Annotated in this window: 51 protein-coding genes and 1 pseudogene (2 of these 52 running past the window's edge); 22 read left to right on the forward strand and 30 right to left on the reverse strand. The window is 58.2% G+C overall.

What is annotated here, in order from left to right; all coding sequences use genetic code 11:
- The 5 genes from AC13E3_RS07575 to AC13E3_RS07595 form a co-directional block, all read left to right on the forward strand.
- Positions 1-198, forward strand: partial view of an OprO/OprP family phosphate-selective porin gene (locus AC13E3_RS07575; RefSeq protein WP_482901876.1) — the final stretch only. 885 nt of this gene lie to the left of the window's left edge; 198 of the gene's 1,083 nt are visible here — the last part of the coding sequence; its start codon lies beyond the left edge, outside the window; its stop codon occupies positions 196-198.
- 182 nt (positions 199-380) lie between these two features.
- Complete coding sequence (locus AC13E3_RS07580; RefSeq protein WP_008175313.1) at positions 381-545, forward strand: hypothetical protein; 165 nt, start codon at positions 381-383, stop codon at positions 543-545.
- A gap of 117 nt (positions 546-662) precedes the next feature.
- Positions 663-1,391: a TorF family putative porin gene (locus tag AC13E3_RS07585; RefSeq protein WP_008175315.1), complete on the forward strand. Its 729-nt coding sequence runs from the start codon at positions 663-665 to the stop codon at positions 1,389-1,391.
- 253 nt (positions 1,392-1,644) lie between these two features.
- Complete coding sequence (locus tag AC13E3_RS07590; RefSeq protein ID WP_482901877.1) at positions 1,645-2,997, forward strand: adenosylmethionine--8-amino-7-oxononanoate transaminase; 1,353 nt, start codon at positions 1,645-1,647, stop codon at positions 2,995-2,997.
- 29 nt (positions 2,998-3,026) lie between these two features.
- Positions 3,027-3,761, forward strand: a complete 735-nt coding sequence (locus AC13E3_RS07595) for a 16S rRNA (uracil(1498)-N(3))-methyltransferase (RefSeq protein ID WP_482901878.1) — start codon at positions 3,027-3,029, stop codon at positions 3,759-3,761.
- A 148-nt stretch (positions 3,762-3,909) separates the two neighbouring features.
- On the opposite strand, the gene AC13E3_RS07600 is transcribed toward AC13E3_RS07595, so the two are convergent.
- The 4 genes and pseudogenes from AC13E3_RS07600 to AC13E3_RS07615 form a co-directional block, all read right to left on the reverse strand.
- On the reverse strand, positions 3,910-4,110 hold the full coding sequence (locus AC13E3_RS07600) for a YHS domain-containing protein (protein ID WP_008175323.1): 201 nt from the start codon (positions 4,108-4,110) through the stop codon (positions 3,910-3,912).
- Positions 4,111-4,223: 113 nt separating this feature from the next.
- Positions 4,224-5,411, reverse strand: coding sequence for a thiolase family protein (locus AC13E3_RS07605; RefSeq protein WP_288366557.1), 1,188 nt, complete (start codon positions 5,409-5,411; stop codon positions 4,224-4,226).
- Positions 5,408-7,168 (reverse strand): DUF3141 domain-containing protein, encoded by a 1,761-nt coding sequence (locus tag AC13E3_RS07610; protein WP_482901879.1) that lies wholly within the window; start codon positions 7,166-7,168, stop codon positions 5,408-5,410. Before AC13E3_RS07610 ends, AC13E3_RS07605 begins: the two co-directional genes overlap by 4 nt.
- 36 nt (positions 7,169-7,204) lie before the next feature.
- A pseudogene (locus AC13E3_RS07615) lies at positions 7,205-7,300 on the reverse strand (hypothetical protein); the annotation flags it as partial.
- Positions 7,301-7,698: 398 nt separating this feature from the next.
- On the opposite strand from AC13E3_RS07615, the gene AC13E3_RS07620 reads away from it, so the two are divergent.
- Complete coding sequence (locus tag AC13E3_RS07620) at positions 7,699-8,928, forward strand: DUF445 domain-containing protein (protein WP_273156945.1); 1,230 nt, start codon at positions 7,699-7,701, stop codon at positions 8,926-8,928.
- A 110-nt stretch (positions 8,929-9,038) separates the two neighbouring features.
- Complete coding sequence (locus AC13E3_RS07625; protein ID WP_273156947.1) at positions 9,039-10,088, forward strand: HDOD domain-containing protein; 1,050 nt, start codon at positions 9,039-9,041, stop codon at positions 10,086-10,088.
- Here AC13E3_RS07625 and AC13E3_RS07630 read toward each other — a convergent pair.
- On the reverse strand, positions 10,071-11,432 hold the full coding sequence (locus AC13E3_RS07630) for a YihY/virulence factor BrkB family protein (protein ID WP_008175341.1): 1,362 nt from the start codon (positions 11,430-11,432) through the stop codon (positions 10,071-10,073). The genes AC13E3_RS07625 and AC13E3_RS07630 overlap by 18 nt on opposite strands.
- A gap of 200 nt (positions 11,433-11,632) precedes the next feature.
- Between AC13E3_RS07630 and AC13E3_RS07635 the strand changes: the two genes are divergently transcribed.
- A complete protein-coding gene (locus AC13E3_RS07635) occupies positions 11,633-12,886 on the forward strand; it encodes an OmpP1/FadL family transporter (protein WP_482901880.1) in 1,254 nt (417 codons plus the stop codon).
- Positions 12,887-12,934: 48 nt separating this feature from the next.
- Here AC13E3_RS07635 and AC13E3_RS07640 read toward each other — a convergent pair whose 3' ends face one another.
- Positions 12,935-13,870 carry a D-2-hydroxyacid dehydrogenase gene (locus AC13E3_RS07640; protein ID WP_008175345.1) on the reverse strand — a complete coding sequence of 312 codons (936 nt, stop codon included), beginning with the start codon at positions 13,868-13,870 and terminating at the stop codon, positions 12,935-12,937.
- 93 nt (positions 13,871-13,963) lie between these two features.
- Here AC13E3_RS07640 and tmpT point away from each other — a divergent pair, with 93 nt between their 5' ends.
- The 5 genes from tmpT (at position 13,964) to AC13E3_RS07665 (ending at position 21,738) form a co-directional block, all read left to right on the forward strand.
- A complete protein-coding gene (gene tmpT, locus AC13E3_RS07645) occupies positions 13,964-14,617 on the forward strand; it encodes a thiopurine S-methyltransferase (protein WP_008175346.1) in 654 nt (217 codons plus the stop codon).
- Between the two features lie 385 nt (positions 14,618-15,002).
- On the forward strand, positions 15,003-16,925 hold the full coding sequence (locus AC13E3_RS07650) for a PrkA family serine protein kinase (RefSeq protein ID WP_008175348.1): 1,923 nt from the start codon (positions 15,003-15,005) through the stop codon (positions 16,923-16,925).
- A gap of 39 nt (positions 16,926-16,964) precedes the next feature.
- Positions 16,965-18,254, forward strand: coding sequence for a YeaH/YhbH family protein (locus AC13E3_RS07655; protein ID WP_206748289.1), 1,290 nt, complete (start codon positions 16,965-16,967; stop codon positions 18,252-18,254).
- Positions 18,251-19,810 (forward strand): SpoVR family protein, encoded by a 1,560-nt coding sequence (locus AC13E3_RS07660; RefSeq protein WP_338354517.1) that lies wholly within the window; start codon positions 18,251-18,253, stop codon positions 19,808-19,810. The genes AC13E3_RS07655 and AC13E3_RS07660 overlap by 4 nt, the downstream gene beginning before the upstream one ends.
- A gap of 440 nt (positions 19,811-20,250) precedes the next feature.
- Complete coding sequence (locus AC13E3_RS07665; protein WP_338354518.1) at positions 20,251-21,738, forward strand: alkaline phosphatase D family protein; 1,488 nt, start codon at positions 20,251-20,253, stop codon at positions 21,736-21,738.
- On the opposite strand, the gene AC13E3_RS07670 is transcribed toward AC13E3_RS07665, so the two are convergent.
- From AC13E3_RS07670 to AC13E3_RS07690, 5 genes are all read right to left on the reverse strand, one after another.
- Positions 21,739-23,097: a TrpB-like pyridoxal phosphate-dependent enzyme gene (locus tag AC13E3_RS07670; RefSeq protein ID WP_008175355.1), complete on the reverse strand. Its 1,359-nt coding sequence runs from the start codon at positions 23,095-23,097 to the stop codon at positions 21,739-21,741.
- Positions 23,098-23,135: 38 nt separating this feature from the next.
- Complete coding sequence (locus tag AC13E3_RS07675; RefSeq protein ID WP_008175356.1) at positions 23,136-25,211, reverse strand: TonB-dependent receptor family protein; 2,076 nt, start codon at positions 25,209-25,211, stop codon at positions 23,136-23,138.
- Between the two features lie 101 nt (positions 25,212-25,312).
- Positions 25,313-26,050 carry an LrgB family protein gene (locus AC13E3_RS07680; RefSeq protein ID WP_053112946.1) on the reverse strand — a complete coding sequence of 246 codons (738 nt, stop codon included), beginning with the start codon at positions 26,048-26,050 and terminating at the stop codon, positions 25,313-25,315.
- Positions 26,043-26,423 carry a CidA/LrgA family protein gene (locus AC13E3_RS07685; RefSeq protein ID WP_008175358.1) on the reverse strand — a complete coding sequence of 127 codons (381 nt, stop codon included), beginning with the start codon at positions 26,421-26,423 and terminating at the stop codon, positions 26,043-26,045. The genes AC13E3_RS07680 and AC13E3_RS07685 overlap by 8 nt, the downstream gene beginning before the upstream one ends.
- Before the next feature lie 15 nt (positions 26,424-26,438).
- Positions 26,439-27,323, reverse strand: coding sequence for a bile acid:sodium symporter family protein (locus tag AC13E3_RS07690; protein WP_008175359.1), 885 nt, complete (start codon positions 27,321-27,323; stop codon positions 26,439-26,441).
- Between the two features lie 216 nt (positions 27,324-27,539).
- On the opposite strand from AC13E3_RS07690, the gene AC13E3_RS07695 reads away from it, so the two are divergent.
- On the forward strand, positions 27,540-29,009 hold the full coding sequence (locus AC13E3_RS07695) for a WS/DGAT/MGAT family O-acyltransferase (protein WP_008175360.1): 1,470 nt from the start codon (positions 27,540-27,542) through the stop codon (positions 29,007-29,009).
- 12 nt (positions 29,010-29,021) lie between these two features.
- Here the strand turns inward: AC13E3_RS07695 and AC13E3_RS07700 are convergent, their stop codons facing one another.
- A complete protein-coding gene (locus AC13E3_RS07700; protein ID WP_008175361.1) occupies positions 29,022-29,648 on the reverse strand; it encodes a TetR family transcriptional regulator in 627 nt (208 codons plus the stop codon).
- A gap of 196 nt (positions 29,649-29,844) precedes the next feature.
- Between AC13E3_RS07700 and AC13E3_RS07705 the strand changes: the two genes are divergently transcribed.
- Both AC13E3_RS07705 and AC13E3_RS07710 read left to right on the forward strand, forming a co-directional pair.
- Entirely contained in the window at positions 29,845-30,948 is a 1,104-nt protein-coding gene (locus AC13E3_RS07705; protein WP_104270710.1) for a ferredoxin reductase, read from the forward strand.
- Between the two features lie 54 nt (positions 30,949-31,002).
- Complete coding sequence (locus AC13E3_RS07710; RefSeq protein ID WP_008175363.1) at positions 31,003-32,076, forward strand: fatty acid desaturase family protein; 1,074 nt, start codon at positions 31,003-31,005, stop codon at positions 32,074-32,076.
- A 42-nt stretch (positions 32,077-32,118) separates the two neighbouring features.
- On the opposite strand, the gene AC13E3_RS07715 is transcribed toward AC13E3_RS07710, so the two are convergent.
- From AC13E3_RS07715 to AC13E3_RS07725, 3 genes are read right to left on the reverse strand one after another with little or no spacing between them, the layout of a single operon-like run.
- Positions 32,119-32,556 (reverse strand): RrF2 family transcriptional regulator, encoded by a 438-nt coding sequence (locus AC13E3_RS07715; protein WP_008175365.1) that lies wholly within the window; start codon positions 32,554-32,556, stop codon positions 32,119-32,121.
- A gap of 28 nt (positions 32,557-32,584) precedes the next feature.
- Positions 32,585-32,977, reverse strand: coding sequence for a YbaN family protein (locus AC13E3_RS07720; RefSeq protein WP_008175367.1), 393 nt, complete (start codon positions 32,975-32,977; stop codon positions 32,585-32,587).
- Positions 32,978-33,000: 23 nt separating this feature from the next.
- Complete coding sequence (locus tag AC13E3_RS07725) at positions 33,001-33,225, reverse strand: hypothetical protein (RefSeq protein ID WP_008175371.1); 225 nt, start codon at positions 33,223-33,225, stop codon at positions 33,001-33,003.
- A 262-nt stretch (positions 33,226-33,487) separates the two neighbouring features.
- On the opposite strand from AC13E3_RS07725, the gene AC13E3_RS07730 reads away from it, so the two are divergent.
- The 3 genes from AC13E3_RS07730 to moaA all read left to right on the forward strand — a co-directional run bounded on the left by AC13E3_RS07730 (position 33,488) and on the right by moaA (position 35,721).
- Positions 33,488-34,162: a hypothetical protein gene (locus AC13E3_RS07730; protein WP_039882090.1), complete on the forward strand. Its 675-nt coding sequence runs from the start codon at positions 33,488-33,490 to the stop codon at positions 34,160-34,162.
- 32 nt (positions 34,163-34,194) lie between these two features.
- A complete protein-coding gene (locus AC13E3_RS07735) occupies positions 34,195-34,584 on the forward strand; it encodes a hypothetical protein (protein ID WP_474545822.1) in 390 nt (129 codons plus the stop codon).
- A 144-nt stretch (positions 34,585-34,728) separates the two neighbouring features.
- Entirely contained in the window at positions 34,729-35,721 is a 993-nt protein-coding gene (gene moaA / locus AC13E3_RS07740) for a GTP 3',8-cyclase MoaA (RefSeq protein ID WP_092032036.1), read from the forward strand.
- Between the two features lie 68 nt (positions 35,722-35,789).
- On the opposite strand, the gene AC13E3_RS07745 is transcribed toward moaA, so the two are convergent.
- The 15 genes from AC13E3_RS07745 to AC13E3_RS07815 form a co-directional block, all read right to left on the reverse strand.
- On the reverse strand, positions 35,790-36,344 hold the full coding sequence (locus AC13E3_RS07745) for a nitrous oxide reductase accessory protein NosL (RefSeq protein WP_273069409.1): 555 nt from the start codon (positions 36,342-36,344) through the stop codon (positions 35,790-35,792).
- A gap of 14 nt (positions 36,345-36,358) precedes the next feature.
- Positions 36,359-37,189, reverse strand: coding sequence for an ABC transporter permease (locus AC13E3_RS07750; protein WP_008175377.1), 831 nt, complete (start codon positions 37,187-37,189; stop codon positions 36,359-36,361).
- Positions 37,186-38,118 (reverse strand): ABC transporter ATP-binding protein, encoded by a 933-nt coding sequence (locus tag AC13E3_RS07755; RefSeq protein WP_008175379.1) that lies wholly within the window; start codon positions 38,116-38,118, stop codon positions 37,186-37,188. Before AC13E3_RS07755 ends, AC13E3_RS07750 begins: the two co-directional genes overlap by 4 nt.
- A complete protein-coding gene (locus AC13E3_RS07760) occupies positions 38,115-39,383 on the reverse strand; it encodes a nitrous oxide reductase family maturation protein NosD (protein WP_482901881.1) in 1,269 nt (422 codons plus the stop codon). The genes AC13E3_RS07755 and AC13E3_RS07760 overlap by 4 nt, the downstream gene beginning before the upstream one ends.
- A 225-nt stretch (positions 39,384-39,608) precedes the next feature.
- Positions 39,609-41,504, reverse strand: coding sequence for a TAT-dependent nitrous-oxide reductase (gene nosZ, locus AC13E3_RS07765; RefSeq protein ID WP_008175382.1), 1,896 nt, complete (start codon positions 41,502-41,504; stop codon positions 39,609-39,611).
- 64 nt (positions 41,505-41,568) lie between these two features.
- Positions 41,569-43,668 (reverse strand): transcriptional regulator NosR, encoded by a 2,100-nt coding sequence (gene nosR, locus AC13E3_RS07770; RefSeq protein ID WP_482901902.1) that lies wholly within the window; start codon positions 43,666-43,668, stop codon positions 41,569-41,571.
- 157 nt (positions 43,669-43,825) lie between these two features.
- Positions 43,826-44,227 carry a hypothetical protein gene (locus AC13E3_RS07775; RefSeq protein WP_008175391.1) on the reverse strand — a complete coding sequence of 134 codons (402 nt, stop codon included), beginning with the start codon at positions 44,225-44,227 and terminating at the stop codon, positions 43,826-43,828.
- Positions 44,228-44,263: 36 nt separating this feature from the next.
- Positions 44,264-44,650, reverse strand: a complete 387-nt coding sequence (locus AC13E3_RS07780; protein WP_482901882.1) for a putative zinc-binding protein — start codon at positions 44,648-44,650, stop codon at positions 44,264-44,266.
- A gap of 43 nt (positions 44,651-44,693) precedes the next feature.
- Positions 44,694-45,443 carry a Crp/Fnr family transcriptional regulator gene (locus AC13E3_RS07785; protein ID WP_288366604.1) on the reverse strand — a complete coding sequence of 250 codons (750 nt, stop codon included), beginning with the start codon at positions 45,441-45,443 and terminating at the stop codon, positions 44,694-44,696.
- 341 nt (positions 45,444-45,784) lie between these two features.
- The gene (locus AC13E3_RS07790) at positions 45,785-46,591 is read right to left on the reverse strand and encodes a peptidylprolyl isomerase (protein ID WP_482901883.1); all 807 of its coding nucleotides are present in this window, start codon (positions 46,589-46,591) and stop codon (positions 45,785-45,787) included.
- Between the two features lie 64 nt (positions 46,592-46,655).
- Complete coding sequence (gene narI / locus AC13E3_RS07795) at positions 46,656-47,333, reverse strand: respiratory nitrate reductase subunit gamma (protein ID WP_482901903.1); 678 nt, start codon at positions 47,331-47,333, stop codon at positions 46,656-46,658.
- Between the two features lie 23 nt (positions 47,334-47,356).
- Positions 47,357-48,097 (reverse strand): nitrate reductase molybdenum cofactor assembly chaperone, encoded by a 741-nt coding sequence (gene narJ / locus AC13E3_RS07800; RefSeq protein WP_482901884.1) that lies wholly within the window; start codon positions 48,095-48,097, stop codon positions 47,357-47,359.
- 10 nt (positions 48,098-48,107) lie between these two features.
- Complete coding sequence (narH, locus tag AC13E3_RS07805) at positions 48,108-49,682, reverse strand: nitrate reductase subunit beta (RefSeq protein WP_064227622.1); 1,575 nt, start codon at positions 49,680-49,682, stop codon at positions 48,108-48,110.
- Positions 49,679-53,422 (reverse strand): nitrate reductase subunit alpha, encoded by a 3,744-nt coding sequence (locus AC13E3_RS07810; protein ID WP_008175404.1) that lies wholly within the window; start codon positions 53,420-53,422, stop codon positions 49,679-49,681. Before AC13E3_RS07810 ends, narH begins: the two co-directional genes overlap by 4 nt.
- A 120-nt stretch (positions 53,423-53,542) precedes the next feature.
- Complete coding sequence (locus AC13E3_RS07815; protein WP_008175406.1) at positions 53,543-54,811, reverse strand: MFS transporter; 1,269 nt, start codon at positions 54,809-54,811, stop codon at positions 53,543-53,545.
- 181 nt (positions 54,812-54,992) lie between these two features.
- Here AC13E3_RS07815 and AC13E3_RS07820 point away from each other — a divergent pair, with 181 nt between their 5' ends.
- From AC13E3_RS07820 to ubiT, 3 genes are all read left to right on the forward strand, one after another.
- Positions 54,993-56,852, forward strand: a complete 1,860-nt coding sequence (locus tag AC13E3_RS07820) for a histidine kinase (RefSeq protein WP_288366610.1) — start codon at positions 54,993-54,995, stop codon at positions 56,850-56,852.
- A gap of 17 nt (positions 56,853-56,869) precedes the next feature.
- Positions 56,870-57,529: a two-component system response regulator NarL gene (gene narL, locus AC13E3_RS07825; RefSeq protein ID WP_273083364.1), complete on the forward strand. Its 660-nt coding sequence runs from the start codon at positions 56,870-56,872 to the stop codon at positions 57,527-57,529.
- 68 nt (positions 57,530-57,597) lie between these two features.
- Positions 57,598-57,671, forward strand: partial view of a ubiquinone anaerobic biosynthesis accessory factor UbiT gene (gene ubiT, locus AC13E3_RS07830; RefSeq protein ID WP_288366612.1) — the start only. 418 nt of this gene lie beyond the right edge of the window; 74 of the gene's 492 nt are visible here — the first part of the coding sequence; the start codon lies at positions 57,598-57,600; the stop codon falls past the right edge of the window.

Here is a 57,671-nt window from a genome sequence, read left to right on the forward strand (position 1 = left end):
GTAATCGCCCGTTTTGAAGAGGGTGATGGAAAATACAGTGATGTGGGGCTGGCCACAACCGACGGCGAGCAAACGACGCTGGGTGTCAACTACTACGCCAATAAGAATGTCCGACTCGGCATGAGCTACATGGATGGCGAGCAAGCCAGCGGCGAAAGCGGAGATGAGGTCCGTGCGCGGTTCCAGTATGCGTTTTGATCATGCATGATCCCCGGTTCCGCTTATGTAAGGCTCAAGCCAAATGGTAAAATTGCTGTATAAACAGCAAGATGGTTATTGGGTTTGGGTTCTGTCCGCGTTGGCGCTGATACTGGCGAGATAAAGAGTTAATCAGGTTTCAGGGGCAGATTTTTCTGCCCCTTTTTTATGGTGCGCCCGACATGGCGCGCAGCGCGTTGACCGGCGTTGTTCCGGCACAGCGCCGGGGCTGGCCGGATGACTTTGGGCGCAAAAAGGTCAAGGGCGACCAGGCTGGCACTAAAATCGAGCGCCACCCTGATCGAACGATGGATATCGCTCCATTTTGGGGCGCCGCGGATTTATGAATCGGACTTCGCCACTGCTTTTTAGATTTAAAGTTATAATAAACAATAAGTTATAATGATTGGCACCTTGTTTGCTCTTGAGGAATGCGAAAAGCGCAACTTAAAAAGGTGTACATAATGGATAAGCAAGTTCTCAGAAAATCCGGATTGCTCGGTGTTGGTCTGTTTGCAGTTCTTCAGGCAACTCCTTCAATGGTCAGCGCTGACGTAAGCGCCAATGTAGGCGTCTCCAGCAATTACCTCTTCCGTGGCGTGACACAAACAGACAATTCAGCTGCTGTCCAGGGTGGGCTCGACTACGAGCATGCGTCCGGCTTGTATGCCGGTGTATGGGGTTCCAATGTGGATTTTGGCGACGGGACCAGTTATGAGTTTGACCTCTATGCGGGTTACTCGGGCGCTATCAACGATATCGGATATGACGTCGGGTATATATATTATGCTTACCCGGACGCTCCCGCCTCTATTGATTTCGGGGAGATATACGGGGAGCTGAGTTACGGGTATTTATCCGCGGGGCTAGCCTATACAGTAAACAGTGACAACAGCACACCAGGGCTGTTCGTGGAAGGTGATGTCTTCTATTACCTGAGCGCCCACATGCCATTGGAAAATGATTTCAGTGCAGGTGTTACATTAGGCTACTACGACTTTACCGACGACAAAAAACCGTCCGTGGGCGAGGCGAGCTATGGACACGCCGCCGTCAACGTGACCAAGGATGCGGGAACGCTCGGCTCCGTCAGTATCAATCTGGAATATTCGGATATCGACCCGGACAGCGCCCTTGGCTCCGTCAACTCGGATGATCCGAAATTCTGGCTTGGCTGGAGTAAAAGCTTCTGATTACGGACGCTTTTCCAGTGATTTTGGTCAAGTGAAAGCAGGCCCGGTCAATGGGCCTGCGTCCTGAAATCCTGCTACAGTAAATTATTGGGATTTTTTAATCCCCGTCCCATCAGCGTCCCCTTAGTCTTTCTTAAGGAATTCCGAGGCTCTGGAAGTTTGTCGGCATTGGCCAGTCGCCGCTGTTAACGGTAATATCCGCACAGGTTAACCGCCGACAATCCAGAACACGACCGTCTGATGGAGAATTCTCATGCGCAATGCTGACCTCGTCGCCCGTGGCCTCAAATCCGTGTGGCATCCCTGCACCCAGATGAAAGACCATGAAGGAACCCTGCCACTGGTCCCGATCAAGCGGGGCGAAGGTGTCTGGCTGGAAGACTTTGAGGGCAACCGGTTCATCGACGCCGTGAGCTCCTGGTGGGTCAACCTGTTCGGCCATGCCAATCCGAGAATCAACGCCGCGATCCAGGAACAAATTGGCCAGCTTGAGCATGTCATCCTGGCCGGCTTTACCCATGAGCCCGTGGTCAACCTGTCCGAGCGCCTGATTGAGGCAACTCCGGAAGGACTCAACAAATGCTTTTACGCCGACAACGGCTCGTCCGCGATCGAAGCCGCCCTCAAGATGAGCTTCCACTACTGGAAAAACCACGGTAAACCGGGCAAGAAAAACTTCGTGAACCTGAGCAACAGCTACCATGGGGAAACTCTGGGCGCACTGGCCCTCGGCGATGTATCTCTGTACAAGGACACCTACCAGCCTTTGTTGATGGAAGTCCTGACGGCGCCCTCCCCAGATGCGTTTAACAAAGAACCGGGTGAGACCGATGAGGATTACGCACTGCGCCAGTTTGAGGCCATGGAAACACTGCTGGCCGAGAAGCACGACGAAATCTGCGCCGTGGTGGTGGAGCCGCTGATCCAGTGCGCCGGCGGCATGCGCATGCACCATCCCATCTACCACACCAAACTGCGGGAAGCCTGCGACCGCTATGGCGTGCACCTGATTGCCGATGAGATTGCCGTTGGTTTTGGCCGCACCGGCACCCTGTTTGCCTGTGAGCAGTCGGGCATCACTCCGGATTTCATGTGCCTGTCCAAGGGGCTCACCGCCGGCTACCTGCCTCTGTCGGTGGTACTGACCACCGATGATGTCTACAACGCCTTCTACGACGACTATGAGACCCTCAAGGCGTTTCTGCACAGCCACAGCTACACGGGCAACCCCATTGGCTGCGCCGTGGCGTTGGCGACCCTGGACATCTTCCGGGATGACAATGTGATTGAGAGCAACCGCGCGCTCTCCACGTGCATGGCCAAATCCGTCGCCCATCTTGCGGAGCACCCCAATGTCGGCGACATTCGCCAGCATGGCATGACCATGGCGGTGGAAATGGTGAAAGATAAAGCGTCGAAAACGCCCTTCCCCTGGCAGGAGCGCCGTGGCATTCGTGTTTACCAGCATGCATTAACCCGCCAGGCCTTGCTTCGCCCCCTGGGTAATGTGGTTTACTTCATGCCGCCTTACGTGATCACCGAAGAACAGATCCGCCATCTGGGCCAGGTTGCGACGGAAGGCATTGAGATCGCAGTTCGCGACTGACAGCCGCCCGGAATCTGAGAGACCAGCTCATGCGCATACCCCGCATCTACACCGATTCCGCCCTCACCGAGGGCGGCACCGCAGCACTTGATGACAACGCCGCACAACATGTGGGCCGGGTATTGCGCATGCAGCCGGGACAGGAGCTGCTGCTTTTCAACGGTGATGGCAACGACTACCCCGCCACCATTTCCAGTGCCAGCAAGAAGAACGTGGAAGTCCAGGTTGGTACTCCGCAGGCCAACGCTACCGAATCCCCCCTGGAAATCGTTCTCGGCCAGACTCTCTCCAAGGGTGACCGCATGGACTACGCAGTGCAGAAAGCGGTGGAAATGGGCGTTACCCGCATCGTGCCGCTGAGCACAGAACGGTGCGACGTAAAACTCAAGGGCGACCGGGAAGACAAGCGCCTGCGCCACTGGCAATCCGTCGCCATCAGCGCCGCCGAGCAATGCGGTCGCGCCCGGGTGCCCGAGATCCTGCCGGTGATGACCGTTTCCCAGTGGCTGGAACACAGCCGGGACTGCGAAGTGCGTCTTGTCCTTCACCACCGTACCGAGCATGCACTCAAATCCATTATCCCCCCCGAACGCGTCGCCCTGATGATCGGCCCCGAGGGCGGCCTTTCCCCCGAGGAAATCGCCCAGGCGGAAAAAGAAGGTTTCCTGCCGGTGGCCCTGGGCCCTCGGGTACTGAGAACCGAAACCGCACCGGTTGCAGCCATGGCGCTTTGTCAATGGCTATGGGGCGATATCGGCAGCTGACCAACCCCGACCGTGCCGCCGTCTCGATCTGGCGCCCACGTCATCGACATAGAGGGGTCGGCGACATAATCCCTGTCAGCCTGCAGCAAAGCCGGGCATCACTCAACAGCCAGGGCGGCGCCGATCACGATCACGAATGCTGCCAGGTTCACCCACGCCTTGACCCATGCTGCCGGTGCGCCCGAACATACCGTTCGGGGTCCGCGTCGAACTGTTCGCGGCAAGCCGTCGCACAGAAGTAATAGTGTTTACCCTGGTATTCGGACTCCGCAGGGGCTGTCTTGTAGCTGACCTGCATGCCACAGACCGGATCCTCGAAAGATTTTTGCTCTTCTCGTCCGCGTTTCATTGTTGCCCTCTCTCTTTTACAGTTCACAATAATGCAGATTTTGCTGCGCCTTTCCACTAACAGACCACCGCATCGGTGAGCTTATCGAGCTGCGCGTGCGGGTTGATTCGTGATTACGCCAGGCGTTCCAACGCCAGCGCTACCCCCTGGCCGCCACCGATGCACAGGGTAACCACGCCACGGCGCACGCCATCCCGGGCCATGGCGTGTAACAGCCGGGTGGTCAGCACTGCGCCGGTGGCTCCGATTGGATGGCCGTGCGCAATCGCGCCGCCTTCCACGTTAACGATATCCTCGGCCAGACCGAGCTCCCGGGTCAGGGCAAGGACGATGGCGGCAAAGGCTTCGTTGATCTCGATGCGCTCGATATCACCCATGCTCCAGCCGGCACGTGCCAGTGCCTGTTGCACCGCCGGTACCGGGCCCAGGCCGAAATAGCCGGGCTCCACCGCGCCGATGCCGTAACTCACCAGCCGCGCCATGGGCTCAAGGCCACGGCGTTCCGCCCAGGCGCGATCAGCGACGATCATTGCTGCCGCACCCGTGTTCAGCCCAGGGGCGTTACCGGCGGTAATGGTGCCGTCCTTGCGGAAGGCCGGCCTGAGTTTGCCGAGGCCCTCGGCGGTGGCGTCGGGGCGATTGTGCTCATCGCGCCCGAAGGCCGCCGTGCCCTTGTGGGATGTGACTTCGACCGGCACGATCTCGGCGTCGAAGCGTCCTGCCGCCTGAGCCTCGCTGAAGCGTTGCTGGCTGCGCGCCGCCCAACGGTCCTGGTCCTCGCGGCTGATGTCAAAGCGGCTGACCAGGTCTTCGGTGTGCCACCCGGAGTGCTGATCAGAGAAGGCATCATTGAGCCCGTCGCGCAGCATGCTGTCGTAAATCTCGCCATTGCCCATGCGGTGGCCCCAGCGCCCGTGCAGATCCAGATAGGGCGCAAGATCCATGTTCTCCATTCCGCCGGCGATAGCACAGTCACGATGCCCGAGCATCACCTCCTGCGCGGCGTTAATCACCGCCTGGGCGCCGGAGCCGCAGACCCGGTTGACCGTCATGGCCGGCACCGACACCGGCAATCCGGCGTGGATCGCAGCCTGGCGCGCCGGATTCATCCTGGCGCCGGCCTGAACCACCTGACCCAGCACCACACTCTGCACATCGTCGGGGGTCAGGCCCGAGCGGCGCAGGCTCTCGGCGATGGCAGTAGCACCGAGGTCGGGTGCCGGTATGGCCTTGAGTGTGCCACCGTAGGTACCGATGGCTGTGCGTACCGGGGCGCAGAGAACGACGTTGGATTCTTTCATGATTGATCACCTCGCGTATCTGTTTTGTCCTTGCCGGGCCATAACCCGCCATAGAGCCTTTTAAACGCCATCTCGAAGACACTGTCGCGGGCCGTGCCCGCAAGCGTCAGTGCCGAGGCGATGGAGTCGCTCATTGACGTCTCCCATTGCCGATAGGGGTTACTGCTATTGACCGGCGTTGGCCTGGTCTCCATCCTCTCGGCCAGCCACTTGACCCCGCCCATCCAGGGCGCGAAGCGCTCCGAGAACATCAGGCGGCTGGTTCTTGCCGGATGCAGTTGGCGCAGCATCTCGGCCGACCAGGGGGTGGTGACCCGCCGTACCCAGGGCCCGGCAAAGGTCTCGTAGAGGGCCACATTGCGCCTGGAGAGGGCTTTTACGCGCTCGAACTCCGGTGCCTGGTCCGGGTACTCCAGATCTTCCACCTGACGTTCCTCGAAACGCACCTGGAACTGGGGCTTGTGACAGTCCGGGTCGCCGGTGGGGTTGTCTATCTTCATCTCGTAGAGCCCGGGGGCAAGGTCATTGAGATCGCCGACGCTCTCGAGGATCGCCCGGTGCTCCAGCCGTGCGACCTTGGCGGAAACGAAGATTCCCAGATGGCCAACGTGTGGGTTGATCAGGTAGACGATGCGCTGGCCAGCGGCCTTGAGTGCCTTGGTGTCCGGGTACACCGCGGGGATCCAGTTGAGCGCCTGGTGCGGTGGGGTGATGTTGTCTCCACTGGAGGCGAAGATCACCAGCGGGTTGCGGATGCGCTTGAGGTCAACGGTGCAACCGGGATGGACTTCAAACTCGCCACGCTCCAGCTTGTTACCGATGAAGAGATTCTCGACGATAGCAACAATCTCTTCCTTGCTCAGGCTATAGAAGCCGGTCCACCAACGCTCGAAGTCCAGAAATCGCTCGCGCTGACCGTCGATGTCGGCAAACAACTGGTAGTCCTTCTGCCACAAGGTATTTGCCGGCTTGAGGGATTCGAAGTTGGCCGCCAGATGGGCGCCATCAAAGCGCCCGCCCCCCAGGTCCGCCAGCAGGTGCGTCACCCAGGCGCCGCCCAGCAGCCCGCCGGCGAGGCGCATGGGATTAACGCCGGATTCGCCGGACCAGTAGGACAGCGGTGAGCCGTTAAGCACCGCCGGCCCGACCAGGCCCTCACAATCAGCCGAGAGCAGTGCGATGGCCCATCCCGCCTGGCAGTTGCCGTAGAGCACCGGCGGCATGCCGGGATGGCGCTCGGCCAGCGTCTCGACGAAGCGCCGCAGTACGTTTAACACGTCCTCCAGCGTCTGCCCGGGCATGGGCTCGGGGAAGAAGATCGCGAAATAGACCGGGTGCCCCTCGTGGAGTGCCATGCCCACTTCGGAATCTTGCTTGAAACCGCCGATACCGGGGCCATGACCGGCGCGCGGATCGACGATCATCACCGGCGGTTTGGTCTCGTCAAGGCAGTCTTCCAGACAGTCCTCGCCGACCCGGGTGATACGTAGCAGGGCATAGTTGGCGGGGTGCTCCAGCCGGCGGCCGTCCAGGATCATTTCATAGTCGAAGTCGAGTAGCGGTGGCTTGCCGGCCTGCTCATGCTCGAGCATGTTATTGGCTCGCTCGCGCAGGGTGTCCAGGTAGCGCACCCAGCGCCGCCACAGGTCGGTCTGGTAGGCGAACAGTTCCGCCGCCGGGTTGCTCTGGATGGTGGCCTGTTTGTCGGGCCTGACCGACGGATCGGGCTCCTTGTCTCTCGTTAGCTTGGTATTCATAGTCGTTCTAGCTCTCAGTGTCAGGATATGGTTTGGTTAAACTGGTTCTGCGAGGCGCAGCCGGATTGCCAGCCAAACGAAGATGAACACCCCAACTGTTTTGCTCAGTATGAAACCGAGGGCCACCCCGAGGAAGACATTGCCAAAATCCGCACTTCAATCTCTCACCGCGATACGGGAATCTGCTCGACCCATGGACCAGAACAGGACGAGGTGAGAGCATGTAGCTTTCGGCTCTTGCTAACCGTTAGTGTCCAGTCTATGTGATCAAGCTGAATCCAGACTGAACACATACTTCCTGCCCGGAAATGGTTATGAGGCAATATCAGCGGTTGATCAACTCCCGACCGTGCCGCCGTCGCAAGCTGGCTCCCAGGTCATTGACAGCGCGTGGGCACTTCTGAAACCGTGCGGAGCCATGGATGGCGGAGCCGAGCATACAGGGACGTATTCACAGCGTGTTTCAGAAGCGCCTGCCCGCGCCCGCTCAGAGTCAGAGCAAAAATACTAAAGAGACTGCGAGTACCAGGATGACAAGCCTGCTAAACACCCAAGAATTCTGGCAATACCTCAGTATCCCGGTCATTGCCGCCCTGATTGGCTGGACCACCAACTGGCTTGCCATCAAGATGACCTTCTACCCCCTGGAATTCATCGGCAAACCACCGCTGCTTGGCTGGCAAGGCATTATTCCCTCCAAGGCGCGAAAAATGGCGGCCATCAGTGTCGATGCCACCATTTCAAAGATCGGCACCGTTCGGGAGATCTTCCAGCAGATCGATCCGAAAGTCCTCGCCACCCATATCGTTCACTCCGTCGAACCCCGCATCGAAGAATATGTGGACGAGATGATGCTGAAGGAATACCCCACCTTCTGGGAAAACCTGCCGGCCTCGGCCCGGAAGATGGTCTACGATCGCGTCCGCAAATCCACGCCTCAGCTGGTGGACAATCTGGTGGAAGACGTGTCCGACAACATCGAGGACCTGCTGGATATCAAGGGCATGGTCATCGAGCGCCTGGCCGCCGACAAGGAGCTGCTGAACCGGATCTTTATTGAATGCGGCGAGGTGGAATTCCGGTTCATCATCAACTCGGGGCTCTACTTCGGCTTCCTGTTCGGCCTGATCCAGATGGCGGTCTGGTATGTCTACCCGAGCTGGTGGGTGCTTCCCTTCTTCGGCCTTCTGGTGGGCTGGGCCACCAACTGGATTGCCCTGAACGTGATTTTCCGGCCGCTGCACGCGAAAAAAGTCGGCCCCTTCCGGATTCAGGGCCTGTTCCTGAAACGCCAGCCGGCCGTGGCGGAGTCCTTCTGCCACATTGTTACCCACGAGATTCTCACCGTTGGCAACATTATCAACGCCATTCTCGACGGCCCCAAAGGCGACCGCGCCCGCAACATGGTCAAGAAGCACATCAAACCGCTGGTGGATGAAACCGCTGGCATGGGCAAGGCGCTGACCCAGATGGCCTTTGGACCCACCGGCTTTGCCACCCTCAAGAACAAGGTTGGCGAAAAAGCCATCGAGATATCGCAGACATCATTCAACAACCCGGTGTTCGAGAAAGATCGGGCCCGGGCCGTGGAATCCATCATGGTCGAGCGGATGATTGCCCTGTCTTCCGAAGAGTTTCAGGACTTGCTCCGGCCCTGTTTCCAGGAGGATGAAATCAAACTGATCCTGGTGGGCGCATTCCTCGGCTTTGGCGCCGGTGTCTGCCAACTGGTGTTCGTGTTCGGGGAGTCATTCCTGTAAATTCCTGCAATAATTCACGGGCTTAAAACCTGTGCAAGGATGCGTCGTACATCTATACTCTCGGAAACGGAGGTTCATTACTTCGAACAGGTTCGACCCGGAGGCAACGGATGCCAGGTTTTCTCTCCTGGATTTCAGGATTATTCGCAACAAAGCAGCCTGCACCGCCGGCTCCGGAAGCGCGGCTGTTCAATCCGGCTCCGGAGAACCCGGCCAACGACACTCCGGACACAGGCCCGGAACTCGCCCAGCATCTGGAAGACCACTTGTTCTCCTGGCTGCTGGACGCAGAACCCGCAACGTTGCGGGCCGATCTTTCAGTATGGGATGAGGTGCTGGAAGAGCTACACAAGCGCCTTACCAACAACCGGATGGAAGAGCTTCCCCGCCAACCCATGAGCCTGCCGATGCTCATGCGGGCCCTGTCCGATGAATCAACCGACCGCCATCGGCTCACAGAAATCATTCTTGGTGATCCGTCGCTGACCGATCAGCTACTCCAGATTGCCAACAGCCCCTACTTCCGAACCAGTGACCATGCCATTGAATCGGTAGACCAGGCGGTGTTTGTGCTGGGGGTGGATGGCATCCGGAACGTCATTTCCGCAGCCGTCATGCGCCCCATGATGGCGGCAAGGAACAGCCGTGAAGCATTATTTGGCCAGCGCGCCTGGCGCTGGGGTCTGACCTGTGCCCGGGCAGCAGAACTGATTGCCAGAACACAGGGCGAAGACACCAGTGCGCACTTCATGGTGGGTTTGCTGCCCTCATTGGCTTACATCACTATCCGTCGGGAATTGCAGCGCATCTGCCGGTCACGCACAGCAACTGGTGAACCGGAGCCAGCGCTTATTCGCCATGCCCTGGCGAGGTACCAGTGGGCCACCTGCCAGCTACTTGCGAATGAATGGAACCTTCCTCCCAAGTACCACGCCTATCTCCTGGCGGCAGAACGACCAGCCCCCAGGCAGAAGCATACGCCTCTGACCGATGGCATGGTCATTGGTACCCGGGAAGTACTCAGGCACGCCCACCAGCGGAATCTTGCGGAAGAGGATCTGCCCAAAGTGGTGCGCCTGACCCCGGAGCAAATCAGCAGCGTGCGACAGGCGCTGCAGAAGATGCTCCGGGAGGGCGGCCGCTCAACTGTCAGAAGCTGACACAGGTTCCGCCTGAGCGCGACGCCTGGGCTTCTCCAGGTCATCACCGGCCCGCAACAACTCAGCGAAGGTTCGCGTTTCCTCCACCTTGCGCGGGCCTATCAATTCGGCAGGGATGACCTTTGGTAACCGGTCAACGATCCGGTCCTCATCGTTGCGCACCACTTTCAAAACCTCGCCCACGGTGATCAGATCCAGCGCACGCCCCGGCACAAGTCGATCGCCCTGGCTGCCGGCCAGGCTAAGCAGCCCCGCCCGGATCAACTTGTCACTGAGCGCGCGGGTTACTTCGCCTGGCACCCTCAACTGGTGTTCCAACACCTCCTGCTGAGGTGCCGGCTTACCCTCGCTGAAGGGTTTGGCCACCAGCCACATGGTCGCTAACGCTACATTCTCCTGCAGTTCCGGCGCCAATTGCACTTGCCGGCGCTTGGCCACTGATCCCGGATTCTGCAGATAGAACGCCAGGCTGGCACCCAGAAGCAGGATCATCCAGTTCAGATAGATCCAGATCAGCAGGATGATGCCGATGGCGAAACTGGAATAGATTGCTGCGTACTTGGCAGAGCCCGCCACAAAGGAGGCAAACAGCATTCCGCCTGCCTGCCAGGAAACACCAGCCACCAGACCGCCGATGGCCGCATAACGCAACTTGACCCGGGTATTGGGCATGAACACGTAAACGAACGTGAATGCGCCAACCACCAGGAAAAATGGGGTGAAACGGCTGGCAACAAGAATTACCGAACCAAACGGCTCAATTTCTATGAGCTTCTGGACAATGGTTGAGGAAAAAATGGTGGCGCTGACGCCAATGGCCGAAACCATCAGCAGTGGTCCCACCATGATCACGCTCAGGTAGTTACTGAAGCGCTGCGCCATGGAGCGCATATCCGGGACGCGCCAGATCATGTTGAAGGAGCGTTCTATTTTCTGCAGCAGGGAAACCACCGTGTAGACCAACAACGCCAGCCCCACAGAACCGAGCACTCCGACTTTCATGTTATCGACGAATCCGAGAATCTGCTCGGCGAGCTCTATCCCCTGGGGTCCCAGCGGTTCAAAGAACTGGAACAGGAACGGCTCCATTCGCTGATGCACTCCCAGCGCCTTCAACACCGAGAAGCTAAGGGCAAGCAGAGGCACGATACTCAGCAGGGTTGTGTACACAAGACTCATGGCATGGAGAGTCAATTGTCCACTGAGAACATCCCGGGCCATCGCATAGGCAGTGCGGCCGACCTTGTACAACCAGGTCCAGGGCCAACTCTGGGGCGGATTGGGATTCGCCAGAATCCAGCGCTCAGCTGCCTGAAGCCGGTCTTTTAATTGGAATGAAGCCACTTTAGGTCCTGTCGTTCCATGTTTTGTTCAGATTATCAGTCAGATATCCGGTGTAACCAGAGTATGGCCGATTAACGGCAGTTTGCGAGGGACACACATCCAATATAACCATATCATCATTTATTACCTCCTCTTATAACAGATCTTCTGTAAAAAGGCCGCTATTCAAGAAATGGTATTTTCTGACCAGGTATTTTCTTATGCGAATCAAACTTGCTCTGGGCGTTGCTGCACTTACCGCCTTCTCACCGATGACTGCCCTGGCCACCAACGGCTATTTCAGTCACGGCTACGGCACCATCAGCAAAGGCATGGCCGGCGCAGGCACTGCGCTGTCCCAGGACAGCATTGCAGCGCCAACCAACCCGGCCGGTATGGCTTTTGTCGGGAACCGGATTGACGGTGGGTTCGAAGTTTTTTCGCCCCGGCGGGAATACACCGTAGAGGGTCCAGTCTCTCCTCCCCCTGCGTTCTCATTGCAGCCGGGCACATACAAAAGCAGCCGCAACGGTTTCGTTATCCCCCACCTGGGCTTTAATCGGGAACTTTCCGACACCACACGTTTCGGGGTTTCAGTGTATGCCAATCGTGGCATGAACACCGACTACTCTGGTGAAAGTGGCGGGCCTTTCTATGCAGGCCGTACCGGCGTAAACCTCGAACAGCTTTTTATTGCCCCGACCTGGTCCTGGGAGTTCTCCGACAACCAGGCCTTCGGCATTTCACCAGTCATTGCCTACCAGCGCTTCGAAGCTGAAGGCCTGCAGAGCTTCGCGCCATTCTCTCCAGACCCGGGCGCACTCTCCAACAACGGCACCGACGATGCCTGGGGTTACGGTTACCAGATCGGCTGGCAAGGTGAAATCACCGACACCCTCCGCGGCGGCCTGAGCTGGCGCAACATTCTGAAGATGAACGAGTTCGACAAATACCGCGGCCTTTTTCCGGAACAGGGCGACTTCGACATTCCCCAGATGTTCAACGCGGGTATCGCCTGGTCCGGACTTGAAAACCACTGGTTCCTGCTGGATATCCAGCACATCCGTTACAGCGAGATCAACAGCGTGGGCAACCCGCTGCTGCCCAATCTGCAGACGGCACAGCTCGGCGATGATAATGGCGCAGGCTTTGGCTGGGACGACATGACCATCGTCAAGCTGGGTTGGCAGTGGCAGCAAACACCGGCGCATGCCTGGCGGGCCGGCGTCAGCTATGGAGAGAATCCTATCTCCGACGAAGATGTGCTGTTCAACATCCTGGCGCCGGGCGTTCAGGAGTGGCACTTGACTGGCGGATTCACCCACAGCTTCACCGAAAACCTCGATGTCTCTGGCATGGCCTTTTACTCCCCGGCCAAGACAGTGACCGGACCCAACCCACTGGCACCGAACCAGACCATTGATCTGGAAATGTACCAGCTGGGTGCCTCGGTGAGCGTGGGCTGGAAATACTGATCTCCCAAGGCCAGTCTGCAAAGCCCCGGATCTTCCGGGGCTTTCCTGTTACAGCACAGATTTCAGATTGACAGCGGTGATGCCGACGATCCTCTGCCGCGCTTCCCGACTGGCCCAGGCCGAGTGCGGGGTCATAATCAGATTGGGAATATCGTCCGCCAGCAAAGGGTTGCCGTTGCGGGGCGGTTCCTCGGTCAACACATCGAAACCGGCACCGCCGATCTCACCGGCGCGCAGCGCGTCCGCAAGCGCCTGTTCGTTTACCAGGCCTCCGCGGCTGGTGTTGATGAGCAACGAGTCGGGCTTCATCATTTTCAGTTCGCGGGCACCGATCAGATCCCGGGTCTCGTCGGTCAGCAGGCAGTGCAGCGAGAGCACGTCTGCCTGGGGTAGCAATTCGTCCAGTGGAATTCGCGAATAGCCATCGACCACACCCGGTTCCTGCCCGGGCCGAGCTCCAAGAAGAACCTTCATACCAAAGGCCGCAGCCCGCTCCGCCACGCCCTGCCCCAGATCACCGTAACCGACAATACCAAGAGTGCGCCCCTCCAGTTCCATGATCGGATGATCCATCAGGCAGAACATGTCACTTTTGCCCCATCGCCCTGCCTGGACATCGCGGGTGTAATCCAGAAGCCGAGTGGCCAGTGCCAGCATCAACGCCATGGTGTGCTGCGCCACCGTTGAGCGGCCGTAGTTGGTCACGTTCATGACCTTGATGCCGTGATCCTTCGCCGCCGCCTGATCGATGTTATTCAATCCGGTCGCCACCACGGCGATGGTCTTGAGTTCGGGGCAGGCCTCGAAATGCTCACGGGTGAGCACTACTTTATTGACCAGCACGGTATCGAACCCCCGGATGCGTTCCAGGATCTGATCCGGCGTGGTCCGATCATACTTTTCCAACCCGCCGGTCACCGACTCGATGGGCGAGAGATCCACATCGTCGCCAAGAGTTTTGGCATCAAGAAACACAGCTTTCATACTTTTCTCCTGAATCCAGATGGCCACAGATTAGGGTAGACTTGGTTAAACGTCCAAAACTCAACATGTCCAAGCACGAACAGGGTATGAACCATGGAACATGAATTCTGGCACGAACGCTGGGCCAAAAAAGAAATCGGTTTCCACGAGGGCACGGTTAACCAGTATCTCCACGACCATTGGCCGGAACTGGCTGGCAAAGGCACCGACGCCGTTTTCGTGCCCCTCTGCGGCAAAGCCCACGACATGTGGTGGCTCCACGACCGCGGCCATCCGATCATCGGTGTAGAGCTGAGCGAACTGGCCTGCAAGGACTTCTTCGAAGAAGCCGGCGAGAAAGCCAAAGTTCACCCCGGCGAACCCTTCATAACCTTCAAACACGACAACCTGCAGCTCTGGTGCGGCGACTTCTTCCAACTGGTTCCGGAAGACCTCAAACACGTTCGACTGGTCTACGACCGGGCCGCCCTGATCGCCCTGCCGCCCCACATGCGCAGAGACTACGTAAACCACCTTACCGCCATAATCCCCGACGGCACCAGAATCCTGCTCATCACCCTGGACTACGACACCGAAATCAAGGGCCCGCCGTTCAACGTCAGTGACGAGGAAGTGCGGGAACTTTACCAGGACGACTATAAAATCGAGCACATCCTGACCAATACCCTGGCCAAGGATCATCCGTTTACAAAGAGAAAAGGCCTGGAAAACGCATCTGAAAGCGTCTTCCGTTTAACCAAACTCTAGCTTCCCGGGGCATCCCCCCGGAGGCCTGATCGGAGTGTATCGGGTGGCTTTCTGACAACGAATTTGATGTCTGAGCGAAGCGAGTTGCCAATTCGTTGTCAGAAAGCCACCCGGTGCACTCCAGCCCCCTCCGCCAGAAGGCTACAAAACCAACACACCCGCCTAACATAATTTAATGAACCTTAACCACTCACACACTGTCCAACTCCCGAACCGTGAACTAAGCTCAAAGTAAGCAAGCCGACCTCGACAAGATCGTGCACAGGCTTGTAAGTATCCATTCCTTCCACCCATAACTAACTAAACCGCCCGGACGGGCGGAACTGACTGCAACGGGGAAATTGCGTGAACTGAAAGCTGAAGATACAGCGAGCGAGGGCGATCTATGAGCATACTGCAGCACTTCAAAGACCGGTATGAGAGTACTCAGGAAGAAGAATACAGTCTTGAGGAATACCTGGAGATCTGCAAAAAGGACCCAACGGCCTACGCCACGGCCGCTGAGAGAATGTTAATTGCCATCGGCGAGCCAGAGTTCGTCGACACCTCGAAAGATCCGAGGCTTTCAAGGATATTTTCCAACAAGGTCATCAAGCGGTACCCCGAGTTTTCCGAGTTCTATGGCATGGAAGACGCCGTAGAAAACATCGTCTCCTTCTTCCGCCATGCTGCCCAGGGCCTGGAAGAAAAGAAACAGATTCTTTACCTGCTTGGTCCCGTGGGCGGTGGTAAATCCTCCCTCGCGGAAAAGCTCAAGTCACTGATGCAAAAAGTGCCCTTCTACGCCATCAAGGGCTCGCCAGTGAACGAATCTCCACTTGGCCTGTTCGATCCGGCCGAAGACGCCCAGATTCTGGAAGAAGAATACGGCATCCCCGCTCGCTACCTGAAAAACATCATGTCGCCCTGGGCCGTTAAACGGCTGCACGAATTCGGCGGCGACATCAGCCAGTTCCGCGTTGTGAAAATGTATCCGTCGGTACTCGACCAGGTCGCTGTCTCCAAAACCGAACCCGGGGACGACAACAACCAGGACATTTCCGCCCTCGTGGGCAAGGTCAACATCCGCATGCTGGAGGATTTCTCCCAGGATGATCCGGATGCGTACAGCTTCAGCGGTGGCCTGTGTAAGGCCAACCAGGGCCTGATGGAGTTCGTGGAGATGTTCAAGGCTCCCATCAAGGTCCTGCATCCGTTGCTGACCGCGACCCAGGAAGGCAACTACAACACCACCGAAGGCATGGGCTCGGTGCCCTTTGATGGCGTGATCCTGGCCCACTCCAACGAATCAGAGTGGCAGACCTTCCGCAACAACAAACACAACGAGGCGTTCCTTGACCGGGTCTATATCGTCAAGGTGCCCTACTGTGTTCGGGTTACGGAAGAAATCGAGATCTACAAGAAACTGCTGAGCAACAGCTCCCTGGAAGGTGCTCCCTGCGCGCCCGACACTTTGGATATGCTGGCCCAGTTCTCCGTGCTGTCGCGCATCAAGGAGCCGGAAAACTCCAGCATCTTCTCCAAGATGCGGGTTTATGACGGCCAGAACATCAAGGACACGGACCCGAAAGCCAAATCGATCCAGGAGTACCGTGACGCCGCCGGCGTGATGGAAGGTATGGATGGGCTCTCCACACGTTTCGCCTTCAAGATCCTGTCCAAGGTGTTCAATTTCGACACCACTGAAGTGGCCGCCAACCCGGTGCATCTGCTCTACGTTCTTGAAAAACAGATCGAACAGGAGCAGTTCCCTGCTGAAACTCACGAGAAGTATCTCCGGTTCATCAAGGAATTCCTGGCACCGCACTATGTGCAGTTTATCGGCAAGGAAATCCAGACCGCATACCTCGAGAGCTACAGCGAATACGGCCAGAACCTGTTCGACCGTTATGTCACCTATGCCGATTTCTGGATTCAGGATCAGGAATACCGGGATCCGGATACCGGCGAGATCCTCGACCGCTCCTCAATCAACGAAGAGCTGGAAAAAATCGAGAAACCGGCGGGCATTTCCAACCCGAAGGATTTCCGCAACGAAGTGGTCAACTTCGTCCTGCGGGCCCGGGCGAACAACGGTGGCAAGAATCCGTCCTGGCTCAGCTACGAGAAACTGCGCGCCGTGATCGAGAAGAAAATGTTCTCGAACACCGAGGATCTGTTGCCTGTGATTTCTTTCAACCCGAAAGCGAGTCAGGAAGATCAGAACAAGCACAAGCAGTTCGTCGAGCGTATGGTCGACCGAGGCTACACGGAGAAGCAGGTGCGGCTGTTGGCTGAATGGTACCTGCGGGTTCGCAAGTCTCACTAAGTCAGTGACCATTCACTGAGCTGGAGTAACGCCATGGGAATGACCCACATAGTCGACCGGCGACTGAACGGTAAGAACAAGAGCGCAGTGAACCGTGAACGGTTCCTGCGCCGTTACCGACACCACATCAAACGTGCGGTGTCGGATGCTGTTCAGAAACGCTCGATCACCGATATAGAGCGGGGCGAGAAAGTCAGTATTCCGTCTCGCGACATTGAAGAACCCATCTTTCACCATGGCCAGGGCGGCAAGCGGGAGATGGTGCATCCGGGCAACCAGGAGTTTGTGGCCGGTGACACCATTCCCAAGCCCGATGGTGGTGGGGGCCAGGGCTCCGGGCAGGGGCAGGCCAGCCCGGACGGCGAAGGCATGGATGAGTTCGCTTTCCAGATTACCCAGGAAGAATTCCTGGATTTTCTGTTCGACGATCTCGAACTGCCGAACCTGGCCCGCAAGAAACTCAAGGATACCGAAGCGTTCAAATATGTCCGCTCTGGCTTCAGCACCGATGGGGTGCCGGCCAAGCTGGATGTAGTACGCTCATTGCGCGGGGCCCACGCGCGCAGGCTGGGCCTTGGAGGGGCGCGCAAGAAGAAGATCCGGGATCTGGAAAAGCAGCTTGAAGCGCTGAAATCGGCGCCAGAGGATCTGGACCCGGCGTTCAGCCATGAGGATCAGATCCAGGTACTCGAGGAGGAAATCGCGCGACTGAAAGCAAACGTTCGCCGCATTCCCTTCATTGATGAAATCGACCTGCGCTATCGCCAGCACCTGAAAAAACCGCAGCCGGCCACCAGCGCCGTGATGTTTTGCCTGATGGATGTATCCGGATCCATGACCCAGATGCACAAGGACATCGCCAAGCGGTTTTTCATCCTGCTGTACCTGTTCCTCAAGAAGAACTACAAGAAGATCGAAGTGGTCTTCATCCGGCACCACACCAGCGCCAAGGAAGTGGACGAGGAAGAGTTCTTCTATTCGCGGGAAACCGGGGGCACGATTGTCTCCAGCGCCCTCAAGCTGATGCACAAGATTATTGAGTCCCGTTATTCCCCGGCTGAATGGAACATCTACGCAGCGCAGGCGTCCGACGGTGATAACTGGAACGATGACTCGCCGGTGTGCGGCAAGATCCTGGCCGACAATATCCTGCCACTGGTGCAGTACTTTGCCTATGTGGAAATCACGCCGCAGGACCATCAGATGCTCTGGTATGAATACGAGAAGATCCAGGAGCAATTCCCCCAGAGCTTTGCCCTGCAGCAGATCGCCGACCCCGGTGAAATTTACCCGGTATTCCGCCAGCTGTTCGAGAGGAAAGCCGCATGACTAACCTCATGGACCGACCCAATCCGCCCGAAAGCGATCAGCCCAGGGCCCGGGAGCCGATCTCCACGGGCTCTGAGTGGACCTTCGAGCTGATCCAGGAATACGATGACGAGATTGCCAAGTGCGCCGCCGAGTTCGGCCTGGACACCTACCCGAACCAAATCGAGGTGATCAGCGCCGAGCAGATGATGGACGCCTACAGCTCCGTGGGCATGCCGGTTGGCTACCATCACTGGTCCTTCGGCAAACAGTTTCTCAGCACATCCAAGGGCTATCAGCGCGGCCAGATGGGCCTGGCCTACGAGATCGTGATCAACTCCAATCCCTGCATCGCCTACCTGATGGAGGAAAACACCCTGCCGATGCAGGCGCTGGTTATTGCCCATGCCTCTTATGGCCACAACTCCTTCTTCAAGGGTAACTACCTGTTCCGCACCTGGACCGACGCCAGCGCGATCATCGATTACCTGGTGTTTGCCCGTCATTACGTGGCGGAGTGCGAGGAGCGCTATGGCGTGGACGCCGTGGAGGAGATCCTGGATTCCTGCCACGCCCTCATGAACTATGGGGTAGACCGCTACAAGCGGCCAGCCCCGATATCGGCGTCGGAAGAAGTGCGGCGCCAGAAAGAGCGGGAAGAATACCAGCAGAGGCGCATCAACGATCTCTGGCGGACAATACCGAAGCTTGACGAGGACGATGACCCGGTAAGGCGTCGCAAACGCTATCCAGAAGAGCCCCAGGAAAACATTCTCTACTTCATCGAGAAGAACTCGCCCCTGCTGGAAACCTGGCAACGGGAAATCATCCGCATCGTGCGGAAGCTTGGGCAGTACTTCTATCCCCAGCGCCAGACCCAGGTCATGAATGAAGGCTGGGCCACCTTCTGGCACTACACCCTGCTGCATCGCATGTACGACAAGGGGCTGGTGACCGACGGCTTCATGCTCGAGTTTCTCCAGAGCCACTCGGCGGTGGTGTACCAGCCGCCATTCAACAGCCCGTGGTATTCGGGCATTAACCCATACACCCTGGGATTCTCCATCTTTACGGATCTGCGCAGGATCTGCGAGAACCCGACAGACGAAGACCGTGAGTGGTTCCCGGACATCGCCGGCAGCGACTGGCTGGAAACCCTTCATTTTGCGATGAAGAACTTCAAGGACGAGAGCTTCATCCAGCAGTTCCTCTCCCCCAAGGTAATGCGGGATCTGAAACTTTTCGCAATCCAGAATGATGACCAGGAAGACGTGTACCGGGTAACCGCCATCCACGATGACCCCGGCTACCGGGACCTGCGAGAGAAACTGGCGCGCCAGTACAACCTCAGCTATCGCGAACCCAACATCCAGGTATGGAATGTGGATGTGCGCGGCGATCGCTCACTGACCCTGCGCCATATTCCCGTGGACCGCGTCCCCCTGGGCAAGGAAACTGATGAAGTCCTGCGGCACGTGCACCGGTTGTGGGGCTTTGATGTGCACCTCGAGAGCGTGGACGATGGCACGGTTGTGGAAGACCACCACTGCCCGCCAAGAGAACTTGAGGAGGACTGAATCTGGAGCCAGATGGCAAATTCGGGCCGGTACTGGCCGGCCCAATTTTACGTCATTCCGCGCCGGACTCTATTGTTCTGTGGCTGGTAACCAGCGAACAGTCAGAGTTCGCAATTCAGGTATTCAAAGGCACAGAGCTCCTGCTGGATCGTCCGTTAGCCGATTCAGAGTTTTCACGACTCAGAATTGGTACCCGAGCCTGGCTGAACCTGCTGACCATTACGCCTGAGGCTACTCTCCCAAAGGACACCCGGCTGGAATACGACCTGGGGCTCACCGCCGAAGGCTCAGAGGCTTGCCAGTGGATCCGGACGTGGGCTCCACATCTCTGCCCCGAGGGCCGGGAGAGGCCAGGCTTTACCCTGAAATCCAGGCTGGACCGAATACTCCACGGCTCTTGCCGAAGACCCCACCACCCCTCTCCTGATGGGCTGGTTCGAGTGGATGAAGAACTGCAGAAGGCACAGAAGCTTGAGGACGTTCCGTCTCTGCTACTTATGACCGGCGACCAGGTTTACGCCGATGATGTGGCCGGCCCGATGTTACATGCCATCCAGTGTGTCATTCACCAACTGGGCCTTTACCAGGAGGTACTGGAAGGCGCCTCGCTTTCGCACAGCAAGGAACTGACTTCGGTGGCGAATGCCTATTACCACCGGGATGAACTGCTGCCGGAATCCGAATTCAATGAAGACCTGACCGAGCGCTTCTTCGGTGGCGTCCGCAAACCGGTGTTCACCACGGCCAATGCGGGCAATCACCTGATTTCCTTTGCCGAGGTGATGGCCATGTATCTGCTGGTCTGGTCCCCGGAACCCTGGGCGTGTGTGACCAGTGCTGAACCGGTCGATGACCCGGACGAGCTGGCGCGCTATCGGAAAGAACAGGCCGCCATCAACGAGTTCCGCAAGAGCCTTCCGCAGGCAGCGCGGGCCATGGCCAACGTGCCCGTCTATATGATCTTTGACGATCATGACGTGACGGACGACTGGAATCTCTCCGCGCTCTGGGAAACCACCGCTTACGAACACCCCTTTTCCCGGCGCATTATTGGCAATGCCCTGCTGGGCTATCTTTTGTGCCAGGGCTGGGGCAACCAGCCTGGCAATTTCGGCCAACTGATCGAACAGTGTCAGAGGCTGTTCGAGTCCAGCAACGGGCAACACGAGCTGGATACGGCCATTCAGGATGATCTGATCGACCAGCTGTTCCACTTTCAACACTGGCACTTCAGCCTGCCAACATCACCCAGACTGGTGGTGCTGGACACCCGCACCCATCGCTGGCGGAGCGAAATCCGGCGCAGTCACCCCTCCGGACTGATGGACTGGGAATCACTGACCGATTTTCAACACGAAATCATGGGCGAGGATGCCGTCGTGGTGGTTTCGCCGGCGCCAATGTTCGGGGTAAAGCTCATCGAGATGATCCAGCGGGTGTTTACCTTCTTTGGCAAGCCGCTGTTGGTGGATGCTGAAAACTGGATGGCGCATCGGGGCGCGGCCAGTGTGCTACTGAATATCTTCGGCCACCCCCGAACGCCCAGACACTTCGTGATTCTCTCAGGCGATGTTCACTATTCGTTTGCCTACGATGTGAGGGTGCGCCACAAACAGAACGGTCCCCGCGTCTGGCAGATCACCAGTAGCGGCATCAAGAACGAATTCCCCAACGCCCTGCTGGAATGGCTGGACCGGCTCAATCGCTGGCTGTTCGCACCCTGGTCGCCCCTTAACTGGTTCACCAAGAGACGGCGCATGTGGATTTCCCCCAGGCTACCCGAGGGCCGCGAGGCCGGCGAGCGACTGTGGAACGGCGCGGGCATCGGAGACGTGCGACTGGATGACGAGGGCGCACCCACCGCCATCCGACAACTGGATGCCGGCGGCGGGGGTACGATTTTCAAACAGCGGGCGAAAGACGACTGATCAGGCGTTGACCGAGGGCAGCCCGGACAGGGCCATGGCCAGTTCCTGTTCGTCGTACTCGTGGTCGCTCAGTTCACCGGCGAAGTAGGAGGTGTAGGCTGCCATATCAAAATGGCCATGACCGCAGAGGTTGAACAGGATCACCTCATCCTTGCCTTCCCGCTTGCAGCGCAGGGCTTCGTCAATGGCACCCTTGACCGCATGGTTGGCCTCCGGAGCCGGCACGATACCTTCGTTCCTCGCAAACAGAACGCCGGCCTCGAAGCACTCCCGCTGAGTGTAGGACACCGCATCAAACAGCCCCAGCTCCTTGGCATGTGAAACCAGGGGTGCCATACCGTGGTACCGCAGACCGCCGGCGTGGAAGCCCGGCGGTGTAAAGCCGGAGCCCAGGGTATGCATCTTGGTCAGCGGGGTCATGTGGGCAGTATCACCGTAATCGTAGGCGTACTTGCCCCGGGTCAGCGTGGGACAGGCCGAGGGCTCTACCGCCACAATCCGGGATTTCTCGCCGCCTCTCAGGGCGTGCCCCATAAACGGGAAAGCAATTCCGGCAAAGTTGGAACCACCGCCAGTACAACCCACAATCACATCGGGCCAGCAGTTCGCCATTTCCATCTGCTGCATGGCTTCCAGGCCGATGATGCTCTGGTGAAGCAACACATGGTTGAGAACCGAGCCCAGGGCATACTTGGTGTTCGGGTCCTTGACCGCCAGTTCCACCGCTTCGGAGATGGCGATGCCCAGACTACCATTGTGGTCCGGAGTCTCTGCCAGCACCTTGCGGCCAAACTCGGTCAGCTCCGAGGGCGAAGCCACACATTTGGCGCCGTAGGTTTCCATGACCGCTCGGCGATAGGGTTTCTGGTTGTAGGAAACCCGAACCTGGAACACCGTAACATCGATATCGAACAGGGAGCCGGCAAAGGACAGCGATGTGCCCCACTGCCCTGCTCCTGTTTCGGTGGTGAGGGTGCGTATACCCGCTTCGCGGTTGTAGAAGGCCTGCGGAATCGCGGTGTTCGGCTTGTGGCTGCCGGCCGGGCTCACGCCTTCGTATTTGTAGAAAATCTTTGCCGGCGTGCCGAGGGCCTTCTCGAGGCGATGGGCCCGATAAAGCGGCGCCGGACGCCAGAGGTTGTAGACATCACGCACCGGCTCAGGAATCTCTATTTCCCGTTCGGTGGTCACTTCCTGTTCGATCAGCGCCATCGGAAACAGCGGTTCCAGATCCGATGGGCCCACCGGCTGCTGGGTACCCGGGTGCAAGACGGCCGGCAGCGGCTCGGGGAGGTCCGCCTGCAGGTTGTACCAGTATTTCGGCATCTGGCTTTCTTCGAGAAGGAACTTGGTTTGCATGAATTAAAAATCCCTACTGTTTGTGTTGTTATCGCCCCTCAGAATACCCATTCCAGGCCCGCATAAAAAGTTCTTCCCGGGGCGGGTTCGAAATAGCCCCGGTCTTCCACAGGGCGGTTCGCGTTGGCATTTATCCGCACGTTACTGAAGTAGTCCTGATCCAGCAGATTGCGGATTCCGGCATACAGGTTCAGGGTCTGATCCGCCATCCGTACTGAATCGCCGGCACGCATACCGACCAGCCAATAGTCACTCACCAGGGTCTGGTTGCTGTTTTCGGCGTAGAACTCGCCCACATACTGCCACTCCAGAGCCGCGAAACGACCGGCTGCACCGCGCCACTCCAGCTCGCTCACCCAGAGTTGCTCCGGCAGACCTGGAATAGCGTTGCCGCTGGCGTCGTTGCCCTGCTCATCCACAAAGTCCCTTAGCTCGTAATCCGCCAGGGTCAGCGCGCTGGTTACCCGCCAGGCGTACGAAAGGTCCCAGGCCAGACCCAGTTCAAAACCATTGCGACGGGTTTCGCCGGCGTTTTCGTAGAAGGTCTGATCGCCCACGTTAAAGGGCAGGATCTCGTCCTCCACCCGGATGGAGAACAGGGCCATGTCATAGCTGAGGCCACGGCCAAGCATGCCGCGCATACCCATCTCGCGATTCAATGCCTGCTGCGGCTCCAGCTCGGGATTGAAGCCGCCGCCATTCGGATTGGCAAACTCGGTAAAGGTGGGTGACTCGAACGCCGTACCAAGGGTGGCGTATACCTGGTGCGCCGGTGCCAGCTTGTAGCTGATACCGGCAACGCCACTGTATTCCCGGAAAGTCCGGTTGCCCGAATCATCGTTACCGTCTTGCAGCCAGTCGTCGTCAATGGCCAGACGCAACCGGTCGAACCGCACGCCAAGGGAGACGTTGAGTGCGTCGCTCAGCGCCAGGTCGCCCTGGCCAAACACCGCCACATTGGTAGCACTCTGGTTTTCCGCCTGGGTCTGGCCGGTGATATCGCCATCGATAGACACCGAATAGCGGCGCCGGTCGTCGGACTGATGGTGAACATCCAGGCCGGTTACCCACACCAGAGGCAATCCGGCCAGCGTCGATTCCTGCTGATACTGGGAACTGATGCCGTAAAAGTGCCGGTCGTAGGCTATGCGGCTGCTTCCGGGAAACGGCAACTGCTGTGCGAAATCCCGGTGAGTGTAGAAGGTATCGAGGGTGAGTTGGCCGGGAAGGACGCCCGAGTCTTCAAATCTTACACCCAGGGTCTGCTGGTTCACGGTCTGGCTGCTGTCCAGCCTCTTGGCCAATGCGGTGGCCTGCTCCGGATCTTCTTCGGCCTGGGCCAGGGTGAGCCCACCCGGATCTTCGGATTTGGGGTTATGCAGCGCGTTGAATGTGGCGGTTATCCGCCGTCCAGAATCCAGATCCCGTGCCACACGGGCGTTGAACAGTGCTTTCTCTGCCTTGCTCTGCTCCCGGTGGCCATCAAAGGTCAGCCAGGAAAGCGTTGCTATGCCGCTGGTATCACCATCAACGCCATTTCCCTGTATCGCGGCCTTGCGATAGTCGTCACTGCCGCCATCGAGCCGCAGCCGACCGCCCTGGGGCAGCTCATCACCCAACGCAGTGGAAATATCGATCACACCGCCCGCGGCATTCCCATACTGAACGGAGGCAGGCCCCCGAATGACCTCGATTCGCTGGGCGGAATCCAGATCAATGGCATCGATCTGGGACTGGCCATCGGGCAGCGTGTAGGGGATACCATCCACCTGAATCCGGATACCCCGAATACCGAAGGGCGCTCTGGCACCAAATCCGCGAGTAGACAATCTGAGATTCTGGGCGAAGTTGTAGCGGTTCTGAAAAAACAGGCCCGGAACGGTATTGAGGGATTCATCCAGTTGCAGACGCTGCTGACCCTCACGGATATCGGGTGCGTTGATGACCGAGACTGCCGCGGGCGTTTCGTACAGATCCCGAACCAGTCTTGGTGACGTTACTTGAAGCACCAGCTCCTCATCGTTGTCCAATGACGACTGTGCAATCGCCGGAAGCGAGCTCGACATCCACACCGGTGACAGAACAAGCACTGCCAGGTAGTTATTCCTGCTCAAGGGGCCTCCTCAGGGTTCGCTTATCAAGGTTTCTCTTGATAACGGGTACGCCAGCGATGGGGAAATGGAGTTATCCCATTGAATCCATCGGAAGAGCCGGCTCAGGCGGGGATCCAGGCTTCAAGCAGATCGACCAGCCAGGGCACGAGCAAGGCGGTAGCGAAGGCGGAAAGCGCCATCGCAAGCCCGGAAAAAGCACCCATCTGCGAACTTACCTGAAACGCCCGGGCGGTCCCGATACCGTGTGCTGCAACACCCATGGCAATGCCCCTGGCGGTGTCATCGCGAACCCGGATCCACTCAAAGAGCTTGGTGCCCAGAACGGCGCCGGTGATGCCCGTGATAACAACCAATACGGCAGTCAGCGACGGAAGGCCGCCAATTTTTTCGGAAATCCCCATGGCCACCGGCGCCGTTGCCGATTTCGGGGCCAGGGACATCTGGATCTCCGTAGACCCACCCAGAAGCCGGGCCAGGCCGATAGAGCTGCCTGCGGCGATGACAACGCCGCAAAAGAGCGAAATCGTTACCGGCAACCAGAGTTGTCGAAGCCTGGAAAACTGCTGATACAGGGGAACGGCCAACGCCACCGTCGCCGGTCCCAGCAGAAAGTGAACGAACTGACCGCCTTCAAAATAGTCACTGTAGGAGGTGCCGGTGGCCAGCAACAGGATGATGAGCATGGCCACCGATGTGACCACCGGATTGGCCAGCGGATTGGAGTTGGTTTTCAGGTACAGCCGGTAGGCCAGACCATAGGCCACCAGGGTAATGGTCAGTCCGAGGAGCGGGGACGTCGAAAGGTAGACCCAGATGTCTTTCAGACCCGGCTCATTCATCGCCGCCCTCCTTTTCGGCCAGCGGCTTTGCAAACCAGCGGGTGGTCACCTGCATGATCAGCGCGGTGGCGACCATGGTTATCACGGTACTTAACAGCAGCGCCAGGGTTATGGGGACCCACTCGTCGGCGATGCGGCCAAAATGCGCCATCATGCCCACGCCCGCCGGAACGAAAAGAAGCGAGAGATGACTGAGCAAGGCCGTGGACGCCTGATCGACAGACTCCGGCGCCTTGCCCCGTATCATCAAAGTTACGAACAGCATCACCATGCCAAGTACGGGCCCGGGGATGGGAACACCGAGCAAGCGAACTGTAATCTCCCCTATCAACTGGTAGACAAGCAGAAGGGTAATGCCGTTCAGGAACTGCATAACGCAGGACTCCAGTCAGTTTTTGCTCTGTACCGTCGAAATGGGAATGATGCTTCGACCATACATGGCGAGAACAAAGCCGATGGGGAACATCAGCACCCCGTAGACCGCAGCCGGGATCGACATGGCGCTGGATTCCAGCAGAGTCAGAGTGACCATGAGGGCAATGGTGCCGTTCTTTACACCCAGCTCCACCGCCACTGCCAGGGATTCCCGCTGGGTCAGACCCGCCATCCGGCCGGCCGCCAGGCCGAGACCAATACCGGCCAGATTCAACAGGATGGTTGCCGGCCCCGCCTGCTTCAGGAGCTCCCAGATCTGGTCGCGAACACCGTACACCAGCGCCACGATCAGCACCGCCAGCACGATACCGCCGAAGATACTCACAATGCTTTCTGCCTTGCGGGCAACCTCCGGCTTGCGGGTACGAACCACCATCCCGATGGCGACCGGGAAGAGCACGATGCCAATCAGCATGCCCACGGTTTTCCAGACCGGCAGCACAATGTCTTCCTCGGTTCCCATGTAGTACTGAAGGGCAATATTGGTAAACAGCGGCAGGGTAAGAATGGTGATCAGGCTGGCGCTGACGGTCAGTACTATGGAGAGGGCAATGTTCCCCCGCGAGAGCAGCACAAACAGATTCGAGGTGGTGCCTCCAGGGCAGGCAGCGATGATCACCAGTCCGACCGCTATGGCCGGCGGAACCGCCAGCAACGTGGCCAGCATGAAGGCGATGAGGGGCATGACGAGAATCTGGGCAATGGTGCCGACGATCATCCCTTTCGGATACACCGCCACCTGGCGGAAGTCTCGTATCGTCAGGGTCATGCCGATACCGATCATGATGATGAACAGAGCAATCGGCAGTCCTGCCGAGATAAGCGGGCTGGATTCCACAACGCCTCCGGATGTTTTTGTTTTTACTGCAACCAACCGATGAAAAGTAGCACACACTCGCCTCTTTCGGGAGACTAAAACGGCAAAGGTTTGAGGTGGTACGGCACTGCAGAACCGGGGAACTTTATGACCTGAAACATCGTGTCACGAAGCAGTTGCAAGTATACTTGCATGAGATAACTAAAATACCTGGATACTGGTGGAGACGCACAAGGAATGAAACGCCTGGGAACGCTGGATGCCTCTTGGCTGGCCGTAGAATCTGAAGACACCCCCATGCATGTGGGCAACCTGCAGATCTTTTCGCTACCGGAGGGCGCCCCTGAAACCTTCCTCCGGGACATGGTGACCCGCATGAAGGAAACCGGCGATGTCGCGCCCCCCTGGGGTTTAAAGCTTGCCTGGTCCGGACTGTTGGGTCGGGTACTGGCGCCGGGCTGGAAAGTCGACAAGAAAATCGATCTGGATTACCACGTGCGTCACTCGGCACTGCCGCGCCCCGGCGGTGAACGGGAACTGGGCATACTGGTATCGCGCCTGCACTCCAACCCCCTGGATTTTGCCCGCCCGCTCTGGGAATGCCACGTTATCGAGGGCCTCGAGAATAACCGTTTTGCGCTCTACACCAAGATGCATCATTCCATGATTGATGGCATCAGTGGTGTACGCCTGATGCAACGTGTACTGACAACCGATCCCGACAAACGGGACATGCCGCCACCCTGGTCGGTTCGGCCGGAGCGCCGTCGCGGCAGCAAATCCGATTCCGAGGCCAGCGTGCCCGGTGCGGTTTCACAGGCCATGGATGCCCTGAAACTGCAGGCAGATATGGCACCGCGTCTGCTGCAGGCGGGCAACCGGCTGGTGCATTCGGTCCGCCACCCCGAGGACGGTCTGACGGCGCCGTTCACCGGGCCCGTCTCCAAGATCAATCATCGGGTCACCGGCCAGCGCCGGTTTGCCACCCAGCATTATCAGCTCGACAGGATCAAGGAACTTGCCCACGTTTCCGGCGCTTCCCTCAACGATATCGTTCTGTACCTGTGCGGAACTGCCCTCAGGCGTTTTCTGCTGGAACAGAATGAACTGCCGGACGCTCCCCTCACCGCCGGCATACCGGTCAACATCCGGCCGTCCGATGACGAAGGGACAGGCACCCAGATCAGTTTCATGATCTCTTCGCTTGCGACCGACGAAGCCGATCCGCTGACCCGCCTGCAAAACATCAAGGCGTCAACGCGAAGGGCCAAAGAGCATTTGCAGAAGCTGCCCAAAAGCGCGCTCACCCAGTACACCATGCTCCTGATGTCGCCTTATATACTGCAGCTGATGTCCGGCCTTGGCGGTCGCATGCGGCCGGTATTTAACGTTACGATCTCCAATGTGCCGGGGCCCCAGAGAACGCTTTACTACGAGGGCGCGAAACTGGAAGCCATGTACCCTGTCTCGCTGATTACTCACGGTGGCGCTTTGAACATCACCTGCCTGAGCTATGACGGTTCACTGAACTTCGGCTATACGGGCTGCAGGGATACCCTGCCAAGCATGCAGAGACTTGCGGTTTACACGGGTGAAGCACTGGACGAACTGGAAAGCCTGATTCTTCCGCCAAAGGCCAAACCGAAAGCTGTGGCCAAGCCCAGTGCGCCACGCAAACAGCCAACGAAAAAGAGTAAAGCGGACTGATACAACGGACAATCAGCCCGCGCTTTGCCAGTGAGCGGCGCCCACGAAAATCAGTTGCAGGAAGCGGGTGGTCCGCTTCCTGATCTGCTCGATCTGGTAGTCGTCTTCGGCGGATACGCCGAGCAGATCAGTCAGGCTGAAGGCGACACTGCGCACCACCAGGTCACAGGTCATGTCCAGATCCTGATCGGTCAGATGGTCCACCAGCCTCAACCTGCGCAGATCATTCGCAAGCTCACTGGCAAAGAAACGCATCTCGCTCCGGATACCTTCCTGCACTGCCCTGCTCTCACCGGCCAGCCCCTGGGCCATGAACAGAAAGAAACTCCGGTTGGCCTGCGCGTGGCTGATAAAGATGGCCACCGACTCTTCAATCAGTTTGTCCGCCTGCAACACATTCGCCCGGGCTTCTCGCATCATCCTGCGTAGCACCAGGCCCAGCTCATCCACAAGCTGCAACCCCAGATCGTCCATATTGCGGAAATGCCGGTAAAACGAGGTTGGTACCACGCCCGCCTGACGGGTCACTTCCCGGATACCCAAGCTGGCGAAATGCCGGCCCTTGCCTACCAGGGTTAACGCCGCGGTCATCAGTTTCTCGCGGGTTTCACCGGGCTTTCTTCGCTGTTTTTCCGCCATCCTGTGCCCATACCGCCTGCCGTTAGCCAATGGTTCACAAGTGTACACATCCCAAAAAATAAAAGTACAGAATGCTTGTCATTTTGAGCCATTACGAGCTCAGCCGTTGTCAGTTTACGTAGTCGTGTGTACATTCGTACACATAAGTGAACACTTGTACACACGGACAGCGAAAAGCCTCAGGGAGGCAACGATCATGTTAGCGAAACAGACCCAGCAAAAAGCCCTTCACTGGCTCGGAAGGCAGCTATTCAACCGGGATGACCCGGAAGCGTTTTTTGACCCACTGCTGGAACGCATCAACCCCATGTGGGTACAAGAGTACACACCGGCCAGAGTGGAGCAGATCCTTTCTGAAACCGGGGACACCAAGACACTGGTTCTGAAACCGGCCAGGCGCTGGTCGGGCTTCCGCGCGGGCCAGCATGTGAACATCTGTGTTGAAGTGGATGGAGTACGCCGAAACCGTACGTTCAGCCTCTCGAGCTCACCCCTGCTCTGGCAGGAACAGGGACTGGTCACGCTGACCATCAAACGCCTTCCCGGCGGCCTGGTGACCAACTGGCTTCACGATCACCTGCAAACTGGGGCGGTAATCGGTCTGGGCGAAGCCTTTGGTGATTTTCTGATACCAGAACCGGCCCAACCGGTGCTGTTTATTGCCGGTGGCAGCGGCATCACGCCAGTGTTGAGCCAGCTTGAGACCATGGCGGCCCAGGATTACCGGGCACCGGTGACTCTGCTGTATTTCGTCAGAACCCGTGATGACGTTATTGCCCGGGAGAAACTGTTGGCCCTGAAGGCACGCTATAGCGCCCTCACGCTTAATATCATCGCCACCAACGAGTCCAGGGAACCCCGCTACCTGCGTGGCCAGGATCTGGACACAGTGCCAGGCATCAAGGCTCGGCAGGTCTATCTCTGCGGCCCCAAAGGCCTGATGGATCTGGCCCAGGGCCTCCTCTCCGAGAGAGGCTTTGCTGACGCGGATATCCACAGCACGTTCTTTTCAGTGCCAAGTGCCAACCTTGGAAACGAAACACTCGGTGGTGAGGTTCAGTTTGAGAGCAGCCAGATGATGGTCGATTCCGAGGGCGATGCCACCCTGCTGGAAATCGCCGAGGCCGCCGGACTGACACCGCGCCACGGATGCCGCATGGGCATCTGCCACCAGTGCAGTTGCCGGAAAACCACGGGTACCGTCATCAACCGTCTGACCGGCCAAACTTCCGGCCCCGGCGAGGAGACTGTCCAACTTTGTATCTCCGTTCCCCGCGGCCCGGTCTCACTCGACCTTTAAGAACCCACATCCGATTTTATTGCGGGGCCTGAGCGCACCGCAGGGAGTATGACCATGAAAAAGATGACCGAAGCGCAACTCGCAGAACTTGAAACCGATCTGAACGCGATCCGGGAGGAGGTTCTGGCGGACCTCGGAGAACGGGACGCACGTTACATCCGGAGAATGATCCGGCTGCACCGGAGTCTTGAGGCCGGTGGCCGGATCATGATGCCATTCGGCTTCCTTCCGCCGGTGTTCGTTGCTGCCACGGCAACCCTCGGCATTGCCAAGATCCTGGAAAATATGGAGATCGGTCACAATGTCATGCACGGCCAGTATGACTGGATGAACGACCCGAGCCTGAATTCCCAGACCTACGAGTGGGATACGGTCTGCACAGGTGACTCCTGGCGCCGTACCCATAACTATGAACATCACACCTACACCAACATCATCGGCAAGGACCGTGACTACGGCTACGCCGTCTTACGACTGACCGATGACGAGCCCTGGAAACCCTGGCACACGCTGCAGTTCATCAATTACATTCTGCTGAGCGTGTTCTTCCAATGGGGCGTGGGCCTGCACGAACTTGAAACCGAGAAGCTGCGAAGCCGGGAAATAAGCTGGCGGGAAAAACTGCCGTTCCTGAAGCAATTCGCCCGCAAGGGTGGCCGCCAGGCCTTCAAGGACTACGTTTTCTTCCCGCTGCTTACCTTTCCGGTGGCTCCGATTGTTCTGGCGGGGAATGTGGGCGCCAACCTGATCCGTAATCTCTGGTCATCCACGGTGATTTTTTGTGGCCACTTTACCCAGGATGCGGAAACCTTCACAGAGGAGGAATGCGAGGGCGAGAGCAAGGGCCACTGGTATTTGCGCCAGCTCACGGGGTCCTCAAACTTCACCGGGGGCCGCTGGCTTCATATTCTGAGCGGCCATCTTAGCTACCAGGTGGAACACCACGTGTTCCCGGACCTGCCCGCCCACCGGTATCCGGAGATTTCCGGGAAGGTACAGGCGGTGTGTCGAAAGCACGGCATTCACTACAACACCGGCAGTTTTGCCAAGCAGTACGGCACGGTAGTCAAACGCATACTCCGACATTCACTGCCGGAGAAGTTGATGGGAATGGCCAGAGCGGCCTGACAGGGCTGGAGCGGCCAGGCGCCAAGGGCGCGCCTGGCCGCGTCAGGCTATCTGAAGTAATCTCAAGAGCTGGGGCCTGTGCTGATCCTGGATAACATCGGCCAGGGTGTACTTGTCCAGCACTTCCAGGAAGGCCTTCAACGCCTCACCGAACATCGATTTCAGGCCACACACGGGGGTTATCTTGCAGGCGTTCTTGGAGGAAAAGCACTCCACGATGCTCAGGTCCTGTTCGGTTTCCCGTACCAGGATACCAACGTTAATATCCGAGGGCGCCCGATGCAGACGCATTCCACCCTTTTTGCCCCGGATGGTTTCAATGTAGCCCTTCTTGTTCAGCTGGTGCACCACCTTCATGAGGTGGTTTTTGGAAATGTCATAGCTGTCAGCGATTTCCTGAATGGTCGCCAGACGATCACCCTGAACTGCCAGATATATCAGTACTCGAAGTGAATAATCCGTGTAGCGGGTGATGTGCATTCAATACTCCAGTCGTGTGTGCAATCGTTCAATAAGAAGGTCGGGTTACCAGATAACAGGCGGTGCCGCACAAAAATACGCCAGAAATGCCCAACACCATCGCTGACGCTCCCAACGCAAACAGCATCCCCCAACTCAGGGCCATCATGCTGCACGCCAGCACCTTCGCCCGTGCCGGCACTGCCCTGCGTGTACGCCACTGATCAATGGCAGGACCAAACCTGGGATGGTCTTCAAGCCACTGAGCAAAAGCCGGAGACCCCTTGCTGGCAAAAAATGCGGCCAGCAGAACGAAGGGTGTTGTGGGCAACAACGGCAGAACCACTCCTGCAGCAGCCAGCGTAATCGAGATATACGCAAGAATACGAAATCCGGTTTTCCCAAAACGATCGCCCATCACGGGGTTCTCACCAAGGTTCATAACTGCATCTATTCTACCGGGATTCAATGGACAGGTCTGCCCAAACGGCTGAGAAAAACCAGACGCGCCACATAGGCCACCTTGATACCGACCGCAAAAACCAGGGTTCCGATATGGGCAGCAATTTGCACAGACAGTGCAAGCGCGCCCGCCAACGGGTATGCAAGCAGAATTGTAACCATCAAACCCAACACTGACAGTCCCAGGGTGCTGTTTGCTGTGAAAAGCCACTTTTCGTATTCACTCATGAATCCACCTATAACATTTACTATAAATACATCTTAATGCTAAGCCGGCACCAGAAAAAAATCAAACCGTAGAAAGTCACCCACCTAAAAACCTTCCCTTACCCATCTACGACTTCCGATATACCCACAAAATAAATTTGACACCTTAAATGCATCAAATCAAAATTCCTGCATAAAGATTTATCTTAAATAAATGTTTAATGAGGAGACAGTGTTATGAAACAGAAAGACGCCTACCCGACCCGACTGGGAGGAGCGCACCATGGCTAAGTACCGCCGCCTCTGGTTTTTGCTGATCGGAATCCTGGCAGTAACCTTCACGCTCCTGGGGTATTTCGGTGCCGAGGTGTACCGCGAAGCACCGCCCATCCCGGATCGCGTTGTGTCCGCCGACGGCGACACCCTGATGACCGAGGAAAGCATTCTTGATGGACAAACTGCCTGGCAGTCCGTCGGAGGCATGCAGCTTGGCTCGATCTGGGGCCACGGTGCCTACCAGGCACCGGACTGGACCGCCGACTGGCTGCACCGTGAACTGGAAACCTGGCTGGAAATCGCAGCCCAGGAAGAGTACGGGCAGGAATGGCACAGCCTCAGCGGGCAGCAGCAGAACGCCCTGCAGTACGACCTGAAAACCGAGTACCGCACCAATACCTACGACGCCGCTACCAGCACTCTGCACCTTTCCGAGCGCAGGAGCGAAGCTATTGCCAGAACAGCCGACTACTACAGCCGACTGTTCAGCGACGCTCCGGAACTGCAGTCAACCCGCGAAAACTACGCCATGAAGGAAAACACCCTGCCCAGCGCCGAGCGGCGCGAGCGGATGACCGAGTTTTTCTTCTGGACTGCCTGGTCTGGGCCTGGGCCTTCCTTCGCAAAGAAGATGAAGAACCACAGGCCCCACTCAAGGACCCGCTCAGCGAGGTTGGGCTGACGCCTTCGCAAAAAGCACTGGGCAAATACCTTTTGCTGGTGGTTGGCCTGTTCACCTTCCAGGTCATGCTGGGCCACCAGGGTTACGAGTATGTAGACCTTGGCCGCCTCTGGCAGATTGGCAAGTTCCTCGGCATCGTGTTCTGGCTGGTGCTGATGCTGTTCACCAGCCTGTTGCCCGTCGGCATCATCCAGTTCATTGCCAGCGCCAGCGAGGGCCTGTGGTACGCACGCAGTGAAGCCTTCATGCAGAGCGATATCCTGCAAACCCTGCGCTGGGTCAGAACCGTTGGCGACGTGGTCTTCATCGTTGGCGCACTCGCCGTAACCTGGCAAGTCGTGAAGGGCGTTTTCTTCCCGGATCTGGAGCCGGTTGCCCTCGAAACCGATGAAAGCGGCGCAACCAGCGAGCTCAGCGCCTGAAAAAAAGAGCCCGGGCCAGGGACGGCCCACTCTGAATTACCTGACAGCAGGCTTACCTCCCGAGGGGTATCGGAATTGGTGATCCGATCTGCAATACTTGGTCTATACTCAGGTTAAAAAACAATCGGCAACAGGACCAACCCGATGCCCCAGAACAAGCTGACAGACCGTTTTGGTCGCACCGTCAACTACGTGCGTCTGTCCGTCACTGACCGGTGCGATTTCCGCTGCGTGTACTGTATGGCCGAGGACATGACTTTCCTGCCCCGCCAGCAGGTTCTCACCCTGGAAGAAATCGCCCGCGTTGCCCGCAACTTCGTTGACCTGGGTACCGAAAAAATTCGTCTGACCGGCGGCGAGCCGCTGGTACGCAAGGATATCCTGGAGCTGGTAAAGGAGATTGGCACTTACGGTCTGCGCGACTTTGCCATGACCACCAATGGAAGCCAGCTCACCACCATGGCCGAGCCTCTGCGCAAGGCGGGGATGCATCGCCTGAACATCAGCCTGGATTCCCTGGACGCCGACAAATTCCGCAACATCACCCGCACCGGCAAACTGTCACATGTGCTGGACGGTATTGATGCTGCCCGGGAAGCTGGCTTCCGGGGCATCAAGATCAATACAGTGGTGATGAAGGGCCGCAACGACGAGGAGATCCCGGAGCTGATCGAGTTCGCCCGCAAGAAAAAGGTGGATATCAGCTTTATCGAAGAGATGCCGTTGGGTGAGATTTCCGAACACGATCGGGGCCTGGCGCTTTGCACCAGCGAAGAAGTTCGGGACATCATCCGCAAGCATCACGAGCTGGTGCCCGCTACCGAGGATTCCGGCGGTCCCGCCCGTTATTACCGCATGGAAGACAGCGAGACCCGGGTCGGTTTCATTTCTCCCCATTCCCACAACTTCTGTTCTACCTGTAATCGGGTGCGGGTGACCGTCGAAGGTCGGCTGCTGCTGTGCCTGGGTAACGAGCACTCGGTGGATCTGCGCAGGGTGCTACGGGGCAATCCGGTGACTGATGACAAGTTGCGGGAAACCATTATCAATGCCATGGATCTGAAGCCGGAGCGGCATCACTTCTCCAGCAACGGGGATGTGCAGATCCTCCGGTTCATGAACATGACCGGCGGCTAAGCGGCCGGCACAGCAACCAGCACAACAAAAGGGTCAGATGAAAGCTTTCATCTGACCCTTTTTCATTTCTAGTGGTCCATTCCGTCCATTCCGTCCATACCATCCATACCATGCTTCGCCAGGCCGGTATTCAGATGCTCCATGGTGATCGAACTGTATTTCAGAACCTCACCGCCATGTTCCATCATGAACCCGTGGGCGGCTTCCTCGGTCGCAAAGGAGGCAAGCGTCGGCCCCATGGCGCCCGAGCGGTCAGAGCCAACCACGAAGAAAGCGTCCCGGGCGTCGATCAGGGCGGTGTCGTCCGGATGCTCCCACTCGGTCTGGGTCATGTCGTGGACGTAGAGGGTGTGATCACGGTTTTCATTCTCCGGCTGGAGCATCCAGGCGAACATGTCCTTGGTGGAGCAGAACTTACGGACGTGCTGCTCTTTCTCGGTTATGGCCTCACCCTTGGGGCCCGGGAAATTGGAGATCACCATGCCGCAGACGTGGCATTCATCGCCGCTTTCGAAATGCACCGGTTCGGGTTTGGCCATGGTCTGCTCCTCATTGCCCGAACAGGCGGTGAGGGTTATGGCTGCCAGAGCGGCGAGGAGCCAGTTGAGTTTACTTCTGTTCATCGGGATAACTCCGTTCAGATACGACGGTTTCGGAAAAGTAACAGGGCGCCTGCCAGCGGGATGGCAAACCACAGCACCAGGCCGATCCACAGGCCGGTGGCGCCGATGGGCAGATCGGCACCGAGACTGAGGACGCCGCTGAGCTGGGCGGTATCGCCGAAGGCAACGATATTGAGCAGGCGGTAGACATCCGTGGGATTGAGCATCAACAGCCAGGGCAACAGTTCAGCACTGAACTGGCCTTCGCTGGCCACGAGGGTGCCCAGCAGCATCAGGTCGAAGATCAGCACGAAGAAGAACCAGATCGCCAGGGCCAGGCCGGCGGCGATGGGCTTTTCGCTGACCCGCACACTGATCACGTAGGCAAGGGCAATAAATCCCCATCCCAACAGAACGGTGGAGCCAATAAACCGCAGCATGGCTGCCGCGAGACTGGCGATAGCAACGTTTTCCACCAGCACCGCAATGGCCACGCCGGCAACGCCGAAACCAATCACGGTGGCAAGCGCGAGAGTCAGGCCATGGCCCAGGAACTTTCCGAGTAGCAGCTGGCTTCGGCTAAGAGGGTAAGTCAGCAGTAACAGCAGGGTTCCACCCTCTTCTTCCCCGACGATGGCATCGTAGGCCAGCAGCAGTGCAATCAACGGGATCAGGAAGATTCCAAGGCTCGCGAGACTGGCAATGGTGGCCGGCGTGGAGGCATACCCCACCTGCCCCGAGGCTGCAGCGCCAAACCAGGCAATGCCCAGGGCCAGAGTCGCAAACACGAGGGAAATGGCCATCAGCCAGCGGTTGCGCAGGCTGTCACTGAGTTCCTTGCGGGCAATGGTCCAGATACTGTTCATTGACTGCCTCCCCGGTGGGCCAGGCCACCGGAACCGATAAAGTGCACGTAGATGTCTTCCAGGCTGGGCTGATGAATGCTGAGATCTGCCACTTCCCCCGATGCCATCACTGCATTCAGCAGGGCCATTTTCTCCCTCGGCTGCACATCCACCCGCAGGCGCCCACTATCGGTCTTGATGATCAGGCCACTGCTGCTCGAGGCCCTGTCGATCACATGTTCCAGCGCCGAGATACTGTTGGCTGGTTCCAGAGACAGGGTTACCGGCATATTCGCCTGCCGCCTCAGTGCGGCCAGATCGCCAGCGGCCTTCAGTGCGCCATCGGTGAGAATGGCCGCACGATCGATGTAAGGCTCGACACCGGGCAGGACATGGGAACACAGCACAATGCCCGTGCCCCCATCACGCAGCTCCCGGAGCAACCGGTACAGGTCTGCCGTGGCGACCGGATCCAGCCCCACCGTAGGCTCGTCCAGCATCAGCAGCCTGGGCTTACCCAACAGCGCCTGGGCCAGACCAAGACGCTGGCGCATGCCTTTCGAGTAGGTCTTGGTGCGGGCACCCATCGCATCGCCAAGGCCAACCTGTTCGAGCAGTTGCGGCACCTGTTGCAGGGACGCGCCCTTCAACCGGGCGAAATGGTTCAGAATCTCCCGACCGGTCAGCTGCGGATAGAACATCACGTTCTCCGGCAGGTAACCGATGTGCTGGGTTACCTGCGGATCGCCGGCATGGCCGCCAAGCACGGAAACCGATCCCTGGTTGGGGTTCATGAGCCCCAGGATCAGCTTGATACAGGTTGTCTTACCGGCCCCGTTATGGCCGAACAACCCCAGAATCTCCCCCGGCTCCAGAGTCAGGTCGATCCCCGTAAGGACCGGGCTCTTGTCGTACCGGTAACTCACATTCTCAAGACGAAAACAGCTCATCGGTTCTCCGGTTGAAGCTCTGCGGGCATCCGCATCAGGGGATGGGAATCGGTCACACCGGCGGACTTGACCACCGGAAACGCATCCTGCACCCAGCGCAGGGTATCCACCGCCGGGCTGAACATCAGAACCTTGGCTTCCGGGTATTTCCACAGCAGCCGGTCCACGTTGTCATTGGGCTCATAGGGCACATCGCCAACGCCATCCTGATCCCGGTCCCAGCCCAGGTAATCACTCCAGTAATTGCCCTTACCGTCACTGGACCACTCCTGCGTGCGGGTGGCGACATACTTCACCTGACGCTGATTGTTCACGAACGCGTTGCCAAAAACCTCGTTGTCTTCCGAACCCGCCGTCAGATGAATTCCGATATTACTGTCGGCAAAGACATTGCCTTCAAAGGTGTTGTACAGCGAGTTGTAGATAAACACCGCCTTACCTTCAGCCCCCTCAATGGCAACACCGGCGGTCTGCCCCTGGGACACGCCCGTCACCACGTTCCCCCGCAGCTCTGACTGAGTAATGAAATTCATCAGAATCCCGTAGTTCTCATCATTAACCGACCGGTTGTTAATCACCTTCAGACGCTTGCTCTGCATCAGCGCATAACCGGTTCGCGTGTTACGGGTGACATTGTTCTCCAGCAGATTATTCATCGAGTACATGTAATGGATGCCATAACGCAGATCCGCCATCTCATTGACCCGGATCGTATTGTTATTCGCCGTCTCCATATAAATCGCATCCCGCGTCCGACGGATGTCATTGCCTTCAATCAGCGCGCCGGTGGTATTGAACAGATGAATCCCATTGCCCCGGTCATTCGGACGCAGACTGTCATCACCGCGAATCCTATTATCGCGGACCGTCACATCCGGCGTTGCATCCAACCACACCCCGAACGCCGGCCCCTGCAAACGGTTGTTCGCAACCACCGCACCCCTGGCCTCCCGAGCCACAAAAATCCCCGCATCCAGCTCGTTAAGATCGCTGCCCCAGTTGCGAACGGCACATCCGGAAAACGTCACCCCCTCGGCGATGATATCCACCGCATTGCCCTGACCGCCCGGGTCAATCACCGTCTCGGCATGGCAAGACACAGACACACCGGGCACCCGGATTGCCAGAAACGAAATCTGTTCAGGGGGAAGCTCAAAGCTCGCGCCCGGTTCCAGGGCATCAAGCTGTTCTTGCAGGTCCGCTTGCGCGGTCAGCGATAACAGAGCGACTGTCAGGGCCACTCCATAACGCAAAATTCGATACATCAACGTTTCTCAAGAGTAAGGAAATTGGCGAACTGCACTTTACTTCGAGCAAATCGATGGCAAAGGGCTTTCCGAAACCGTAGAGGGCCATGGATGGCCCGATCCGAGCCCTACAGGGACGTACTCGCGGGCGTGTTTCGGAAAGCCCTTTGCCATCGGTTTGCCACACCCAAGCAGCAGGCTTGCCAGGGCCCGATCATCAGGCCCCGGCAAGACCGACCTAAATCAGGCCTTCTCTACAATCATGCGACCGCGCATCTCCATATGCAGCGCATGACAGAACCAGTTGCAGTAGTACCAGTGCACCCCGGGACGATCCGCCTTGAAGGTCACCGAAGCCGTCTGCTGCGGACTGACCTCCATGCTCACACCATGGTTCACCATACAGAAACCGTGGGTCACATCCTCAATGGTGTCCAGGTTGGTCACATACACGGTCACCTCATCACCCTGCTTCACCTTGAACTCCGTCATCCCGTACTGCGGCGCAATTGAGGTCATGTAAACACGAACCTTGTTGCCATCGCGGATAACCTTGTTGTCGGCTTCCAGAGTAACGCCATCCTTCTTGGCCTGCTCAACGGCAGAGGCAAAGAACGGATCGTCACGATCGTAGATCTTCCTGGTCTTGATCTGATCACGACGGACCAGAATGCAGTCGTGGGGCTCGGCGAAGGCCGGGCCATCGTGAACCAGCTTCATCTCCTCGCCGGAGATATCGATCAGCTGGTCGTTCTCCGCATGCAAAGGTCCAACCGGCAGGAACCGGTCCTTGGAGAACTTCGACAGCACCACCAGCCACTTGCCATCGGCATCCCGGGATTCGGTCAGAGACGCGTGGTTGTGGCCCGGCTGATAATGCACATCCAGCTTCTGGCGGATGTAGTTCACGTCCTCGCCGTTGTAGTGCCTGATGGCATCGGCAATGTTCCACTTGCACACCTGGCTGTCGATAAACAGAGTGGTGTAGGCGTTACCCCGACCGTCGTATGTGGTGTGCAGGGGCCCAAGACCCAGCTCTGGCTCACCCACCACGGTATCACGGGGCTCAATCGCTCCGTCGAACAGGTCATCCAGCTTCTCGATCGAAATAATGGTGACCGTTGGCGACAACTTGCCATTGGCAATAAAGTACTTGCCGTCCGGGGAGGTATTCAGGCCATGCGGGTTCTTGGGAACCGGGATGTAGCGGGTCAGGTCCGAGCCTGCACGACCGTCCACCACAGGCACCTTGGAGTCGCCCAGGGTCTTGTAGTTACCGTCCCGGACTGCCTTCTCGATGCGCTCGATGTTGAACACGACGGCCCAATCCCGATCGTTGCGCATGGTGCCGGCCAGATCCAGTGCCTTCTCCGAGTTGTAGCAGGTGGCACAGGCGTATTTGCCGGTGTAGTCTGCATCGGTGTTGTCCAGGTTGCCATCCACAATCACCTGGAAGGCCACTTCCATGGTTTCCGCGTCCACCGCATTGAACATGGTATAGCTGTTTTCAAGGCTGGTATCGCTGCCGTCGTTCGGGTGCGGGATCACGTATTCCCCGTTACAGAAGACGTACTTGGTCTTCGGCACCTTCTGCAGCCGCAGACCATGGATGGCCTGAACGTTGGGAATGGCGGTGATCTTGTCACACTTCATGATGTCCAGACGGATACGGGCAACCCGGGTATTGGCCTTGTCATTGATGAACAGATACTTGCCATCGTAACGGCCATCCGTCATGGAAATATGCGGGTGGTGGGAGTCACCGTTCAGGTGGGTATTGTCATGGCCCAATACGTCTTTGCTCTCGTTGCTAATCCCCCAGCCTGTCGCAGAATCCACGTTGAACACGGGGATACGCATGAGTTCCCGCATGGATGGGATGCCCAGGACCCGTACTTCACCGGAGTGACCACCACTCCAGAAACCGTAGTACTCGTCCAGTTCGCCGGGGTGCACAACGTATTTATTGCGGGCTTCTTCGGCGGCAGCCGCGAACGATTCCCGTGACATCACTGCAGCACCAAGGCCGGTTGCCCCGGCAACACCGGCGAGTGCCGCGGCACCCATGAACCGGCGGCGACTCTGCCCGCTCTCGGGAAGCGCCTGGGTATCCTTGGTCAGATCATCTCTTTTTTTCATAACATCCAACTCCGTTATTGGTAATGGCGGTTTTGCTTCTCGTGCTTTCTTTTTATGGGACTACTCAAGACACCTGAACCACGGGTATTTCCTCCGGGTGGCCTGGTGCGTTATGGCCACGGCGCTTGCCGCGTCGCTTGACGATCAGCGGTGGGCACTTGTGGTCATCGAAATAGGTCATCTGGCAGTCCAGGCAGTAATGGCATTCCATGTAGTTGATGTGGCCGTCCGGGTGGATCGCCTGAACTTCACACTCGTGATCGCACAGCCGGCAAGGATTGCCACATTCCTTGCGGCGTTTGAGCCAGTCGAACACTCGCAGTTTGCTTGGCAGTGCCAAAGCCGCGCCCAGCGGACACATGTAGCGGCAAAACACTTTGCGGGTGAACAGGTTGACCACCAGTAGCAACACGGCGTAAGTCACGAAAGGCCAGCTGCGATCAAACTTGAGGGTGATGGCGGTCTTGAACGGCTCCACCTCTGCAAGCCGTTCGGCGGTCGCCATGGAATCCAGCGACACTCCGAACAACACCAGCAGAATGATGTACTTGATGGCCCATAGCCGCTCGTGCACGGCAAAAGGCACGGTGTATTGGGGTACTTTCAGCTTGCGGGCAATTTCGTTCAGCAGTTCCTGCAGCGCGCCGAACGGGCACAACCACCCACAGTAAACCGCCCGGCCCCAGAGCAGGATGATGCCTGCCACCACGGCCCAGAGAATGAAAATCACCGGGTCGATCAGGAAGGTTTCCCAGCTGAAGCCACTGATCAGGCTGTTCACAAACGTGAGCACGTTGACGATGGACAGCTGCCCCATGGCAAACCAGCCGATGAAGAACAGGGTGTAGGTCAGAAATGCGTGGCGGATCCAACGCATGATCCTGGGTTTTTTCACCAGCCAGTCCTGGAAGAACAGGATAAACATCAGCACGCCGATACCGATGCCCAACACCACAATCTGGAACTCCCGCTGGTACCACACCTGCACCCACATAGGCTGGCTCTCCAGCCATTCTTCCTCGGAGACGACTGTCTCCGGACGGGTGTAATACTGCTCCGGCAGCTGGTACTCCAGCGGGAATACCTGGAATTCGCTGTCCAGCGGCCCGGTCTGGCGCTTCACCGTGAGCTCAAGTGTCCAGGGTGTACCGGGATCGAAGTTGTACTGCTGGCGAATGATGAAGATCGCCATCTCCGTGAATTCCGGCATGCCCTCGGCATAGACGTCGCTTAGCCGGTAGAAATCCAGGTCACGGAAATTGAAGGTGTCGCCGAACTGACGGATCTGGATGCGATCGAAGATGCCGCCGCGAACATAACCTGACCCCTTGAAGGAGTATTCGCCGTTGGCCATCACGGCAATGGCATGCTCGCCTTCCTCCAGCTCGGATGTCAGCCACTGGTACTGGCTTTCGCCCAGCAGATTCCGGCCGATGGTGGGCGCATCCAGGTAAGCGGCATACAGATCAATCAGCGGCTCTTTGCGTTCCTCCGGGCCCGCGGTATCAACGCCTTCGGCTTCCGTCCCCTTGAAGGAATCATCCACCTGGCCCGTGGTAAGCATCAACCGGCGCACAGAGCCGTCACCGGTCAGTTCCTGCCAGGTTTTCTGTTCAAAGGCCTGTTTGTCGACGGTCGCCAGAGGCGGACGGGTGCCATCCTCGCCCTCAACCATGCCCAGTTCCACTGCCACGCGGTGGGCGGTGCGCATGATCACTTCATTGATCACCATCACGGTAACTGTGGCACCGGACAATCCGTCAACGGCTACTTTCCGCTCTGTGGAGGTCCCGCCCACGGTTACCCGTTGATCGGCCTTGAGGCCCGTGTACTGGTCGGTAAAGGCGTGCATTTTGCTTTCGGGTATGCCCACCAGGAGAATGGGTTCGTCGTGGTGGATTACCTTGGCGGCCTTGATGGTGCCTTCGGCATCCAGCACCACCATGGCATTGACCGGCTTGCCCGAGTAGGCGGGGGTCTGGACAAAATCCAGTGACTGATAGGCGTAGCCCACCAACTCCTTACGGACGTAGAGCTCCTGGATGGCCCGATTGCCTTTCCGGGGAATCACCCGGGTGACATCCGGAAACGCCTGCTCAATGACCTGACGACCGGCAACGGGCTCATACTTGGACAGAGGCGCTGCATCCAGGGCCATGGCCATGATCGACGCGAAAAAGACAAAAGCGAAGCGGGAAAAAACGGACACAGAAGACTCCCTGAGAAAAAGCGCCTTATTGCTTCAGCCTAGGCAAATTAGAGGAAAATCAAATACCTCTTATTGAATACACCTGGCGGAGGAACTGATCGACTTCACGCTGTCAGCCCAGGCTGACAGCGTTTCCGTATGAATCGAGAGGGAGGTAATTACTTATATGGCCGAGGCGGATGGACTCCACCATCATGGTCAGCGGCTGCTGCGCCTCATCGGTGGATGGGGGCGTGCCACCGCGGCCGGACATGGCGGCGACGAACACCACATCCCAGGACTGGCCTGTGGCCCGGGATTCTTCTTGCAAGGCCCCGAAATCCGGTGCCTCTTCGGGCGTCTTGTCGACGCAGATCACCGGCGTCAGGGCGCCGCCTTCACCGCGCTCAAAAGCGGCTCTTTCTTCCGGGGAGGCCTCGTCCGGCAACTCTGCCCGGCAGAAAACGAATAGCAGGCGCTGGGGCTCCTGCTGGCTGTGGGAGGCCTGAATCAGGTCACTGTAACTGCTGATCATCTTGGTGAATCCTTACTGGTACCGGGCCGCTGCGATTTACGCGTGGCGGGCAATGAGCTGGTCGGACGAGGTTAGCCTGCGGACTTCGTCGCAGACTTCTTCCACGGCATCTTCGCCGTAGCTCTGTCCATAATGTTTCTTGAAGCCGAATTCGTAGAGCCGGACATGCTCATCGGGCTCCACACCGATGTTCTCGAGGCAGGCCCGGGCACAGTGCAATGGGCAGCCATCAATAACGGTGATCGGGCGACCGGACCTGGCTGTTTTCACCAGGGACGGCACCTTGCCGCCGACGCCGGAGATGCAGGACATTTCGAACTCACCGGCATGATCGAGCCTTACCGCCACATTGTTGGCCAGCTGCGCCACATCAGAGCAGCCGGAACATGAGTAAATCAGTGGACGTTGCTTTCTCGATGTCACTTGTCCCCCTTTCCAAAAAGCCTGGAGGTTTGAATGTGATCCGTTACTGGCTGATCTCAATCAGACGCTGCGGATCCGAGATGAACAGTCGGCTGCGGTTGACCCGCACCAGGCCGTTGGCTTTCAGGTCCGCCAGAATCCGGGAGAAAGTCTCCGGCTGCATGGCCAGCCTGGAGGCCACCAGGCACTTGGGTAGCGGCAACTCGACTTCTCCACCCTCATCTGCGCCATTGGGCAGCAGGTCGATCAGGTAGCGGATCAGGCGGTCACGGGCGTTCTGTACGGTCATGATTTCCAGGTCGTGGAACCGGGAAACCGCGCGTTTGGCGTAATGCCGCAGGGCTGCCTGGGCGTATTTCGGGTTGCTTTCCAGCATGTCCTGGTAGGCTTTCACGGGGATCATCAGAACCTCGCTGGATTTCAGGGCCTCGGCGTAGCAGGCATACCGGGGCGGATCGGCATAGATCATGACTTCGGCGAAGCAGTCGCCAGGGGCGATGCTGTCGAGGGTTCGGTCGATGCCGGAGGAGTCCAGGCGGTAAAGACGCAAGCGGCCGGAGATCACGAAGAAGAAATGGTGCGCCGGCATGTCCTGGCGGTAAAGCAGCTGGTGATGGCCAAGGAGGATTCTTCGGGATTGCTGGATCAGGTGCTGCAGGTCTTTGCCATTAAGTTCCGAGAACAGTGGATGGCTGCGCAGGGCCTGGAGGCCGTCTTCGTCGTCAAAGGGTTTGTTGATGGCGACGAGCACGGGTTTGGTGTAGCGGGTTTCGGCCGTTTGGGTCAGTGCCATTGGTGTATCCTCTCTGCATATTCATGCATGCGAAATCATGATTTAAATAGTAGAAGGATACTGGGGGAAAATCGCTCCCCCCATGGGGGTAGTCGGGGGGTTATTCGGGAGTAATTGATCTAACTCAAAGTGTTTTTTTGCTAACTAATTTGAGTCGAAAAGGCTACCGCTAGGTCTGGCGCCTGGCGCACTGAACATCGAGTACAGACTGGCAGGAACCCCCTTTCCAAAACACGCTCCTTGCGGCACATCCATGTGGCGCTTGACTGCAGCCATCCATGGCTGCAGACAGTTTTGGAAAGGGGGTTCCTGCCAGTCTCCAGGCTTTGGTCGCGCGCCTTTTACTGCATTAGTGGCGAGTCGGGCAGCTCGAGATCTACTCCTTCTACCCCGGTTTCCGCTGCCAGAACCTGCAGGTACTGACGGAAGGCCCGGCGGGTAACGCTTTCGCTCAGGTACTGCCGGATCTGGGGTTTTACGTGCTCATACGGAAGCTGCTGGCCGTCGATGCGCTGGTCAACGCGGACAATGTGCCAGCCGTAACGGGTTTCGATCAGTTCCGGGTTGAGTCCTTCCTGGAGTGCAAGAACCGGGCGTTCGAATTCGTCGACGGTCTGGCCTTTGCTGATCTGGCCGAGGCTGCCGCCCTGGTGGCGGGATTCGCAGGCAGAGTATTGTTTGGCCAGTTCGGCGAACTGGGAGCGGCCGTCGATGAGGGACGACAGCAGCTGTTGGCCGGCTTCTTCCTGGCGGATGCGTTCCTGGACGTCGTCCGGGGCAGCAGCGAGGAGGATGTGGCTGACGGCCATCAGCGTTGGGCTGCGGAAGCGGGCCGGGTTGGCGTTATAGAAGCGTTCGCAGTCCTGTTCGGTGGGGTCCGGGACGTTGAGTTCGAGTTCCAGTACCCGGGCAATGCGGTCTTCCTCGTCGGCGATGTCGTCGAGCTTGAGGCGGCTGGCCTGTTGCAGGAGGAGCTCGCGGATGACGAGGCTTCTGGCGGCTTCATGCCAGGCTTCGGCGACTTCTTCGGCCGGGTGGTGCTGCATTTCCCGGGCGATGTCGTCTTCGCCGATGAGGGTTTCACCCACGGTGACCGGCGGGAACTGGTTTCTGGGTTCTTCGGCGTCGCCGACGGGGATGAGTTGCATAGCAATAACCTCGGTAAACATGGGGTCAGATGAATGCTTTCATCCGACCCCGATTTCATTTGCATCAGGCGCGCTTGCGAACCACCTGGTACCTGCGCCCGAAATACTCCACCGGCACGCTGAGCATGTGCACCAGTCGGGTAAACGGGAAGAGTACGAAGATGGTCAGGCCCAGGAAGATGTGGGTCTTGTAGATCCAGTGCACGTCGGCAATGTAGCCGGCCACGCCGCCCTGGAGGGTGACAATGCCCTGGGCCCAGGCAGAGAACTTGAGCATGGTGCTGCCATCCAGGTGACCCATGGTGGGCAGAATGGTCAGCAGGCCGAGTGCCAGCTGAATGACAAGGATGATGATGATCATGTTATCGGCGAAGGTGCTGCTGGCCTTGATGCGCGGATCAGTGAGCCGGCGCCAGGCGAGCATGCCGCCGCCAATGATGGCCATGACGCCGGCAATACCACCCACAACAATCGCCAGGATCTGCTTGGTGCCGGGGGTCATGAACGGCTCGTAGAGCGCGTGCGGTGTCAGCAGGCCCACCAGGTGGCCGAAGAAGATCACCAGAACGCCGACATGGAACAGCACGCTGGCCATCACCATGTTTTTCTTGCGCAGCATCTGGCTGGAGTGTGCTTTCCAGGTGAACTGTCCCTGGTCATAGCGTGCCCAGGTACCGATCACGAGGATTGCGAGTGCAATGTAGGGATAAACCCCAAACAACAGTGTATTGAGATAGGACATCATTTCCGTTTCCTCCTGCGCCCTCAGGCGCGCCCTGCCTGACGGGGTGTAGCGTCCGTCATCAGCTGATCACTCAGGTGAATGGTCTGGGTCTGTTCCAGTTCGCGGCGGCGTTGGCCTACAACGTTGCCGGTGCTGCAGGAGCTGCCCTGATCATCAACAAACTTCACCATTTCCTCTTCCCAGACCTTATCCAGAGCCTCCGGGGTGTCGTCGCGCTCTTCCGAGGCGACGATCTGAGCCAGCTCCTGGCGGTTTGCCGCACGCCCGGAGAGAGTCAGCAGCGAATCCATCACCACGTGATAGAAGCTTTCCCGCTGGTACAGACGCTCACCCAGCAAGCCCAGGATATGGTGGATGTCCTCCAGCCAGTTCCGGATCTCGTCCCAGGGGCGGGTGGAGAGGTATTCCAGGAACAGCGGCAGGTAATCCGGCAGTTCCCTGGCATCGATTTCCAGACCGTTGCTGCGGTATTCCTCCATCAGGTCCACCATGGCCTGACCACGGTCGCGGGATTCCCCGTGCACGTGTTCGAACAGCAGCAGCGACGTGGCCCTGCCTTTGTCGAACATGCCAACGTAGTTCTCCTGCATGTCCAGCAGGTCGCCATCGCAGACCATTTCCACACAGCGCAGCAGTTGCTCCTTGTTCTGCCTCGGCAGCCGGCTGTCCTCAAGGACAGCGGCAATGAGGGCATCTTTGGAGGCCTGGAGTTCTTCGGTCGGGTACTCAAGTACCCGTGCCAGTACTTTTAAAAGTTGCATCGCGGCCTCCTTATTCCTGCAGCTGTTTCGGGTCAACCTGCTTCACGGTCGACAACTTCTGGACCATGCTGGTGGTCTGTTTGCGGCCACCGAACATGTTGAACTTGCTGTCGCCGTTGCAGCCTTCACCGAAGCTGAAGCCGCAACCGTTGCGCTCGCCATGGGCGGTGGCATCGGGGAAGGCTTCTTTCGCCAGCTCGCGGTGGCTGGTGGGAATCACGAAGCGGTCCTCGTAGTTGGCGATGGCCAGGTAGCGGTACATCTCGTCCGCCTGGGCCTTGGTCAGACCGGCTTCTTCAAGGGCGCGCAGGTCTTCCTTGCCTTCAACGGTCTCGGCACGCTTGTACAGACGCATGGCCATGATCCGCTTGAGAGCCCGGACAATCGGCTTCTCGTCACCAGCTGTAAGCAGGTTGGCCAGATACTTCACCGGGATCCGCAAGCTTTCGATCTTCGGCAGTATGCCGTCGAATTCGACCTTGCCGGCTTCCGCCGCGGACTGGATCGGGCTCAGGGGCGGCACGTACCAGACCATGGGCAGGGTGCGGTATTCCGGGTGCAGCGGCAGGGCCAGTTTCCAGTCCACCGCCATCTTGTACACCGGGCTCTGCTGGGCGGCTTCGATCACGTTCATCGGGATGCCGTCTTTCTTCGCCTGCTCGATCACTTTCGGGTCGAACGGATCCAGGAAGATTTCCAGCTGCTTTTCATAGAGTTCATGCTCGCCCGGGGCGCTGGCCACTTCCTCGATGCGGTCTGCGTCGTAAAGCAGCACACCGAGATAGCGAATCCGGCCAACACAGGTCTCGGAGCACACGGTGGGCATGCCGGCTTCGATCCGCGGATAGCAGAAAATGCACTTCTCGGACTTGCCGGTTTTCCAGTTGAAGTAGATCTTCTTGTACGGGCAGCCGGAGACACACATCCGCCAGCCACGGCACTTGTCCTGGTCGATCAGGACGATGCCGTCTTCCTCACGCTTGTAGATGGCACCACTCGGGCAGCTGGCAACACACGCCGGGTTCAGGCAGTGCTCGCACAGGCGCGGCAGGTACATCATGAAGGTGTTTTCGAACTGGCCGTAGATATCCGCCTGTACCTGGTCAAAGTTCTTGTCCTTGCGGCGCTTGGCGAACTCGGTACCCAGGATTTCTTCCCAGTTGGGACCCCATTCGATTTTCTGCATGCGCTGGCCGGAGATCAGCGAGCGCGGCCGTGCCACCGGCTGGTGCTTCATGTCGCCGGCGGTATGCAGGTGCTGATAATCGAAATCGAACGGCTCGTAGTAGTCGTCGATCTGGGGCAGGTCCGGGTTGGCGAAGATGTTCGCCAGTACCCGGAAACGGCCACCGATCTTCGGGCGGATCTTGCCGGAGCTGTCACGCATCCAGCCGCCCTTCCACTTGTCCTGGTTCTCCCACTCTTTCGGGTAGCCGATACCGGGCTTGGTCTCGACGTTGTTGAACCAGGCGTATTCCATGCCTTCACGGCTGGTCCATACGTTTTTGCAGGTGACTGAACAGGTGTGGCAACCGATGCACTTGTCCAGGTTCAGCACCATGCCGACTTGGGAACGGATCTTCATTTTACAGCCTCCTGAACAGTGTCATTGCCTTCACCGTCGAGCCAGTCGACGTTGTGCATCTTGCGAACCACCACGAATTCGTCGCGGTTGGAACCTACGGTTCCGTAGTAGTTGAAGCCGTAGGAATACTGGGCGTAGCCGCCGATCATGTGGGTCGGCTTCGGGCACACCCGGGTGACCGAGTTGTGGATACCGCCACGGGTACCGGTAATTTCCGAGCCCGGAATGTTCACGATCCGCTCCTGGGCGTGGTACATCATCACCATGCCGGGCATCACCCGCTGACTCACAACCGCCCGGGCTGCAATGGCGCCATTGGCGTTGAACAGCTCGATCCAGTCGTTGTCCTCAATGGCCAGTTCTTTTGCGTCGTCCTCACTCAGCCACACAATCGGGCCACCGCGGGACAGGGTCAGCATCAACAGGTTGTCGCTGTAGGTGCTGTGGATACCCCACTTCTGGTGCGGCGTGATCCAGTTCAGCGCTTTCTCGGCGTTGCCGTTGCTGCGCTGGTTGATCATGCTGCTGACCGTCTTGGTGTTGATCGGCGGGCGATACACCAGCAGGCTCTCGCCGAAGGCGCGCATCCACTCGTGGTCCTGGTAGAACTGCTGACGACCAGTCAGGGTGCGCCAGGGGATCAGCTCATGGACGTTGGTGTAACCGGCGTTGTAGGAGACATGCTCGTCTTCCAGACCAGACCAGGTCGGGCTGGAGATGATCTTGCGCGGCTGCGCCACGATATCCCGGAAGCGGATCTTTTCCTCTTCCTTGTTCTTCGCCAGATGGGTGTGGTCCAGGCCGGTCATTTCTGACAACGCAGCCCAGGCTTTCACCGCAACCTGGCCGTTGGTTTCCGGGGCCAGTGTCAGGATGACCTCGGCTGCATCAATGGCACTCTCGATCTTCGGACGGCCTGCGTTCGCCCCCTCGATGTGGGTGTAGTTCAGATCCTTGAGGAAGTTCACTTCCTTCTCGGTGTTCCAGTTGATGCCCTTGCCACCGTTACCCAGCTTGTCCATCAAAGGACCAAGCGAAGTGAAGCGCGCGTAGGTGTTCGGGTAGTCCCGCTCAACGGTGATGAAGTTGGGCGCGGTCTTGCCCGGGATCAGGTCGCACTCGCCGCGCTTCCAATCCTTCACATCAAACGGCTGGCCCAGCTCGGCCGGAGCGTCGTGCAGCAGCGGCAGGGTAACCACGTCTTTCTCGACACCCAGGTGGCCTTCGGTGGCCTTGGAGAACGCCTTGGCAATGCCCTTGTAGATCTCCCAGTCACTGCGCGCTTCCCAGGCCGGATCGGTAGCGGCGGTCAGCGGGTGGATGAACGGGTGCATGTCGGAGGTATTCAGATCGTTCTTCTCGTACCAGGTGGCCGTTGGCAGAACGATGTCTGAATACAGACAGGTGGTGGACATACGGAAATCCAGGGTCACCAGCAAGTCGAGCTTGCCTTCCGGCGCCTCGTCATGCCATTTGACCTCTTTCGGCTTGGCGCCACCTTCGTGGCCCAGATCCTTGCCCTGCAGGCCACTCTTGGTACCCAGCAGGTACTTGAGCATGTACTCGTGGCCCTTACCGGAGGACCCCAGCAGGTTGGATCGCCAGATAAACATATTGCGCGGATGGTTCTGGGGCGCTTCCGGATCCTCACTGGCAAACGCCAGGGAACCGTCCTTCATGGACTGCGCCACATAGTCCGACACTTCCATTCCGGCTTTTTCCGCCTCGGCAGCAATACCCAGCGGGTTGCGGTTGAGCTGCGGGGCAGACGGCAGCCAGCCCATGCGCTCGGCGCGCACGTTGTAGTCAATCAGGCTGCCGCCGAATTTGGACTTGTCCGCCAACGGCGACAGGATCTCATCGACACCCAGCTTCTCGTAACGCCACTGACCGGAGTGGGCGTAGAAGAAGGAGGTGGAGTTCATATGCCGGGGCGGACGCTGCCAGTCCAGACCAAAGGCCAGGGGCTGCCAGCCGGTCTGCGGACGCAGCTTTTCCTGGCCTACATAGTGAGCCCAACCGCCACCGCTCTGGCCGATACAGCCACACATGATCAGCATGTTGATCAGGCCGCGGTAGTTCATGTCCATGTGGTACCAGTGGTTCATACCGGCACCGACGATGACCATGGACCGGCCCTTGGTCTTGTCGGCGTTGTCGGCAAACTCACGGGCAATACGGATCACTTTCTCGGCGGGGACGCCGGTGATCTTTTCCTGCCACGCAGGGGTGTAGGGCTTCACTTCGTCATAGGAAGTGGCACCGTCGTCCTCGCCCAGGCCACGGCTGATGCCGTAGTTGGCCACCATCAGGTCGTAAACGGTGACCACGCGCCCTTCGGAGCCGTCCGCCAGCTGCACCTTGCGGGTACCCAGCTTGTGCTTGAGGATGTCCTTGATTTCCACGTGCTTGAAGTGGTCGTGCTCGATACCACCGAAGTACGGGAAGGCAACGTCCACAACGTCATCGTGCTTCTCGACCATGGACAGCTGCAGGTTGACGTCGGAGCCCTTGGCGGTTTGCTTCAGGTTCCACTTGCCCTTTTCGCCCCAGCGGTAGCCAATGGAACCATTGGGCGCCGTCAGCTCACCGGAGGCCTCATCGATCGCGATGGTTTTCCACTCGGGGTTGTTTTCTTCACCCAGCCCGTCCACCAGGTCACTGGCGCGCAGGAAGCGGCCCGGCACGAAGCTGCCGTCATCCTTCTCTTCCAGCATGACCAGGTAAGGCATGTCGGTGTAGCGACGCACGTAGTCGGTGAAGTACTCACTGGGGTTGTCGACGTGGAACTCTTTCAGGATCACGTGGCCCATGGCCATGCCCAGAGCGGCATCGGTGCCCTGCTTGGGGTTCATCCACTCGTCGGACAGCTTGGAGACTTCGGCGTAATCCGGAGTAATGGCGACGGTCTTGGTGCCCTTGTAGCGAACTTCGGTAAAGAAGTGGGCGTCCGGGGTACGGGTCTGGGGTACGTTGGAGCCCCAGGCAATGATATAGCCGGAGTTGTACCAGTCTGCGGATTCAGGCACGTCGGTCTGCTCACCCCAGGTTTGCGGGGAGGCCGGCGGCAGGTCGCAGTACCAGTCGTAGAAGCTCATGCAGACGCCACCGATCATGGACAGGTAACGGCTGCCGGCTGCGTAGGAGACCATGGACATGGCAGGAATCGGCGAGAAGCCGATGATGCGGTCTGGGCCATGCTTTTTGGCGGTGTAAACGTTGGAGGCGCCAATCAGCTCGTTGACTTCATCCCAGCTTGAGCGCACGAACCCGCCCATGCCACGGCGGGGCTTGTACTCAGCGGTTTTCTTGGGGTCTTCCACGATAGAAGCCCAGGCCTCCACCGGATCATTGAACTGCATGCGCGCGGCACGCCAAAGCTTCATCAGATGCTTGCGCATCAGCGGGTATTTCAGCCGGTTGGCGCTGTACATGTACCAGGAGTAGCTGGCACCACGGGGGCAGCCACGGGGCTCGTGGTTAGGCAGATCCGGACGGGTACGGGGATAGTCGGTTTGCTGGGTTTCCCAGGTAACCAGGCCGTTCTTGACGTAAATTTTCCAGCTGCAGGAGCCGGTGCAGTTTACGCCGTGGGTGGAGCGCACAACTTTGTCGTGCTGCCAGCGCTGGCGGTAGCTGTCTTCCCACTCGCGGCTGACTTCGTGGGTTTCGCCGTGTCCGTTCGCGAACGGCTCGCGCTTCTTCCTGAAGTAACTCAGTTTATCGATCAAATGACTCATGGTCTCTCTCCGTCTGCCGGATCGTTTCTCCGATTTGAGACCATTGTGTGTGAGAAAAACCGCGAAATCTGCGTGGTTACTACCTCATAACCCGTTTCTACCACCCTGGGGGTAGGTGGCTTATATCCCCGGGTGGAGTAGGTGTTCACGCTCGTGTCGGCGACTTTCCCGGGCAAACAGGAAAAGACAGCCCACAAGCAGCAGGAAGAGAATCATGAAGACCGCACTGCGGATACCCAGCCAGTGGTTAACGCTGCTGAAAATCACCGGCAGAACAAAGGCTACGGAACAGGCACTCACCAGCAGCAAGCCGGCAACAAAGGCCGCCACCGAACGATTTTCAACAATAACCAGCCGCTGGAGGCTACCCATGGTGCAGCCCATGGCCAGCCCGAGCGTGACGACAAACACACCCTCCAGTTGCATGGGCAGGGCAAATTCAACCCGGATAGTGGCGTCAACGCCCTGGATAAACAGGGTCATGGGTGGGTAGGACAAAACAAACAGCGCCATCAGACAGACCATCAGTGCTCGGCTGACAACCCTTGCACTGCCGAACCGATCGGCAAATCCGCCTCCCACAATCTGGGCCAGGGCCCCGGGAATCACAAACCATTGAGCCAGGCGCGCGCCGGAATCCACTGACAGATCGAACTGTGACGACAAATAATCCGGCAGCCACAAAGCCAACGCAAAGAAGCTGCCGGCGACAACGCCAAAATAGCCACAAAGCTGACCGGCCCGCCTCGTCTGCATGCGGTGGAGCAGCACCCGGACTGAGGTTTCGGCGGTCGGGTCCGCCTCGGCGTCTTCCGGATCGGTAAGCATGACCAGCAGCGCAAGCACCAGCAACAGCACGATCAGATAGGCCAGCGGCACCCCGTGCCAGGAAAAGGCCTCATGGAACAGTGGCACCAGGTAGTAGTTGAATCCCGCGCCGGTCACACCGGCGCCAAACACCCCGAGCACAAGGCCCAGGCGTCTAGATTCACAGTGTCCTGTCACGAACTGCAACCCGGCACTGTAGAATCCACCCGCCAGCCCGAGGCCGCCGGCGGCAATCAGGTACCCGGGGAAGGTATCGGTGGTCAGAAGTATCACCATGCAGGCTGCGAGTCCGGCCAGGCAAATCAGCATGATCCGGCGGGCGCCGAATTTCTGCGCCGCCAGGCCCGCTGGAACGGCCAGCGCCGCGCCCACCGCCATCGGCATCGCCAGCAGGAATCCAAACTGCAAGTCGCTGAGAGCCAGCTCCGAACGCAGATGGACTCCGGCCACCGCAAACAGAGTCCAGCACCCGGCAGCAACAACAAAGCCCGCCACCGCCAACGGCAGCACCACTGCCAATGACGCCAGCCGGTCATCTGCATGATCCGTTTCGGACTTCATTACTGTCGCTCTTCTGGAAACCTGTTTTTCAGTTTCTTCTTTTGATCATAAAAGGGTCAAAGATTATGATGGGTTACCAACTATTGGGGTAATTGACTATCCTCAAGGAGGTATCACCGAATCTTGGTGCGGGGCATAATTCACCCACCCCCGCCACACGCATTGATGCGCAAGAGACTGAATGAAATCCAGAAGCCCGCTTGTAAACCGAATCGCCCTCGTTGTTGGCGCCGTGGTGGTGACAGCCCTTGTCAGCATGGCGACCACGCTTGCGGTTTCCAAAAGCATCGAAGGCAATGCCACCGCGATCAATCTGGCGGGCGCCCTGCGCATGGGGGCCTTTCAGTTGCTTGCCCGGAGCGCGGGGCCTGTCGTTTCAGAATCCGGGGAGCGCTCAATCGGGCAGATGCTGGAGCGCTACGAGACCAAGTTGGCTGACGCCAGCATTACCGACGCCATCCCCGAGAACCGTGACCATCCTCTGGCCGCCCAGTACGAGGCCATTCTTCAATCCTGGGAAACCGTGCTTCGGCCTGCCCTGCAGGAACACGACCAGAGCACCCCCATTTCCGCGGCCATGCTCGCTTCAACGCAGCAATACGTTGATAACGTAGACCAGCTGGTCAATATGCTGGAACAGCGAACCGAAGCCCGTATTGACCTGCTGCACCTGATTCAGATCATCAGCCTGGCTTTTTCCATTCTTATCATCGTGGCGCTGTTCATCGATCTGAAAAACCGTATTTTGCGGCCACTGCGCAAGCTGGTCAGCATCGCCATCGCCGTGGGCGACCAGGACTTTTCCCGTAAGGCCAACCTGAGCGGCTCCGACGAGCTGGCACAACTTGGCCAGGCCTTTGACCAGATGACCAGCGAGCTGGCACTGACCTATTACGAGCTGGAAGAAAGGGCCCGCCTGAAAACGGAAGAGCTTGAAAGGAGCCACGCGGCCCTTCAACTCCTGCATTCCGCAAGCCGGGACCTGTTTGCCAAACACGACCTGTGCAATGGGGCGATCCCCATGCTTCAGGAGCTTGAGCAGCTACTGGGCATTGGCCCGATCCGCCTCTATCTCCATGACAAGGAATCCTCAGAGCCAATTCAAGCAATCACGACCGCCAGCCGGGAACGGCCCTTCTACTGCCGTGATCACCACTGCAATGCCTGCCTGGTGACGCCAGAGGCCTATGACGAGCTTCCCGTGGAATCCAACGACGGTCGGCGGCTCCTGCTACCGATCCGTACCCCCGGACAGCTGCTGGGTACACTGGAGGTCTGGTACCCGGCTGAGGAAGGTCTTTCGAAAACCTCCCGGCGGCTGTTGGAAACCCTCAGCGACCAGCTGGCCACGGCCATTTTCCTGGAACGGCAGATTACCGAGGAGCAGCAGCAGACGCTTGCTGAAGAACGCACAGTGATCGCCCGGGAACTTCATGATTCCCTGGCACAGTCACTTTCATACCTGAAAATGCAGGTTGCCCGGTTGCGCCGCCTTAACATCGACGGCGAGCAACAAAAAACTCACGAGGCGATTCTCGACGAACTCAGTACCGGCCTGAACAGTGCCTATCGCCAGTTGCGGGAGCTGCTGGCGACGTTCAGGCTGAAGCTGGACACGCCGGATCTTGCTACTGCCCTGCAGAAGACCATTGAAGAATTTTCCGAGCGGCTGGGTAAGCCGGTTGGGCTGCAGTACAATCTGCCGCCCCAGACCCTGTCGCCAAATGAAGAGATCCATACCCTGCAGATTGTGAGGGAAGGCCTGGCCAACGCGGTCAAACACGCAGATGCCACGGACATAACCGTGGATGTTCTGTTCGAATCGCCACAAGTACGGGTGCGGATCCGGGATAATGGCAAGGGCCTGCCCGGTAGCGACCAGCCCGTCAATCATTATGGCCTGATCATCATGCAGGACCGCGCCCGGACCCTGGGCGGCAAGGTCGAAGTAAGCAACCGGGATGAAGGGGGTGTGGAAGTCACCCTGGGATTTGTTCCCAAAAGCCGAAACCTGATTCCCACAGAAGCATCAAATGCCTGACCAAAAGAGAGAACCCGATGTCTGAGTCACCCGCAAGTATTCTGTTGATCGACGATCACCCGCTTCTTCGCCAGGGCATCAAACAGTTGATCGATATGGAAGACGATATGAGCGTGGCCGGGGAGGCCAGTAACGCTGCCGACGGCATCCGGCTGGCCACCGAACTGGAGCCCGACCTGATCCTGATGGACCTGAACATGCCCGAAATGGACGGCATCGAAGCGCTCAGAAGACTTCGGGAACAGAACATCAGCTCCCGCATTGTGATGTTCACCGTGTCGGACCAGGAGGATGACGTGGTGGCGGCACTCCGGGCCGGTGCGGACGGCTACCTGCTGAAGGACATGGAACCGGAAGACATGATCAACCAGCTTCATCAGGCGGCGGTCGGCAAAATGGTGATCAGTGACCGATTGACTACCCTGCTGGCCGAGGCCCTGCGCTCCAACAAGCCCCAACAGGCATCACGCCCGGATTTCGACAGCCTGACACCGCGGGAGAAGGATATCTTGCGGCTGATTGCAGAGGGCCTTTCAAACAAGATGATTGGTCGCAAGCTCGACATCAGCGACGGCACCGTGAAAGTCCATGTGAAACACCTGCTGAAGAAACTGAACCTGCGCTCAAGGGTGGAAGTGGCCGTTTGGGCAGTGGAAGAAGGCCTCCACAAGGGCTGAGTTATATCAAATCGTTCCAGAGCACTTTGCTTTACTCTGTGCCGGTTACTGACCGCCCGGAGTAAAGCATGGCTTTTTCACTACCTTCCATTGCCTCCCTGAACTCTCCCCTGATTGGGCAAACGGTTTCCGTCCTTCGGGA

The sequence above is a fragment of the Marinobacter sp. L-80 genome, from assembly GCF_056859395.1.

Coding starts and splice junctions, on each gene's coding strand:
- AC13E3_RS07580 (WP_008175313.1), top strand. CDS start 381: ATGGCGCGCAGCGCGTTGACCGGCGTTGTTCCGGCACAGCGCCGGGGC.
- AC13E3_RS07585 (WP_008175315.1), top strand. CDS start 663: ATGGATAAGCAAGTTCTCAGAAAATCCGGATTGCTCGGTGTTGGTCTG.
- AC13E3_RS07590 (WP_482901877.1), top strand. CDS start 1,645: ATGCGCAATGCTGACCTCGTCGCCCGTGGCCTCAAATCCGTGTGGCAT.
- AC13E3_RS07595 (WP_482901878.1), top strand. CDS start 3,027: ATGCGCATACCCCGCATCTACACCGATTCCGCCCTCACCGAGGGCGGC.
- AC13E3_RS07600 (WP_008175323.1), bottom strand. CDS start 4,110: ATGAAACGCGGACGAGAAGAGCAAAAATCTTTCGAGGATCCGGTCTGT.
- AC13E3_RS07605 (WP_288366557.1), bottom strand. CDS start 5,411: ATGAAAGAATCCAACGTCGTTCTCTGCGCCCCGGTACGCACAGCCATC.
- AC13E3_RS07610 (WP_482901879.1), bottom strand. CDS start 7,168: ATGAATACCAAGCTAACGAGAGACAAGGAGCCCGATCCGTCGGTCAGG.
- AC13E3_RS07620 (WP_273156945.1), top strand. CDS start 7,699: ATGACAAGCCTGCTAAACACCCAAGAATTCTGGCAATACCTCAGTATC.
- AC13E3_RS07625 (WP_273156947.1), top strand. CDS start 9,039: ATGCCAGGTTTTCTCTCCTGGATTTCAGGATTATTCGCAACAAAGCAG.
- AC13E3_RS07635 (WP_482901880.1), top strand. CDS start 11,633: ATGCGAATCAAACTTGCTCTGGGCGTTGCTGCACTTACCGCCTTCTCA.
- AC13E3_RS07640 (WP_008175345.1), bottom strand. CDS start 13,870: ATGAAAGCTGTGTTTCTTGATGCCAAAACTCTTGGCGACGATGTGGAT.
- tmpT (WP_008175346.1), top strand. CDS start 13,964: ATGGAACATGAATTCTGGCACGAACGCTGGGCCAAAAAAGAAATCGGT.
- AC13E3_RS07650 (WP_008175348.1), top strand. CDS start 15,003: ATGAGCATACTGCAGCACTTCAAAGACCGGTATGAGAGTACTCAGGAA.
- AC13E3_RS07655 (WP_206748289.1), top strand. CDS start 16,965: ATGACCCACATAGTCGACCGGCGACTGAACGGTAAGAACAAGAGCGCA.
- AC13E3_RS07660 (WP_338354517.1), top strand. CDS start 18,251: ATGACTAACCTCATGGACCGACCCAATCCGCCCGAAAGCGATCAGCCC.
- AC13E3_RS07670 (WP_008175355.1), bottom strand. CDS start 23,097: ATGCAAACCAAGTTCCTTCTCGAAGAAAGCCAGATGCCGAAATACTGG.
- AC13E3_RS07680 (WP_053112946.1), bottom strand. CDS start 26,050: ATGAATGAGCCGGGTCTGAAAGACATCTGGGTCTACCTTTCGACGTCC.
- AC13E3_RS07685 (WP_008175358.1), bottom strand. CDS start 26,423: ATGCAGTTCCTGAACGGCATTACCCTTCTGCTTGTCTACCAGTTGATA.
- AC13E3_RS07695 (WP_008175360.1), top strand. CDS start 27,540: ATGAAACGCCTGGGAACGCTGGATGCCTCTTGGCTGGCCGTAGAATCT.
- AC13E3_RS07700 (WP_008175361.1), bottom strand. CDS start 29,648: ATGGCGGAAAAACAGCGAAGAAAGCCCGGTGAAACCCGCGAGAAACTG.
- AC13E3_RS07705 (WP_104270710.1), top strand. CDS start 29,845: ATGTTAGCGAAACAGACCCAGCAAAAAGCCCTTCACTGGCTCGGAAGG.
- AC13E3_RS07710 (WP_008175363.1), top strand. CDS start 31,003: ATGAAAAAGATGACCGAAGCGCAACTCGCAGAACTTGAAACCGATCTG.
- AC13E3_RS07715 (WP_008175365.1), bottom strand. CDS start 32,556: ATGCACATCACCCGCTACACGGATTATTCACTTCGAGTACTGATATAT.
- AC13E3_RS07720 (WP_008175367.1), bottom strand. CDS start 32,977: ATGAACCTTGGTGAGAACCCCGTGATGGGCGATCGTTTTGGGAAAACC.
- AC13E3_RS07725 (WP_008175371.1), bottom strand. CDS start 33,225: ATGAGTGAATACGAAAAGTGGCTTTTCACAGCAAACAGCACCCTGGGA.
- AC13E3_RS07730 (WP_039882090.1), top strand. CDS start 33,488: ATGGCTAAGTACCGCCGCCTCTGGTTTTTGCTGATCGGAATCCTGGCA.
- moaA (WP_092032036.1), top strand. CDS start 34,729: ATGCCCCAGAACAAGCTGACAGACCGTTTTGGTCGCACCGTCAACTAC.
- AC13E3_RS07745 (WP_273069409.1), bottom strand. CDS start 36,344: ATGAACAGAAGTAAACTCAACTGGCTCCTCGCCGCTCTGGCAGCCATA.
- AC13E3_RS07750 (WP_008175377.1), bottom strand. CDS start 37,189: ATGAACAGTATCTGGACCATTGCCCGCAAGGAACTCAGTGACAGCCTG.
- AC13E3_RS07755 (WP_008175379.1), bottom strand. CDS start 38,118: ATGAGCTGTTTTCGTCTTGAGAATGTGAGTTACCGGTACGACAAGAGC.
- AC13E3_RS07760 (WP_482901881.1), bottom strand. CDS start 39,383: ATGTATCGAATTTTGCGTTATGGAGTGGCCCTGACAGTCGCTCTGTTA.
- nosZ (WP_008175382.1), bottom strand. CDS start 41,504: ATGAAAAAAAGAGATGATCTGACCAAGGATACCCAGGCGCTTCCCGAG.
- nosR (WP_482901902.1), bottom strand. CDS start 43,668: ATGGCCATGGCCCTGGATGCAGCGCCTCTGTCCAAGTATGAGCCCGTT.
- AC13E3_RS07775 (WP_008175391.1), bottom strand. CDS start 44,227: ATGATCAGCAGTTACAGTGACCTGATTCAGGCCTCCCACAGCCAGCAG.
- AC13E3_RS07785 (WP_288366604.1), bottom strand. CDS start 45,443: ATGGCACTGACCCAAACGGCCGAAACCCGCTACACCAAACCCGTGCTC.
- AC13E3_RS07790 (WP_482901883.1), bottom strand. CDS start 46,591: ATGCAACTCATCCCCGTCGGCGACGCCGAAGAACCCAGAAACCAGTTC.
- narI (WP_482901903.1), bottom strand. CDS start 47,333: ATGTCCTATCTCAATACACTGTTGTTTGGGGTTTATCCCTACATTGCA.
- narJ (WP_482901884.1), bottom strand. CDS start 48,097: ATGCAACTTTTAAAAGTACTGGCACGGGTACTTGAGTACCCGACCGAA.
- narH (WP_064227622.1), bottom strand. CDS start 49,682: ATGAAGATCCGTTCCCAAGTCGGCATGGTGCTGAACCTGGACAAGTGC.
- AC13E3_RS07810 (WP_008175404.1), bottom strand. CDS start 53,422: ATGAGTCATTTGATCGATAAACTGAGTTACTTCAGGAAGAAGCGCGAG.
- AC13E3_RS07815 (WP_008175406.1), bottom strand. CDS start 54,811: ATGAAGTCCGAAACGGATCATGCAGATGACCGGCTGGCGTCATTGGCA.
- AC13E3_RS07820 (WP_288366610.1), top strand. CDS start 54,993: ATGAAATCCAGAAGCCCGCTTGTAAACCGAATCGCCCTCGTTGTTGGC.
- narL (WP_273083364.1), top strand. CDS start 56,870: ATGTCTGAGTCACCCGCAAGTATTCTGTTGATCGACGATCACCCGCTT.